Source organism: Nostoc sp. FACHB-152, assembly GCF_014697475.1.
GTDB lineage: Bacteria > Cyanobacteriota > Cyanobacteriia > Cyanobacteriales > Nostocaceae > Nostoc_B.
Map to the genome: position 1 here is coordinate 1 of NZ_JACJRV010000018.1, position 57,671 is coordinate 57,671.

The following is a 57,671-nucleotide window of genomic DNA, read 5'->3' on the forward strand; positions in this document are numbered from 1 at the left end:
TATTGACATTAAGTCCTAATAAGCGTCCTTTCTACCAACAAGGTCAAAGAGCTATGAGACTTATTCTGTCTGCATTCTAGCCCTTTTTGTAGCCCCTTAAGGAATGAAACAGCCCTACCTTTCTTGCTGAGGATGGAACGCGATCGCCTAGAAGGTGTTTCAATCAGAAAAATTGCAGATTTGGTGGCTGTGGCTCCCGATTGGGTGGAATGGATGGGGTAATAAGTTAAAAAATTTCTTTAGTTTTGCTTTGTAGCAGTTCTCTTGCGTCCTTTGAGTAAACGAACACTAAAGCTGACTTAACTATCCAACATCGGCTCGTAGAGTACGATTTCCTCCTGTTCGTTTGGATCGTTGCGAGCAGCTAGAACATAAACGGGTTCTATTGCACTCAGATTCCGGGGTTGATGCGGAACACCTGGGGGAGTAAAAACGAAATCCCCTGTTTCACACACTTGGCATTGCTTGAGTCCTTGCCCATAATAGACTTCAACCCGACCCTTGAGAATATAAATTGCCGTTTCATGATCTGGGTGAAAATGTGGCTCGGCAATTCCTCCAGGAGGAATAATCACCAGATTCAGGGAAATTCCCTTCGCACCCGTTGTATTTCCACTGATCCCAACAAAATGCGATAACCGTTCGCCAGCCAGTATTGCGGCATCTGGGCGCACAATAACTACCTCGTCGGTTGGCTTTTGCTCGAAGGATTCATGGGGAGCAGGAGAATTGATAGATATATTTTCAATCATAAAGTCCTTTCTGAGATGATTTGGTACAAGTGGGCTTCTCAATTGCATGAAAATCAATTGAATCAACAGCGACATAACATACTACCCATTCAAATAAGACCATTTCCGAATGTCCAGTAGATATGTTTTTAATTTTGCATTAGTGAAATGACCAAGCCCCGTTGGGGTGAGGTGTAGGGGAAGAGATAGCCCCAACGCATACTGGGACATAAGCCCCGTATGAGTAAGACGATGGCACCATCTGGGGCTTCCTCGCCCCGCATGGTGCCGTCTTCACTACACCCACAACAGCCACCCCCTGCACCCTGTTCTTGACGCATTGATCTCTACAAAATGCTTGCAGTTCAAGGGCATTCTCCACCTGACTATTCTACAGACCCAGCCGCAGATATTTCGTCAATTGGTGGCGATGGCTCTCGATTTGGGGAAGTGATTGGGGTGAGTTGCACCCGTTGAGGAGCGATCGCACTCAGGAAAGAACTTTAGACTCATTTCCCTGAGGCAGATTTTGTCAACATTTTTTAAGAACTTAATCAATTTCAGAAATACAAAAGAATCAGCCTGAAGTAATTTTCCAAATTTCTCAATTAATAGATTTTGTATTTAGCTCTTTAGTAGGGCTAGGAAGGAATTATGCCATCAGGAATGATGATTCAAGGGCAATGGACAACTGATCACACTGATAACACGGAATTAGATTCTAGTGGTAAGCCGAAACCGACAACATTTCGCAAACGCGTAACTGCCGATGGTAAAAGTGGGTTTAAGGCGGAAGCAGGACGCTATCACCTCTACGTTTCTTTGGCTTGTCCGTGGGCGCATCGCACCTTAATTATGCGAGAACTTAAAGGTTTGAATGATGCGATCTCCATCTCTATCGTCGATCCAATTATGAGTGACAAGGGATGGATGTTTACTGAAGCACCCGGAGCCATCCCTGACTGGGTAAATCACGCTCAATATTTACAAGAAATTTATAAAAAAGCCGATCCTCAATATACGGGACGAGTTTCGGTTCCGGTGTTGTGGGATAAGCAAACTCAAACCATCGTCAACAATGAATCTCTGGAGATTATTCGGATGTTGGACGTGGAGTTTGCTTCTTTAGCAACAAGCAAGATAGACTTATACCCGCGCGATCTACAACTTAAGATTGATGAAACAATCAATGCAATTTATCTACCAATTAATGCCGGTGTATATCGCTGTGGTTTTGCAAGGGAGCAAGCCGCCTACGAAGATGCAGTCACTGAACTGTTCGAGAATTTAGATTATTGGGAAACCGTTCTGAGCAAACAGCGATATTTATGCGGCAATCAACTGACCCAAGCAGATATTTGTTTGTTTACAACGCTATATCGCTTTGATTCTGTTTACTACGTTCACTTTAAGTGTAATTTGCGCCGGATTCTCGACTATCCCAACCTCTGGAATTATCTCAAGGATTTATACCAGCATCCTGGGTTCAAAGTAACCTGCAATCTAGACTATACCAAACGTGCTTATTACATGAGTATGACCGAGATCAATCCAAATCGAATTGTGCCGAAGGGGCCAATCATTAATTTTGATGAAATACACGATCGCGCTCGCTTCGGCAATACTTAGTAACGCTCGGATACTCATATTCAACACTTGCAATTAACGTTCAAGTAATCACAGCAGTAAGTTTTTGTGCAAGCGCAAAGTCATTTCGTTTTAGCTAACGGCTAAAAACGCTAAAGTAATCAGGATTAGAGTGGATATGCTGGTGTTGTTTGCCGCCAACCTGCTAAATAAGCTTCTTGTGGTAAAGAGGCATACACAGGTTTTTTTGTCATTGCTAGCTTTTCTAACAGTTGTGCTGCTGTCTCAGCGGCATGATAATTAGCAAACACAGCTTTCATCTCTTGTGCTTTCAACCTATAGCGATGATCGGATAAAACTTTTTTGACAGCGTTACGAATTTGTCTTGGTTTGGGAGTCGCCGTTTTTAAATTAATTCCTACGCCAGAATAAGCAATACGGTTGCTAACTTCTGGTTTATCTTCTGTCTGACCACCAGAAATTATCGGCACACCATGCGACAGAGCAATTGTTACGCCTCCATATCCACCATTGGTTACGTAAACACAAACATGAGGCATCAATTGAGAAAAAGGAATAAATGAGGCAATACGCACATTAGCAGGCAGGTTTATCTTTAACTGCTCCTGAGTTTTGCCACCTGTAGTTGTGACCACAAGTACATCTTCGTTAGCCAAAGCTTGCAGGGTTGGTTCAATTAATTGCTGGGTTTGAGTAGCAACAGTACCTTGTGTGACTAGTACAATAGGTTTGCTAGTATTTATTACTTCATTCCACCATTGAGGCATTTGTGTATCGGGTGGAGAATTAGGTTCTAAAGGGCCGATGAAATGTACTGTGGGGGGCAAGTCTGTACGCATATATTCAAATGATGGTACAGATGGTTGCAAATACAGCCAAGGAGAAACGGTAGGGCCAAAACGGAACGGTTCAAAACCATTACTTTTAGCCAACTTATTGAAATGCTTTTGAACATCAGCAAATAAAAATTGATCGCTTAACCAGTACAAAGCAGCATTGCGCGCTCGTCCTAGTGGAGAATAAGAAGGCATCATCCCTAAACCGAAGAGTGGCACATCATGGCTGGCTAGACCCAAAACACTGATATTGAGATATGCCCAAGGTATACCCAGTTTGTCACCTAAAATTTTTACAGCTACAACTGCTGGATCTCCTAGCAGTACATCTGCGGGAAAATTTGACAAAATTGACTCTAAATCTAGTAAATATCCTGATATTGACTCAATGAACAAGTATTTGAAGTCAAATTTCAACTGTGCTATACCTTTTAGAGCCGCACGTTCCGGGAAATATTTATCATAATCACCATCACCGTAGTCCAGACAACTGGTTATCGGTACAAAACGCGCTCCTGTATTTTCTACTTGCGACTGAAAAAATTTGCTGGTATACCAAACAACTTCATGTCCACGTGCAATTAATTGTTGTGCTACAGGTTGCATCGGCGCAACATGACCAACAAAAGGTAAGGTAGATAAAAGAAACTTTGCCATTGATCTGTTGCTTTTTAAAAAGATAGTTTCGCTTGGTATCCAAAAAAATATCGCCGTCTGGTTGTGCGATGGGAGCGAATTTCGGACTGCTTCAACGCTTTTCTTTCTCTAGCCACAATTCATATTTGGATTAACCGGATTTTGTAAGTGGGATAGATTCATTAATGACAAATGAGGGTTATCTTTTTAACTAAAAGTCCCTAACTGGAGAGTCGTGATAATACATTTTCTATCCCCCTGCGCGCTTGGATCAGATGAATCGGGTCATCCCTCATTACAAAGAGGAAATTCGCAGCCAAAAGCATGGCTTCGATTTCAAAGACTATCTGAGCAACGTCCGCGTTGGGATCTATTTCGCTGAGAACTTGTGCGTCAAGGATGCACTGCTTCAATAATGAAATCCACTTGTCTAGCATTTCGACAACGCGATCGCGGGCTGGCCCTGGACGCGTGTCGAGTTCTGCGGCAACTGCGGCGAAAAAACACCCACCCGGAAAAACTTTGCGTTCCAGATGAGAAAGAAATGAATTAACTACTACCTTCAGCCGCTCAGTTCCCGCCTGTGCTTGCATCGCCGGCTGAAGCACTTCACTCTCAAAAATCACAGCTGCCGTTTCAATCGTTGCCAACTCTAGTTCTTCTTTGTCTTTAAAGTGCGCGTAGAGTCCACTCTTGCTCATCCCCACTTCAGCGGCTAGAGTCCCAAGTGATAACCCATTCAGTCCCTTGATTGTTGCCAACTTCGCCGCAGTTAGCAGAATAGTGGCGCGGCTAGTCTGACCTTTCGAGCGGCGAGACTCACCGCCTTTTGAATCGGTTTTTAATGACGAAATATTACTCATGGCTTGACAATAGTACGAACGGTCGTAATAATCAATTTTGACATATAAAACACGACTGTTCGTGCTTTTATGTACTACTCTTGATGTCATCCAAGATAAGGCAAAATCAGGACAAGCTAATTGTCTTCGCAGACAAATCAGATTGCCGCAGATATCTGACACTATTGGAAAAACCGCAGAAAACCTTGGGCGACAACAAATTTGACGATGCATAAAAGGTCAGAGATTTTATTGATCGCTTTGAAAGTAGTAGGAATAAATATTATGACAACATTGTTGAATGAGACGTTTGGGAGCCTGAAGACCAATGTGAAGGGTAATGTGGTACTTCCTGAAGATCCGCGTTATGACGAAGTTCGGGAAATCTGGAATGCAATGATTGATCGGCGACCTGCTGTGATCGTCCAGTGTGCAACAGCCGATGATGTTGCCCATGCAATCTTGTTTGCGCGTGAAAACGGATTGGAAATATCAATCAGGGGTGCTGGACATAATATTGCGGGGAATGCTTTGTGCGATCGCGGCGTGATGATCGACCTTTCCAGTATGAAGATTGTCCGTGTCGATTCTCAGAAGCGACGTGCCTATGTCGAACCAGGTGCGACCCTGGCTGATTTTGATCAAGTGGCACAGATACATGGGTTAGCGACTCCAGTGGGAATTAATTCAACGACGGGTATCGCCGGTCTTACCTTAGGTGGTGGTTTTGGTTGGTTGACTCGCAAATACGGTCTGACCATCGACAATCTGATCTCTGCGGAAGTGATCACAGCAGACGGGAATCACATCCGAGCCAGCGCAACCGAAAACCCTGACCTTTTCTGGGCGATTCGCGGTGGCGGTGGTAACTTTGGTGTAGTTACAGAGTTTGAATTCGCTCTCCATCCCGTCGGGCCGGAAATATTGGCTGGGTTAATCGTTTTTCCGTTTAGCCAGGCTAAACAGGTGCTAACACAATATCGGAAATTTGCAGAATCGGCTCCTGAAGAACTGAATGTATGGGTAGTACTCCGCAAGGCTCCGCCACTGCCTTTTCTGCCCGAACACGTGCATGGTCAAGAGGTAATCATACTAGCTGTCTTTTATACAGGTGACATTGCAGAGGGTGAGAAGCTGATTGAGCCTCTACGCAGTTTTGGCGATGCCTATGGCGAACATATCGGCGCTCAACCCTATGTAGCATGGCAACAAGCATTTGACCCTTTACTGACGCGCGGTGCTAGGAACTACTGGAAATCTCATAATTTCACAGAGTTACGTGATGAAGTGCTGGATGCGATCGCCCAATTCGCAGGCAAATTACCCTCCCCAGCTTGTGAAATATTCATCGGATTGATTGCCGGGAAACCCAACCGAATTTCAGCAGATGCTACAGCATATTATCATCGAGATGCAAAGTTTGTGCTTAACGTGCATGGACGATGGGATGATGCCGCGCAAGATGGGATATGTATTGCTTGGGCGCGGGAGTTTTTCCAAGTTTCTGCACCTTATGCGTCTGCTGGTGCCTATGTAAACTTTATGACTGAAGAAGAGGGCGATCGCGTCGCTGCCGCTTACGGAGCTAACTACGAGCGCTTGGTACAGATTAAGAGGCAATACGATCCTGAGAACATTTTTCATCTCAATCAGAATATTAAACCCTGAGTTGGCTTACCGCCGTGCCGACAGGGAGTGCAACCGAAAGCTAGGGCTAAAACTATCAAGAATCTATCACAAAATTATCCATTGCTACCACAACTCCTAAAACCACTGCAATGGCGACATCTAGCCAAACAAGGTAGACCACCCTCATCAGCCGCTTAACTAAATCGAGCTAGGCAAGAAAGTACCTCTGCACATTGCAAGAGGACATCTTGAATATTTAGTTATTCACGATTGCCACCCAAATTCTGCACTTTTCCAAGAACTAAAACAATCATCCAGATACATGATTGCTACTGTTTCAAACTCTTTCAGATTCAGGAGAGTGATATGCCCAGCTTTAGGCAAGTAAATAGCACTACTCAAAAAGTAAAAAACGATCTCACTTGATCACTCAGATGAGATCGCCGTTTGGTTGTAATTGTGCCAAATCTAATTTTTAGCTATCAGTTTTTGTTTCTTATACCAAACCATCCCCAATATGCAACAACTCAGTTTTAAAATGAAAATCTTTTCGTTTATCGGCAACTTTTTGATGTTGTTTGCTCAGGTGCTTAACAGCCTTCGCTCTGCGATTACTACCCTTCTTGCGTCGTGAAACACGCTTCTGGATAACCCTGTTTCCCTGCCTCGCCTGTCGGTATTGGTGAGGCAGTGCATTGCGGGGATTCCCCCCGTTGTAGCAACTGCCGTCGGAAAACTGTCGTCAACTCACCCGCAATTCATCTCATCGCGGTAAGTGATGAGATGAATTGCGGTTTTTAGCTAAACCCCTAAAGACGCTCCTTGTCTCAATTATCGGTCTTTCCCGCCCATGAGTGAATAGCGATCGCCTGTTTGGCATTGCATAAGTTCTACAAGATTACAAACAAGTAAAATTTTCTCACCTCCTAGCTCCTGCCTTGTTTGTTGAAAAGTTACTGATTATTGTGTAACGCCGTTCTAAGCGATAGGGCAAGAAGTGCATAAGCTGAGTTTACTTATAGCTATTAAGAATCAGCAAGTTTGTCAACAAGCACTCATCTTATGTTCACTAAAAATCAATGCTTTTAAGGAGAAAAATATGGCTGCTAATCTAAAAACTTATAAACATAACAAAAAAACAAAAAATTGATTCTACTCTAAAGCAGACTATCACTGGTTTTTCAAAAGAAGTAAGTTTTTATGTAATTAAGTTAGATTCATAAAAAAATTACAAGTAGAATGCTATTTACTCAGTTGTCATTGAAGGTATGAATCTTAATGATTTAGGCTCTTCATTACTTATTATGCTAAAAACGTCTGTAAATAAGCATGAAATTCTTTCTGGACAAAGATAACAGCCGTTAGCCCTAGCATTTGAGGCGTGATTATCAAATTGAAGCCATAACTTCTTGTAAGGCTTGATTTTCAAGGTAAGTGAAAGACTTTAATTAAAATTCAAGCATAATACCTACTGAAGAACCATTTATTTTAAAATACTTAATATTGATGAGCGCGATCGCTCTCCCGGTAGGGTCATCCCACAAAATCGCATTGCTCCCGAAGCTTGGGGGTCGATGTCTATCACCAGTACCCTGTGGCGGCGGAGTGAAAGGTGATAGCCAAGATTTTGGGTTGTCGTTGTTTTAGCGACACCACCAGCTTGATTGAAGAGTGAGATAACCTTGGTCAATTTCACGCCCATACATAACACTGGTCAAAATATACCCCATTGTGTCAGATTATGAGCAGAGTAATCTTTCAAGCTTTCAATCATGACACTCCCATCACCAAATAAAGTCGATGAATTATTTTCTGAATGGGATAAACCAGGCTCTCCTGGTTTTGCTTTAGCCATCATCAAAGATGGTGAGACTGTCTATAAGCGCGGCTATGGTATCGCTGACTTAGAACACAACGTAACGATTTCTCCAAATTCGGTCTTTGATATTGCCTCAACGTCCAAGCAGTTTACAGCGATGTGCATTGCTTTACTTGCAAGAAAGGGGGAACTTTCTTTAGATGACGAGATCCAAATCTACATTTCAGAGATACCCAGATATGAGTATCCCATTACTGTGCGGCATCTGATTCACCACACAAGCGGCATTCGTGATTACCTAACCCTCATGGGGTTGGCAGGAATGCGATGTGAGAATGAGTATCCTGAGAACGAAATCATTGGTTTAATAGCTCGTCAAAAAGAATTGAACTTCAAGCCAGGAGAGGAGCATTTGTACAGCAACTCAGGATATTTTCTTTTGGCAGAAATTGTAAAACGTGTCTCCGGAGAATCTCTGGCGGTTTTTGCTGATCAGCATATTTTCAGTCCGCTGGGGATGAAGACAACTCACTTTCACGATGATTTCACAAGGATTGTCAGGAATAGAGCGATTGGCTACTCTGTGAGGGACGAAGGTAGCTTTCGGATTGATATGTCTATTTTTGATGTCGTGGGTGACGGTGGTATCTATACCACAGTTGAGGATCTATGTATCTGGGATGAGAATTTTTACCAAAACAAATTAGGAGGATATGGGCAAGACCTGATCGAAGAAATCATTACACCTGGAAGATTGAATAGCGGCGAAGGGATAGATTATGCCTTTGGTTTAGTTATAGGGCATTACCGAGGATTAGAAACCATCAGCCACAGTGGTGGATGGATGGGTTACAGCTCACAGATGCTTCGATTCCCCAAACAGAGATTCTCTGTAATTTGCTTGTCAAATTTGGGCAGTGCTGAACCGCCAGAACTTGCCAGAAAAGTCGCAGATATCTACTTAGTTGATGACTTTACTGAGCAAAGCAGAGAATCTGTACGCCGCCAAACCCAAATAAGAGAAATTCCATCGATTGATTTAGAGAGCAAGACTGGCTTTTATCAAAACCCAAAAACAGGAATTGTTTGGGAGTTATTGGTAAAGAACGGGAAATTAATCGTGGAATTTGCTGGAATGAGCTTTACACTTGCTCCTGTGAGTTCAAATCATTTTGTAATAATGGATATTCCTTCTAATGCCGATGTTGAATTTGAAGAGGCAAGTTTAGATGAACCCTCCCATCTTTACGTTTGTTGGGAGGGCAAAACACGGGACGTTTTCCAACGGCTAGACTTTGCTCCTCCTGATTCTGAACAGTGGATGGATTTTACAGGAGAGTATTATTGCAAAGAGTTAGATGTCACCTACAGAATCAGTATAGAAGACGGAGAGTTGCTGCTAAATCGAAGAAATTCTCTTCGAGAAACCCTCAAGCCAATTAACAAAGATTTATTGGAAGGTACGGACATCACTTTGCAGTTTGTCCGTGATGATTTTCATCAAGTTGCTGGATTCAATATGAGCGCAGGATATGGAAGTGTCAGAAACATTCAATTTGTGAAATAAAAAGACGCGCCCAACAATCTCGTTGCGGTTAAAACAGTGTGGGATTGAAACAGTAGCAATGGAATTAACTGGTCTGTTGGTATTTCCTTGAATTAAGCCTGACTGAATAATTCCAAAAGGCATTGTTGCGTGAATAGGCAAAATGGTAAATTTTACCTATCGCCTATGTTCGCTCACCACTTAGCTCAAAGATGAAGACGAAAGCCCAGTACAAAGTGAAAAATTGGAACGCTTATGATGCGGCGGCACTCAAGCAACGAGGCAGTATAACCTTCTGGGTGAACGAAAAAGTAATCGAAACAGTGGCACAACCAACAAAAAACGGGGAAAAAAGGAGCATCGAATTATTACTCAGATACGGCGATGCCTGACGGCAACCCGAAGCGGGAACGCTACGATGGGTAAAATTCAAGCAGTGTTTCATCTACCAGGGCGGCAAGCAGAGGGGTTTTTAGAATCGTTGTTCACGCTGATGGGGATTGAGCTAGCAGTCCCGGATCACACTACCCTATGCCGACGATTAAGCAAGTTGTCGGTGAAATTGCCTGTTGTGCCAAAAGATCAGGCTGTTCATGTAGTGGTGGATTCGACCGGATTGAAAGTGTATGGTGAAGGTGAATGGAAAGTCCGCACACATGGGGTAGGTAAACGACGTACATGGTGTAAGTTGCATTTAGGCGTTGACTCAGAAAGTGGAGAAATTCTGGGTGCGGTGGTGACTACTAATGATATGGCTGATTGCGAGGTATTGCCTGACATATTGGAGCAGATTGATCAGCCGATAGAGCAAGTGTCTGGAGATGGTGTCTATGACACAAAAGGTTGTTACGACACCATTTCGCAACGTGGGGCAAAAGCGATAATTCCACCATGTAGTAACGCTAAAATTCAACAACGCGCAAATAGTGAAACACAGCCTCATCCTAGAGATGAAAACCTACGTCGAAGAAATTCAGCCCAATCCCGAACAACCTAGACAAACATTTTTACGAGAAAGTATCGAATCAATGTCTCGCTCTCTCAAAAGCGATGGACAGTTACAACCAATTATTTTAATTCAAAGAGCTAATCATTTATTGATATTTGATGGAGAGTGCCGCTGGCGCAGTGCTAAAGCTTTAGGTTGGAAAACAATACAAGCAGTTATAATTTCCGAGCCTTCAAGCCTACATCGCAAAGCTCTGCTAACTTCTCTTCATCGAGAGGATCTTAATCCTCTTGATAAAGCTGAGGCAATAGTATACGAATTATCTACCGTTACTGGATTAAATGTACAAGATGTTCCACGTATTCTCTCAACTGTTATACGTCGTTTAAATGCACAAAAGCAAATACAGTCGATTGTAGACACAATCACGGCTAGTGCAGCAGAACAAGAACAAGCATTAGAAATTTTAGATTTAAGTGAATCAGAAAAGGCAGTGTTAAGGATATTACTAGACTTACAGTTAAATCCAGCTTCAATTGATGCCAATGTTTTTCCTATGCTAACCTTACCAGAAGATTTAAAAGTTGCGATAAGAAATGGGCTTAAAGGTGTTCATGCACTGGCATTACATAAACTTTCTGCTAAAAATTTAGGGCTATCTGAAGACAAAGCAAAATCAGTTAGAGAACGAACTACGCACAAAGTAATTTAAGAAAAACTATCTGTTATTGCTACAAGAAAATTAGTAGCTGAAGTGGTGGCATCTCCAGTACAACCTTCTAAATCAAATAAAACCGTTAATAAATTATTAGTACAAACATCTCATCGTCTACAAAAAGTCTCTGTAGAGTCATTAAAGAACACAGAAACAGCACAATTAACAGAGTTTCAACAAGTATTACGCCAAAAATTAGCAGAAGTTGAAGAAATACTTAAACAAAAGGTAAGGATTCAGGTAACAGAGTATTGACAAAGGGAACACTTGAGGGGAAGTATCAAAAATATGAACCAAAACCTGCCTCAAGATCTAGACCGAGAAAGTTTGAGCCAGTTATCCAAAGAAGAACTGGTGGACATCATCATTGAGCAGAGCAAGGTAATACGTGAGCTACAAAAAATAATATTAGAATTACAGCAAGAAATAGAGCGTTTAAAAGTCAGCAGAGATTTAGATAGTACTAATTCATCGAAACCTCCATCAGGAGACATCCTCAAAAAGAGCGAAAACAAAACAGTACCGCCTCAAGACCAATCAAATCAGCCAAAAAAGAAACCAGGTGGGCAACCAGGACATCAAGGCAAAACCCGTAAGGGCTATGTCCGAGTAGATCGCTATGAAATCTTACGACCGACTGATTGTGCCTATTGTGGTCAAAAAGCATTTACGGCAGAGGCAGTAAAAGTAGAAAAGCACTCAGTAGCGCAATTAGTGGAACGTCCAATCGAAGTAGTGGAGTATCAACGCCATACCTGCGTGTGTGAGAGTTGTGGCAATGTACAAACAGCCGCCTGGCCACAAGACATGATTCCAGGACAAGATTTAGGAACGTCGTTACAGGCATTTTTAGGGTGGGCAAATAATTATGCACATATGCCTTATGAAAAACAGCAGGAAATGTTGTGGGAACTGGGGCAAATTGAGATTGGGCTGGGGACGTTAGTTGCAACCAATGAGCGAATACAACAAGCGATAGAACCGAGCGTAACTGAGTTGAGTAGTTGGGTAAAACAGACACAACCTAATATCCATGTGGATGAAACGCCTTGGTCAGTTAAAGGAGTTAAAGAATGGTTATGGGTAGTGGCTAATTCTGAATTCTGCCTGTTTACTGCGGCTGATACTCGCTCTAGAGCAGAATTATCAGCAATTTTAGGCACTGAATATCAAGGTGTAATTATCAGCGACGATTTTAGTGTTTACAATGGCTATCAAGCTGTTTCTCAGCAAAAATGTTTGGCTCATCTACGCCGTCACTTCAAAAAATTGATTCAACTTCCCGGTCTTCACAACAAAACTATTGGCGAAACGTTTGTCGATTTAATTGATGAAGCTTTCAGAAGTTATGCTCAATGGTTTGAAACTCTTGACTCTACCAGTTATAACGATTGGGTTAAGCAATTCAAGTCCAAGGTGCAATCCTCTGTTAAACAATGGATTAACTTGGCAGGAGCTATGGCTGGAAACCTTTTACGTTCTTTGCGCGATAAAGCAAGCCAATGGTGGTATTTCCTTGACCATCCTGAAGTTCCTCCTGATAATAATCAGGCCGAACGCTCGCTGCGTTTGGCTGTGACAAAACGTAAGGTGAGTGGTGGTTCCCGTTCGATGGAGCGGTTTCAACATACTGCCAATTTGTTGACGGTGGTTCAAAGCTGAGGCAGCGCGTTGGGCGGCTTTGCCGACTTGAAGCGACTGCCGTGTCGTCGTCAAGGTAGGTCTGTTATTGATTTTTTTGCACAGGCTCTAATTGCTGATTCTGATAATTCTCTGTCTCGCCCTTCTTTACTTCCTCAATATTAGACCTGAATCCTTACGTTTTTTCGTTCAAAACTAGGAAGATTTATGCCCCTCTCCGCGTCGGAGCGAAAAGTTTGCGCGTCCGGGTTTCCCGGCGCAAAACTTTTCAAGACAGAGGGGTTGGGGAGAGGTTCATCGAACTCACGTTGGTTTAGTTAGATTGAGAATAGGTAGCTTGGTTCTCCCAGGTTAGCTAGTAGCAATAATCATAAATCTTTATAAATTAGGAGTTGATTTTTATGCCTCTAAACTATCACTAACTATCTCAAAACCTTGTAACTGCGTTTTTACGCAAATATCAAAGTTTTGGCCCAAAGCTTTGAACAGTATGGCTTTGGAGTTTTCGGACAAGTCTAATGCTTTCTACTACTTGGTTATCAGATATCTAAGCCTTTAATTCGGTTACATTCTGATGATCTAACCATTCGGTAAATTGTTCAAGTTATTTTTACATAACTCCTAACATTTCAAAAATTTTGCTTTGTCAAACCTAAATCAAGATTACAATCAGGCTAAATCACTCAAAACTGAAACATTGCTAGAATTCCTAACTCCTAGATTAGGGTGGAGTCAAAGACATAGACACACCTGCGATGTATTTGGTCGAAATAGGGATGTTTCGATAAAGTTTTTCGGCTATGTACTCTCCAACAATGGCTTCTGAACATTGATTTTTCCACCAATTTAAAGATTGTTGGTGCATTTCTCGCATGAGTTGCTGATTTTCCAGCAGGTTTTTTAATATATTGTCCAAATCTTGCCAATTCTCTATTTGAATCACAGGTGCGCCATCTAAATACCAACGTGAAGGCAAAACTTCAGTCACCACAATACATCCATATTTCATCGCCTCAAACAAACGAGTTGTTTCAAAAGACGTGCCTCTAGGAACTAGGCAGATTTTTGTATCCATCATAATTTCGCAATAACTGCGCTCATCTTCAACAGTTCTATTGCGGAAACCACCAGTAATTGATAATTCAACTTTAAAATGTGGATTTTTTTTCTTGAATTTATTGACACTCGATATCATGAGTTGTCGCGCCAGGGCTTTTGGCGTTCCTAACCAACGCTTCAAAGACCATAAAGGATATGGTACGTGTACTACGCTACCAGAGAAATAAGCATCATAGAGACGTTCTTCAATATCTTTAATTGGCATATCCTTTGAGTTGTTGTACCCCAAAGGAATATCATAGATGGGAGTGATTTTGCCTTGACCTGATAGTAAGCTTTTGAATTTGTGCCAGTGATAATTCACGAAGCCAGGTAAGCCGACAACTAAGATTCTGAGAAATTGAATCAGTGTCAGCAAATTGAGTAAAGAAGGCTTGAAAAGAGGATTACATCCCAGAATGGTGCGTGTACCTATACATTTAAATACGGCCCTAACCTTGTGAGTATATTTTGGTATACGATACCACTCATCTCCTAATACAAAAACAACAACGTTTGGCCCGTATGATGGGAGTTCATCAATTTCATCCCAAGTTATATAAAATATTAAACCACTTAGCTGAAAACTCTTCTCTATAGCCTGAAATACCTTACCAAAGTAAGTAGTTAAACCAAACTCAATCGGTGGATGAGTGTCATATATATTCCAAGGAATTGGTTTTTGTCCTCGTTTGATATATAGATAATATTGATTAGCAAGTGCATTAATTACGGTCATATCAGTAGTTGTCTGGTAAGAAAGTCAATGAGTATAGAAGCTAACCGAGACTGCTAGAGCCTTCCTATAGAAATATGAACAAGTTAAGAGTCACAAACTCTATCCGCAGATAAGTCTTGTTCACAATCTAAATAAGATTGCTGTAAAACCTGTTATTTTTTGTTGAAATTTCCGGGATGAGGAGGATGCACATAAATAGAGAAAAATTGAGTTTTAACTTATTTTTCTCCGTAAATTATTTAAGGATAGTTTATAGCCAATTTCATCAAGAGAAAGTAAATAAAAATATTTGCTGTATGAATATTTTATGAACGTATATATATATTATTCAACTAATAATCTGTAATCTTTACTTATTATACATACTTAATTTGCGCCTATCAGACTGCCAATTATCGTTAATTTGAATACTTTTAGAAAATATCTAGTGAGATTTTGTTACAGGAATAACAATCCATATGTAAAATAGTTAACTAAATATTGAGTATTTTAAAATACAATACTTAATAAGATTAAAAAATCTTGTTTATCTGTGGCAATTTTATTTGAGTTGTGCCATATTCATGTTGATTGAAACAAGGGAAAAGTGGAAATATTTATCAAAATTTCCTTGTTCAGAAAACATTTAGAATTACTATAAGTAGTTAATGTTAATAGACGCACGCACACTACCTACAGATGAGACTATTGAAACAGAAGTTTGTATCGTTGGTGCTGGGCCAGCTGGTATAACTTTGGCACGTGAATTAGCCTTTGCAGATTTCCGGGTTTGTCTTTTAGAAAGTGGTGGTATTGATTTTGATGAAAATACTCAATCGCTTTCTCAAGGTGAAAGTGTAGGGAATCTTTTTGGCACACTAGACGAACAACGTCGTTTTCAATTTGGTGGTACAGCCAACTCCTGGAAAATTAGATTAGGTGACAATCAAATTGGTGTTAGGTACGTACCTTTAGACAAGATAGATTTTGAGAAACGGGACTGGCTACCATACAGTGGCTGGCCTTTTGATAAATCACACCTCGATCCTTTCTACAAACGCGCCCAAGCAGTTTGTAAACTAGGAACTTTTGCTTATGATGCTGAGACTTGGGAAGATATTCAAACTCCTCAGCTACCTTTGGGCAGTAATATAACCACTAGTATGTTTCAGTTTGGCCCACGTGCTGTCTTTACCCATGAGTACCGTGAAGAAATTAATCAAGCTAGAAATATTACTACTTATCTCAACGCTAACTTAATGGAGATAGAAACAGATGAAACAGCTAAAACTGTAACTCGCTTACGAGTAGCTTGTTTATCAGGTAACGAATTTTGGGTTCGTGCAAAAGTTGTAATTCTAGCTGCTGGTGGTATTGAAACTGCACGTTTATTATTACTATCAAATAAGGTGCAAAAAGCTGGTCTAGGCAATCAAAACGATCTAGTAGGTAGGTTCTTTATGGATCATCCTCTAGTAAGCTGTGGTAAATTGATTCCTACTAATCCAGAGCTTTTTCAGCGTACTGCTTTATACGATTTGCGGCGGGTAAATAACATACCAGTGATGGGCAAACTCACCCTCAGCGAAGAAGTTATGCGCCGCGAACAAATACTAAATAATAGTACATTGCTATTTCCCATCCCAAAACCATATCAGTTACAAGCTGTTAATTCGTTAAAAACACTGCTTTCGTTCTTGCATAATTCAAAAGCACGTAAAGATGTTGCCAAACACGTAAGACATTTGATTACTGGTTTAGACTATATTTTGCCTGCTGGTTATGGAGCAGTAACTAAGCAACAACCTTTTATTCCCAGTCTTGCTTGGGGTGGTTGGTCGTATATTCGCGGTCATGAAAGTCGATTTGCTGAGTTTGAAGCCCTGCATCAAACGGAACAAGTACCCGACCCAGATAACCGGATAACGCTGAGTGCTAATCGCGATCGCCTCGGTCGTCAGCAAGTTAAGTTACACTGGCGTTGGAACGATATTGATATCCAAAACATTAAGCGAACCCAGGATATCCTGCAAAAGGAAATGAAGAGTGCGGGAATAGGTCAGTTACAAGTTGAACGAGATGGAAATCTACCAAAATTAATCCATCCTGGCACACATCATCACATGGGAACAACACGTATGCATGACGACCCTAAGCAGGGTGTTGTAGACCGCAATTGCCAAGTCCACGGCGTTTCTAATTTGTTCATAGCCAGTAGCTCTGTTTTTCCTACAGGAGGCTATGCTAATCCCACTCTTACTATTGTCGCTTTGGCAATTAGACTGGCAGACCACGTGAAAACAGTCATGGCATCGAAATCGATTAGCTAATAATCACAAAAGCTTGCTGGTTGAGACTGCAAGGGTGTAGGGGTGCAAGGTTCCGAAAGGGAATGAAGGTACTCTCTCCCCCAATACGGTTCGGTTAAGGGGGAAAGGCGAAGGGGAAAAGGGGAAGAAAAAACCTTTAACCCTTACCCTTTAACCTTTTCCCCAAACCAATTTTTAGTTCAAAATGCTTATCCGAACCGTATTGCTCTCTCCCCTGCCCCTCCGCTCCCCTACTCCCCATATGGTAGGCATTTAGCCATCTATGCAGTCTGTTCGGGTTCTGTTGTTAACTTCTGCCCAATTTTTGGTTCTGTACCTGCCAAAATTCGTTCAATATTACTCCGGTGACGCACAATCACATACAATCCACCTAGAATACCAAACAAAATATATGGCAATGGTTGCTGGAAAACTACCATCAAAATTGTTACAGCGATCGCTCCAGCAATCGAACTTAACGATACAATTCTAGAAATAGCTACCACCACTGCAAATACTCCCAAGGTGGCTAAACCAACTTGCCAATTCATCGCCAATAATATTCCTAAGCTGGTAGCAACAGATTTACCACCAGTAAAGCCGAGAAAAATTGATTTACTATGTCCTAATATGGCGGCTAAACCCACTAAAGTTACCATCCAGGGTTGCCATAATTTTACATCTACAGTTTGAGGGATGAAATTTTGGCTAGCAGCAAAGTTAAATAAGGCATAAACTAGAGCGATCGCTAATACTCCTTTTAAGCAATCAAGTCCTAAAACGAAAGCTCCTGCCCCTTTACCCAAAGCCCTCAGTACATTGGTAGCCCCGGTTGAACCAGAACCGACTTCCCGAATATCAATACCTTTTAACTGCTTGACAGCAATGTAGCCAGTGGGAAAGGAACCCAACAAATAAGCTACTATCAAAACTGCCCCACACAAGCCTAACCAGATAGCCATAAACAACTCAAGAAAATCAAGTGTCCATAGTCAATAGTCTATAGTCAATAGTCCAAGATATAGCAGGTGACCGAAGAGGGGGAAAGGGGAAAGGTTGCAAGAAATGAGTTTTTAAACCTGGAGAAGGAACAAAGATATATTTCGAGATAGGTAGTACGAGGAATACAGCATCCTCGTATCAAGCCCCTAACTTTAGTTATGGGGTTCCCTTTCCCTTTCCCCTTTAACCTTTTCCCTGCCCGAAGGGCGTTGACCAATGACTATTGACTAGAAATCATCATCATAATTTCTCATGGCTTTGGGGTCAGGAGCAAACGCCAACCACAAAGGAAATTGCAGCAGTCCTAAACTAATTTGCTCCTCAGAATCGTCAATGATAATTAAGGGTAGTTGATTAGCTTTTACCAAACGGTCAGCTTTTTGTGCTAAAGCGTCTGCTGCTTCAAATAATACTACACCTCGGTCAGGGCCAAAGTCTGGACGACCTATGCCCAAGCAGTCTTGCAGACCTCGCCGCCATTCACCCAGACGTTCTGGTGTATTGGCTAAAACTAAAGTACGGACGCGATCGCCATACAATTTGTGTAGGATCGAAATCACCGCCGAAGCAATCAAAGTATTTTGCAAGCGGCTACCCATTGTCCGCAAAGCACCCCGTCCCCCTTGACCAAAAAACCAATTTGAGACTCGTTCTGCATGAACTGGTTCAAAGGTGCGCCGTAGTTGCCAAGCTGGGCCGTAATAATCTGGTTTGTTACGATATTGGTCAATTAAGCGGCGAATTTGCTTGGTTGTGTCTTGAAACTGCTGTTGGGCAAATTGTGGGGTATTTGGTTCGGGTTCGGCGGGTTTAGCTTCTTTGACAGTTGGTTTTTCTCGTTCTCTGACCTCTGGGACTAATTGCAACTGCTCGGCGGCGACGGCTAAATCTTGTAAGCTACCAGTGAGATAGTCTTTAAAACCTTGAACACGAATTGCTAAGTCTTGCGATGCACCCGCAAAGGTAGTTCGCATTTCATTACGGATGCGTTCTTGACGGCGTTCTAGCTGTTCTATGGAAATTTGCAGTGCTTGTTTGCGTTGTTCAAGCTGTCCTAGTGTTTCTTGAACAATGCGCCCCAGTGCTGTTTGAGTATCACTCAATTGTGTTTGCAGACTGTTGTAAGTCTCCCGTAACTTGTTAATTTCTGCTGTGAGTTCTGCTTCAGTCTGTTGCAGTTGAGCTAATCTTTGCTCTGCTTGTGCGAGTGAATTATTTTGTGATTGTATGTCTGATCCTATCCCATCTGTGTCAGTTGCTAGAACTACAACCTCAGATATTGGCTCTGTCGTTGGTTCATGCACAGTATCAGCCAGTTCTGTATCAACTGATGAAGTTGACGCTTCTGTTTCCAGAACTGGCTCTAAAGATGAGTTTTCTGGGTTTTCGATGTTAGGTTTCTCTGGTTGTAATTGCTCCAACCACTCATCTATGGGTTCTGGAGTTTGAGATGCGTCAGGGTTCATAAACTATAAATTTAATTCCTATGATGCAAATAAATATAGGTCATTTGTCCTTTATCAACCATTGACTATTGACTCTTGACTCAGACTTAAATACGTGGACAGCGTTCTTCCAAACAAGCTTTTAGGGTGTTGGGGTCAAACAAAATTGGCAAAAAGTGAATACTGTTGATTTCTTTAAAATAAAACAGTACAGGAAAACCATTCCAGAATATCCGCCAGTTTTGCCATTCTCGGTAGGGAAAACGCCGAAGTAACTTTTCACCTCTGTAAATGTCTAAGTCAGTGGCAGTAAATTGTAAACGCAACGTTACAGTTTGAAACAAAAGAAACAAACCAAAAAATGCGATCGCTGCACCTAATAAAGGTTGCACAATCAGGATGGGAATAGCCGCAATTACCAAAACTAAAGGGATATTGTAACTAGGTTTGAGTTCCACAGTTGCTGCGGAGTTAGGCGCAAATGAACTGGTCACTGTTTCAAATCCTGTTTCTTTAGTAGACATCTTTCCTATTTTAGGATTAGGAGGTGAAGGTTAGGTAATAGGCAATAGGTAATAGGATAAGGTTTTAAATTCAAATTTTAACCTCTCGCCTCTTTAAAACCCTTGTAACAATGCACTGCCTGCGCCTTGAAACATTAACCAAGACAGAAAGAAGTTGCTAATAAATATCAGCAGTAACGCAGTAACGACAGCAGTTGTAGTTGATTGTCCCACACCTTTGGCTCCGCCTGTGGTTGTCAAGCCCCAACTGCAACCAATGACAGCAATTAACATTCCAAAACAAACTGCTTTAATCAAGGCACTACAAATATCCCAAGTATCAACCAGGCTACGGGCAGATTCTAAAAATACGTTATCTGCGATTCCATATAGATTAGAGGCAATAAACAATCCGCCAGTCATGCCTGTTATTAAAGACAGGAGAGTTAAAATTGGCAGCATTAAGCAACAAGCAATCATGCGTGGAATAACTAAGTAATCGATGGGGTCGGTTCTTAACATCAACATGGCATCGATTTGTTCTGTCACCCGCATAGTACCGATTTCTGCGGCAAAGGCAGACCCAACTCGCCCGGCTAAAATGACTGCTGTGAGTACTGGTGATAGTTCTCGTGTTAATGCTACCGCCAGTACGCCACCGACTAGATTTCCCGCGCCAAAGTTAATAAATTCTCGCGCTACCTGAATGGTAAACACAGCACCAACAAAAATAGCTGTTAATAGGGCAATAAACAGAGAGTCTGGCCCCACTGCTACCATTTGTTCTAAGGTATTACGCCAATGGATTTTGCCCCGCACCAGGTGAACGATTAGCTGTCCTCCCAGAAAAATCGCGGCGACCAATCGCTGACCCCATGCTGCTAAACTTGATTTAGATGTTGTACTCTGACTCAATTTTCTGTCGCTAACTCGGTAATAGCCTTAAGAATAGCGAAAGTCATTGGTTAATAGTCAAGAGTCATTTGTCAAAAGGCAGGAGGCAGAAGGCAGGAGGCAGGAGTAAATACTATGGCTTCAACCTCAGAACTCAAAATTTTCACCTTTGAACCCGAAACTTTCACCTCAGAACTCGGTACTTCATACTTTACACTTCATACTTCACACTTCATACTTTTCTCCCGCGCTCCCTATCGTTAAGACGGATGTAAATCAGGTTTAGGTTAACTTACTTTAAACTTGCTCTCATAAAATAAAGCTTTGCCAATAGTTATTTTGAGCTATGCTATTGATTGGATATATTCTCAAAGCTCCTTCTAGTGCGGGTTTTATCAATTTACGAGCTGGCATATCCATAATGCAGATTATGTAGTTCATGTCTGTTTTTTTAATGAAAACTTAAGATTTTTGACATATTCACTTTTAGGGAGCGATCGCTCGTATTGTAGAAGATGGTAGCTAGCGGTTTAGCTATTCTGCGGTTCCTTTCTGGAGGTTGTCTTTCATGAGTTTTCTGACTAACTTTCTCCGCTCTCTATTGCTGACGATTATTTTTAGCTTTGTCGCTCCCATGTTTTTGATTGGCGGAATTCTGGTGATTGTAACTGGTCTAGGTTACTTTCCTGGTTTGCAAGCACTCACTGAAGCTGGTGCCAGGGGTATATTACATTTTCTTGCTATTTTTGGTAGTGGAAATTCTTTACACGGACTTTTGATTATTAGTTTGACTTGGAGCTTTGTAGGTGGATTGTTTGATACTTATGCTTATTACAGATGTCAAATTCTACGCATAGATTCTTAAGTAATTAAAGTGCGATCGCTAAGTTTGCTAGACTAATAACAAGTTAAAAGTATTGTTAAATATTAGTTTTAAGAGCAAAACACTACAGAACTTAAGATGAGTTTTGCTTAAAAACTATAGTAATATTTGTTACATTAATAATTAAAACAATAAATAATTAGTTGCTCAAGATTGGCAACTGGAATGAAAAAATTTATAACAACGAGATGATAAATTTTTAGTTATCTTAGATTGAGCGAGAGCTAACATCAAGCAGTCTTGAGGTTGTCTACTATAAAATGCTGAATAGCAGAATGTCCATTTATTAGACAAGGATCTTTAACTGAAAAAAAATGAATGATGAAGTGAGAATGGAAACTGCGTCCCCAGGGACTGTTTTCAAACTCTGCGATTTACTCTCCTGAAAAAGGGAAGCTAAGATTCGGTGACTTTCATACTTCATACTTCATACTTCAGTTGACCTCTGGGCATTTTATAGTGAGATTATATAAGAGGTTTGTTGACTGCTCATGGTTTGGCCGTTTAAGTCTAAGTTTCGTAAACAAATTGCTCGGATTGAAATTACTGGTGCGATCGCTAGTGGTACACGTAAACGCGTTTTAGAAGCGTTAAAGACCGTAGAAGAGAAGAAATTTCCCGCTTTACTTTTACGCATTGATAGCCCTGGGGGTACAGTCGGAGACTCCCAAGAAATTTATAGCGCCCTGAAGCGGTTACGCGAAAAAATCAAAATTGTAGCGAGTTTTGGTAATATTTCCGCCTCAGGTGGTGTATACATCGGTATGGGAGCCGAACACATCATGGCTAACCCCGGAACCATTACGGGAAGCATTGGTGTGATTTTGCGGGGGAATAACTTGGAACGCTTGCTCGAAAAAATTGGTGTTTCCTTCAAAGTGATCAAGTCTGGCCCGTACAAAGACATTTTGGCATTTGATCGGGAACTAACAGAACCAGAACAACATATCTTGCAAGAGTTGATTGACACAAGTTATCAGCAGTTTGTGCAAACAGTAGCCGATGCTCGTTCTTTAGCAGTAGAAACTGTAAAAAGCTTCGCTGACGGACGGATATTTACTGGGCAACAAGCTCTAGAATTGGGAGTAGTAGACCGCCTGGGAACCGAAGAAGATGCTCGTCGCTGGACAGCAGAACTGGTTGGTCTTGACCCCGAAAAAACACAATGCTTTAACCTCGAAGAACCAAAACCTTTGTTGAGCCGTTTTCTACCAGGGAGTCGTCAAGTTTCATCACGATTAGGAGCAGGTGCTGACTGGCTAGAATTTGAAATGTCTACCAGTGGTCTGCCACTGTGGTTATATCGACCATAAATGCATTGGTCATCAGTTATTAGTCATTGGCTAATGACTGTTGACTGTTAACTGTTGACTAATATTTAAGGAGGATTTTTGGCGTGGAGTGGCAAATGCGAGCAATTCGCGGAGCAACAACGGTTGCAGAAAACACAATTGAAGCAATGCGAGAAGCAGTTACAGAACTGCTAGAAGAACTAGAACACCGAAATCAAATCCAACCAGAAGATATGATCAGCGTGACTTTTTCAGTCACACGCGATTTAGATGCGATTTTTCCGGCGGCGATCGCCAGAACACGTCCTGGTTGGGATAATGTAGCTATGTTAGATGTGCAACAAATGCACGTCGAAGGCAGTTTACAACGTTGCATCCGCTTTTTAATTCACGCTTATCTGCCAACCTCTGCGCCCATACACCATATATATTTGCGCCATGCTTCTAGTTTGCGTCCAGATTGGAGTTTACCCCAGTCTTTACACAAATCACAGGCAGCAATTGAGTCAAAAGTATAAATTAATAACTTAGACATCTGGGAGTTTCATCAATGCCATCCCCCTTTCCTGGCATGAACCCCTATCTAGAATTGCCTTCACTTTGGCACGAGTTTCACAGCCGATTGATTGTGGCAATTTCTGATGCGCTCACACCCTATCTGCAACCCAAATATTATGTAGCAGTGGAAACCCGCACCTATCTGGATGACGAAGACACCCAATTATTGGTGGGAATTCCCGATGCGGTCGTGCTGAGTGCTTCAAATTCGCCTGTAGCACAACCTACAACAACTGCCACACAAACTCGTCCAAAGCAAATTCGACTCCCTATGCAAGTTGAGGTCAAAGAGCGTTATTTAGAAGTGCGGGAGGTAGGTACTCATCAGGTAATTACGGTTATTGAAGTACTATCACCCAAGAATAAGCGCAAGGGCGAAGGGCGAACTGCTTATGAGAAAAAGCGGCAGCGAGTGCTGGGCAGTTTATCTCACCTAGTTGAAATTGACTTACTTCGAGAAAATACACCAATGCCTATGATTGGGGTAGAGGAGACAAGCGATTATCGCATCATAGTCAGTCGAGCCACTACCCGGCCAATGGCAGATCTGTATGAATTCCAATTGAGAGAGCCAATTCCTAACTTCTCATTACCTCTCAAATCTGATGATCCGGAATTAGCAGTTGATTTACAGACCATTTTGCTGGGTGTTTACGATCGCGGTTCTTACCAATTTCGTATTGATTATCACCAACCTGTCCCCCCGCCAAAACTATCGGCAGCTGACCAACAGTGGATTGATGAATTACTTGCTGCCATTCGAGGTGGGTGATGAGTGCTGACAGGGACAAAACCAGCTTGAGCGATCGCATTTTGTCCTTAAAATAGCCAATATAGTTAATTTAACGCTTCTTCAGCAACGGTTGCGTTGATTGAAAATTCACTCTCGAATTGTTGAGTAAATTCATCAAATAATTTAAAAAACTGTTCTAAAGCAGTAGGCTCATCTTGAGAAAAAAATAAAATTATTTGATCCCAGGTTTGATGAGAATTCAAATTGAATTTCTGCTGAATCCAGGTTTGAAATTCTGAAAATTGCTGTTCCTGTTGTGTTTGAGGAATTTCCATCTGGCGACGTGCAAAACAGTAACCAGCCAGAAAAGTACGGAGATTAGAAATAGAAACTCGTCCTAAATACATAGCAGGACGTTTTTGGATATTGCGAATTAAATCATATAAGTCAACCATCTGTCCCTCTGATTTAAAATTCAGTTTCAGTAATTTGGAAATTGCCGCCTAAATCTTGTGCAGGGCAGTAAAGGTTATTTATCCATTTTACTCTGGCAATTCCTTCGGGATGGATGTTGTCAAAAATGAGTTCTTGTCCGTCAATTTCAACTGCGATCGCTTCGTGTCGTCCATTTATCGAGATGTTTTGTTGAAGGCGTTCATGGTATAAATGTTACAGAAAGGGTCTTCTGTACTACCAGTAAATAGGCTAATCTGTGTGCCAGAAATATTTTGCTCAATCAGAAATTGACGCAAGGCTATAGCACAGGGAACACATTCAAAAATTTTGAACGCAGAAGCGATCGCACTCAGTTCATCTCTCAATTAGAAGCTGTTTCCTGACTTTTAATCGGGACATAACCAGCTTGGGCGAGCGCCTGTTGTCCTTGATCAGTCAGCAACAGTTTGGCATAAGCTTCCCCTGCTTGCTGTTCTCGTCCTTGATTTTGTTTAATAATTACAAATAACTTAGAAGTCAATGGATATCTGCCGTTTTGGATAACTGCGGTATTCAGCTGATTGCGTTTTTCCGGACACTGATTTGGCTGGATGACAGGTTCACGGTAGAGAGAAACCAGCGGTTGAGAATTCAATCCTAAAGGCAGTAGCTTGGCATTACATTGATTTACAACCCCTCTAGCAGAGGCGTAATATAAACTGCCAGGAGTTGTTTTAATGCGGCGTAGTGCTTCGGTAGAAGAATAAACATACTGGACGCGCGAACTCAGCCCTTGCTTATCTGCCGGTTTATCAGCAAACAACAGCGTATCTGCGTTTTCCGGAGATTGCGACAAGGGAACAATGGGCAGATTTGGCCCGCCTACTTGCTGCCAATTAGTAATTTTGCCAAGATAAATTTGCTGTAGCTGGTCAACGGTTAAGCCTGGTACTTGAAGTTCTGGGTTAACGACTACTGCGATCGCATCAACAGCAATCTCACGCTGCTCAAATTTAAACCCTTGCTGTTCAGCATGGGCTTGTTCTGTAGCTGTTAAAGGACGGGAAGATTCGGTAAAGTCCAATTCTCCTTCCAGCAACATTCTAATCCCTGCGCCAGAACCAGGGCTACCAACTGTAGGATTTACATAAACTAATTGAAATTCTGGGCGAGTATGTTGGATTTGAGAATTTACGAGTTGCCTAATCGTTGCCCAAGCTGTACTACCGCCATATTTGAAAGCATCCATAGGTACATCAGGAACACTTTCAAAGGTTGAACCCGTAGAAGTACGGTTAGATTCTCTAAGCTCTCTAGAACTAGAAAGCGCATAACTAGGCTCGTATGTACGTGGTCTTAACCATAACCATAGCCCGCCAATGACTACCAGCGTCATCACTTTCCCGATGATTAAACCTCTAATCATCTGAATTGCGTCAGGGCTGAGTGAAGCAGATCTTCGGCCTGTTTTGCTCATTTAAATTTAAATTTATATAAAGTATTTCTCTATAAAAACTATATATTAAATCTATATGTAATTGCACTTAAGTAATATTACTGAAACCTACTGTCAGGTTCATCATTATATGTTAACTAAGCTACTAGGAGAACGTTACCAAGTTGTCCAGATTTTGAGCCAAGGAATGTTTTGTAAAACTTACATGGCTGAAGATACCTATCTCCCCCATCGCCCGACCTGCGTTGTCAAGCATTTTCTACCTAGTAGCGATTTTTCTATCCCTGAAGAAGTTCGCAGACGGCTATTTAATAGAGAAACAGCCGCACTGCAAAAATTAGGCGATTATGATTTAGTTCCCCATCTGTTAGCGCATTTTGAAGATGAACGGGAATTTTACTTAGTACAGAAATTTATTGCAGGACACACACTCAGTGCAGAACTTCAGGCTGGTTATCGCTGGTCTGAGGCTAAAGTTGTGCAACTACTGCAAGAAGTTTTAGAAATCCTGAATTTTGTACATAACCACGGGCTGATACATCGAGATGTCAAGCCCAGCAATATTATGCGGCGACAGCATGATCATCGTTTAGTTTTGATTGATTTTGGTGCAGTTAAGCCGATTTTGACTCAATTAGTGAAAGACCAAAAAAATTCTTTGTCTATTGATCAGTCTACAATTGCGATCGGTACACCAGGCTATATGCCTAGTGAACAACATCGGGGTAGACCACGACCGAATAGTGATATCTACGCGCTAGGTATGATTGCCATTCAAGCACTCACCGGAGTACACCCTACACAATTATCAGAAGACCGCAAAACAGGTGAAGTTGTTTGGGAACATTTAGCTGATGTTAATGTTAATTTAGCTGTAGTGATTAATAAAATGGTTCGCTACCACTTTCAAGACCGATATAAATCAGCAGCCGAAGCACTAGAGGCACTGCAACCATTTATAAATCTCTACACTCCAATCGAAGATTCAGAGTCTACACTCATATCACCATTTCACGCCCAAAATACTTTATTTTCAGATAATTCTTATCCAGTGTTTGATACAACAACATCTGTACCTGTCAACACTTCAACAGATAAGCTTGAGATTTCTGAAGACACTAAAAAATCTCCTATGCTCATAGGTCTAGTAATTGGTGTAGTTTCAGGTTTCATTCTTATGCTTGTGAGCTACTGGTCTGTGCAGTTGATAATTTTCCCAGAACCAAAAATTCAAAATTCACTACCTGAAAATTCTGGAATCTCTTATTAATTTTTATTTAACATAGTAACAACCAAATTGGTTAAGTATCAACAGATATTCCAACTTAAACACGAAAAGGTTTTTACCCTTCCTGCTATTTAGATGCTTTAAGGATGTCTTGTTTCGCCATCTTTCACAAGTTACTAAATTGCTATGAATATGGTAAATTTAGCTATGCAAACATGAGCAATATATTTAAGGATAAAAACTAGTAAACTCATTGACAATTGTCAATGAGTTTTAATTAATTTTGTTGAAGGAAAGTAGTGGTAGAAATAATAAAGTATGTTAGGATGAAACCACTGCAAAAACGAGCTAATCGCTCATTAAGATTATTTAGATTAGCTATTGAGCCTTGTGTAAAATTGATTTCACCTGCGTCAACAGGAGAAAGGATTTAACGCACGGCATTTCATTCCTAATAAAGGCACGGTTAACTGTGTCTTTATTACTATTTCTCTTCTACTGAACCTTACAAAACTAACAAATGCTGCTTAACATTGATGTAGACATTACTTCTGGGTTACTTGTGGACTATTAATTTTATGTCAAGTGATGCTAACAATTTCAGAAGTTTGGCTAGATCAATTTTGTATTTGTCCTCTTCTTTTTTATCTTCGTGTTCCTTTTTAGGTTTGTATTTGTCCTCTTTTTCTTTATCTTCGTGTTCTTTTTTAGGTTTGTGATAATATTTCACTACTTTTGTACCACCAGAAATATTAGCTTCATCGCTGGGGTTGAGTGTTGTCAACAATGTGCTTTCCATAATCTTAGTATTCACTCAGTAAGGACATTAAAACTGCACTGCATAAAATAAATGAATAATCAGGATATCCACTGCTTTTTGCACTGCTGCGTTGATTATAGAATTTTTATTAATTAATGCATAGCCGATGTCCAATTTTTTAAAAAAGATACTTTATAAATTTCTTTTAAAAAATAATGATTAATTATGTATAAATTTTTGTTATTTTTCAATATCTAAGACCTGGCGTATGTCTCTAAGATCAAATCATTTAAATAGTTTTGTAGTTTATATTGGCATAAGTATTATGTAGTAGATAGCCTTTAGTGATGCTTTAATTTATACAATTCTTTTCTTAACCTATATAAGCTAAATCTATAAGCATAAAAGGCTTTTAACGAAAAATTAATCTGCATCCTAATACTTTCTATTATTACTTTATTTCTCAGGCACAGATTCTAATTAATGAAAAGTGCTTGGTTTTTATATATAAAATCTTTAAATCTTATTTTAAAAGTAAAGCCTTTTAAGCATATAAAAAATCTATACCAATGGATAGTTGCAATTATTTTTGTTATGCGTTAGAAACGGGAACCCCATAAATTACTCTTTCCTACTCCCAGCCTATACAGATAATTTCAAAAATCAAACCGGATTCCTATATCTGTGGTGGTTGAAGCATACATTTTAAATTTTGGTGAACTGGAATTTCTATAAAAAATTGAGTGCCTTCTCCGGGCTGAGAATCACACCAAAGCTTTCCTTGATGTTTTTTGTTAATAATTTGATAGCTAATTGACAATCCTAAACCTGTACCTTTACCCACAGGTTTAGTTGTAAAGAAAGGGTCAAATAATTTTAGTTTAAATCCTTTTGGAATACCTATACCATTATCGGTAATGGTAATTAAGACATAATCTTCAGACTGCAACTGAGTTTTAATCCATATCTGCTGAGGTTGCTTTGTCATGCCTTGATTTGAATGTTGGTGGTGAGTTTCTTCTAAGGCATCGATCGCATTTGTTAGTAAATTCATAAATACTTGGTTAAGTAGCCCTGCATAGCATTCAACTAAGGGCAACTGGCCATAGTCTTTAATTACTTGAATTGGCGTATTTTCTGCTTTTGCTTTGAGTCGATGTTGTAAAATCATTAAGGTGCTGTCGATACCTTCATGAATATCCACTGCTTTAAATTCTGCTTCATCTAAGCGGGAGAAATTGCGGAGAGACTTGACAATTTCGCTGATCCGGCTAGCACCAACCTCCATTGACTGGATGATTTTTTTCAAATCTTCATTCAAGAATTCCAATTCAATTTCATCTGCTGCTGTTTGTAAAGCCTGAGGTGGATTTGGGTAATACTCTTGATAGGCTTGAAGTAATCTAACTAAGTCTTGTGTGTATTCTTTGATATGGCTGAGATTGCCATAAATAAAGTTTACTGGATTGTTGATTTCATGGGCTATACCTGCCACCATTTGTCCCAAAGCAGACATTTTTTCAGTTTGCACCATTTGAGTTTGGGTAAGATGCAATTCTTCTAAGGTTTGGTGCAAACGCTGATTATTTTCCTTTAATTCTTGAGTACGTTGGGCTACTTGGTTTTCTAGGGTTTGACTGTATGCTTCTAGCTGTTGATTTGCTTGCTGCTGTTCTGCTAAAAGGTCTTTGATGGAGTGAATAAGCTGATTAAACGAGGTAGCCAAGACAGCAACTTCATCCTCAGCCGTGACTGATACTTGCACATCAAAATCAGACTTCTGGATTGACTGTTGTACTACATGGGTAAGGTTTTGAATGGGTCGCGCGATCGCCCGACTAGTATAAAATGCCAAAAACGCTGCAATCATTATAGATAATGCTAGGCTGGTAATAATAATTTGCGATCGCAGTTTTTGGGCAGATTTCAAAACTTCTGCGGCTTCGTCATATTCGCCAGCAGCGCGGTCAACCAGCTGAGTCAGGTCATGAGAAAAATTGTTTAATTGCTCTACCTCTCGACTGCTACTGAAGTTGATAAGTTTGTATCGTATAGTCTCAATGTATTCTGGCTGCACATTCTCTAAATCAAAGGAATTTAGCAGTTCTTCTACTTGTTTTAAATAAGCTTCTGGAATTCCCTTATAAGTCTGCATAAAATTTTGCACTTTGGCGATTTCTTCCTCTGAATCATGTTCATAGTCTGGATTTCCTTCCAAAGTTTGCAATTCTGACCATGCTTCTCTAAATTCAGAGATAGATTTTTTAAGTTCAGAATATTCTTGCTGTACAAGTTTGGAATTACCCAGTAAAAAAGTTAGCCGTTGTCTCTTGTTTCGTGTTGTTAATTCAGTAATTTTGAGGTGATTGACTAGCTGAATTTCCTGAAGCGCATCTTCTTGAGTTTCAACTGCTAAATTGTTGTAATAATCTCCAAGCACCATCCCCGCAAGGGTTCCCAAAACAGCCACACTTAAAGTAATTCCATAACCGCAAGCAATTTTTTGCCCTACTTTCAAGCGGCGTGGCCATTGGCTCAATTTTGCGTAAAGCAGTGTTATATGATGCGTCTTTTGGTTTGATGAGATTGAGTTAAGGTCAGCCATATCTTGAGTTAAAGGATAAAAGTTACTTTACGCTTTAAGCTCATGTAATTAAAAGTTTTACCTTAAAGCGATTAACTCTAGTATTCCCAGGAACTACATCTAAATAAACAAAGTTTTTATCAGGAAATTATGTTTTATCAATTACTAATTTTTGGTTTTGATGAAGCTGAAACTTGAAGTAATAGCGTATTTTGTAAAGGTTTTATCAAAAATCATAAATTTAAAAATAATTAGTTGTTTATGAACTTTTATTTAAATTGAAAAAGGCAGTTTTGCTGTATATAATCTGCCACAAAACTGCCTTTTTATTATGAATGTGTAAAGATTCCTAGCCTTAACGCAACTTAAAATTTAAGTCTACTTTATAAATTTTCTCAAGTTATTAGATTTTAGGCTCAATCAAATACTCTATTCTTTGAGGTGATGAAAGCGAATTCCTAAAAAAATGTCGTAAACAAATTCAAAGAAATCTTTTTTTTGTAATAATCCTGATGTTTGATAACAGCCTTTCTCGTCTAAAAGTGGCTTCATTGTATAGTATGCAGGTTGATAGTTATACCAGGGAATAGAAGGCCATAAATGATGCACTAAATGATAATTCTGCCCCATAATTAGAATATTCAAAAATGGGTTAGGGTAAACACGGGCATTTTTCCAGCGATCGCGTTCTACAAAAGGTCGATGTGGCAGATAATCAAAAAATAATCCTAATGCTATGCCAACTATGAATGCTGGTATAAACCAAAAATTGAGGATGTAGCCTAAAAAGTCATACTGAATTGAGATATAAAAAATACTTACAACAATTAAACGGCTGATAAACCACTCTAATAGCTCATACTTGCGCCAAAGTTGCCGCTTAAAGAAAAATACTTCATGGTATAAAAACCGCACCGCAATCAACCATAAAGGCCCACCTGTCGAAACATAATGGTCTGGGTCATCTTGAGGATGATTGACATGAGCATGATGCTGTAAATGTACGCGTGTAAATACAGGGAAGGCAAATGCTAACATTAAAGCACTACCATGACCTAGTATGGCGTTAATGATGCGATTGCGATGCGCCGACTGGTGACAAGCATCGTGAATCACTGTTCCCGAACAATGCAAGGCTAAAGTATTAGTACAAAAGCACAACCAGTGCGGCCATTCCCACAACCAATAGCCAAAATTTGATAACACTAGCATTGTCACTGCTGCCAAAAACAGCCGCATTGTGGGGCTAAAGTTACCGGCTGGCTCTAAAAACTCCTTGGGCGGGACTTTTAATATTTTTTGTTCTGCCTCCAATGCCAGCATTCATAACTCCTTGTTTACCAATCATTACGAATATACGATAAATATTAGTAAACAATAAAGTTTTGCGAAGTTTTATATAGCAATATTTATCTACATACTTTGATAAATGACGCTATCATTCCAGACGAAACCCAAGTATTTGCTGATCAGTAGGGTGTGTCACTCAGTTAGCAAAGAGTAGAGGTGAAATAAATCATCCCTAAGGGGGAGGAGACCAAGATTAGTGTACGATAGCTATTCTGTCCTCTAGTTTCTAAGAAAAATCAGAGGGAAAAATAAGTAATCATTTGTCTAATTCCACTCTTTATCTGCCCCTCGCTAACTGCTTAAATTTATTGATGTGGCAGTAACGGAATACAGCATCTCCCTTAACTTACTATGACTGCTTAACAAACTCCCTAAACTCAGCCCTTATGCAATTAAGAGATTCATTACGTCGGACAAAAATTGTCGCTACAATTGGCCCCGCTACCAGCAGCCCAGAAATGCTCAAGGCGATTATTGAAGCAGGCGCAACGACCCTGCGCCTTAACTTTTCTCATGGTACTCATGCCGACCATCAGCGTAATATTCGCCTAATTCGGCAAACTGCCTTTGAACTCAATCAGCCAGTGGCAATTTTGCAAGACTTGCAAGGGCCAAAAATTCGCTTGGGGCGGTTTGAAAATGGGTCTATAGTGTTAGCAAAAGGCGATCGCTTCATCCTCACCAATCGTCAAGTAGTAGGTACGCAAGAAATTAGCTGCATCACCTACGAATATTTGGCAGAAGAAGTCCCAACCGGAGCCAAAATTCTCCTTGATGATGGGCGAGTAGAAATGGTGGTGGAAGAAACCCACCGCGAAAAAGGTGATTTACATTGCCGTGTCACCGTCGGCGGCAAACTATCTAATAATAAAGGTGTAAACTTTCCAGGGGTTTACCTGTCAATTAAAGCCATGACCGACAAAGACCGCGAGGACTTAATGTTTGGTCTAGATCAGGGTGTAGACTGGGTAGCACTTTCCTTTGTCCGCAACCCCCAAGATTTAATCGAAATCAAAGAACTAATTTCTAGTACAGGTAAGCAAGTCCCAGTCATTGCCAAAATCGAAAAACACGAAGCCATTGAACAAATGGAAGCAGTTTTAGCTTTGTGTGATGGCGTAATGGTGGCTAGAGGTGACTTAGGGGTAGAACTACCAGCCGAAGATGTCCCTGTACTGCAAAAGCGGTTAATTGCTACAGCCAACCGCTTAGGGATTCCCATCATCACCGCTACCCAGATGCTAGATAGCATGGTGAGCAATCCTCGTCCTACGCGTGCCGAAGTATCAGACGTAGCCAACGCAATTTTAGATGGTACGGATGCAGTCATGCTGTCTAACGAAACTGCTGTGGGTAGCTACCCAGTAGAAGCAGTAGCAACAATGGCTAGAATTGCGGAACGTATTGAACAAGAAGAACGCAACTCACCAACACGCCAGCTGAGAGACAGCAGACGTTCTATTCCCAACGCCATCAGCCAAGCCGTAGGTCAAATTGCCGAAAACTTGGGTGCAGCTGCAATTATGACCTTAACCCAAACCGGAGCAACAGCACGCAACGTTTCTAAATTCCGTCCCAACACACCGATTTTGGCGGTGACACCCCATGTCAACGTCGCAAGACAGTTACAACTTGTCTGGGGAGTGAAACCGCTACTAGTCTTGGGTTTACCCTCTACTGGTCAGACATTCCAAGCCGCAATTAACGTTGCTGAAGAGCATAAATACCTGTTTGAAGGCGATTTAGTAGTAATGACTGCTGGTACTCTGCAAGGCGTTTCTGGTTCTACCGACTTAATTAAAGTTGAGGTAGTGACAGCTGTCCTCGGTCATGGAATTGGACTAGGACAAGGTTCTGTGAGTGGTCGCGCTAGAGTTGCTCACACAGGTATGGATGTCAGTAACTTTAACCCTGGGGATATCTTAGTTGCACCCCGCACTGGTGCCGATTTTGTCGATGCAATTCGCAAAGCCTCCGGTATCATCACCGAAGAAGAAAGCCTCACCAGCCACGCAGCCGTGATTGGCTTGCGTTTGGGTGTACCTGTGATTGTTGGCGTGAAGAAAGCAACACAAGTAATTCGTGATGGCGCAATTCTCACACTCGATGTGCAACGGGGTTTAATTTACTCTGGTGCAGTAGGAACAGCTTAAAAGAGAGATTAGAGGCTAGAGGCTAGTATTTTACTCAGCACTTTCAAGTCAGAGCGCAGAAGAAAGAAGTAAGGGCAAAATCATACTTAATTGGTAAAAATCTCTTACAACTCTCTGCGCCTCTGCGCCTCTGCGTGAAACTGAAAATTATATTGACGATAACGGCGGAACCTCAAAATCATTAAACGAGCCAATATTATTAAATGAATTATTTAACGCTCTCACTAGTTTTGCATCGAGAGTCAGTAAGATAAGTTCTATATGCTTCGTCTTTCTTCTATTAATTGCGTTTTTTCCTGCAAAGCCTTCTGCAAGATTTTAATAATTTGAGCTTCAACTGAGCTATTTTCTGCTTTAGCTAACTCTTGCAGTTGTGCGTATAACTCATCGGGTATATTCAGCGCATGAAGGGTAGCCATTACTTGACCTCCCACAATAATTTATTGGTAATAGTACCACGATGGGAGTTGGGGAGGGGTGAGGGAGCGATTTCTTACAAATCAATGAGCAATCAAAAATTTTATAAACAGTCTCGATTAAGAGATTGCCCGATTAAACTATAGAGTTCTTCTAATTGTTCTGAGTCCAAAGCTTTAATTAGTTGTTCTGCTGCTTTTTTAGGGTTATGTCGAGGTATATTAAGCCACAAACCTCCTTTAATAATAGGAGATGGTACTTTTTCTAACCATTCTTTAACTACTTTCCGTCCCTCCTCAGTGATTTGATAATATCCACGTTTTTTACCTGATATTAGTTCAATCCATCCGAGTTCATGCCAACGTTTTCGCCAAATGTGTGCTTTACTGGATGCCAGGTGCAATACTTCCCTAATTTTTTCTACATTGATTGGTTGATTATCTGGATATGCCTGAACTACTTGAGAAAATCTTTGTAAATACCCTTTTGGATTTCCGCCATACTGAAGTGGTAACGTTTTTATATCAAAAGTCTTTTCATTAGCTAATTCTAGTTCCCTAATAATTTTGTCAATATCTGATGGTTCACAACCAAATCCAAAAGGTGGCTGTGCTTTGCATAACTCTTCATAGGAATTGAAAGGCTTTCCATGCTCATCAACCAACTGCTGATAACCATCATATTGCTTTATTAAATCCCGCCATGCTTTTAACTGTTGAGCATTAAACGCCGCATCATGTAAGACTGCCTGCATCTCTAAACGGACAGCAATTGCCCAAGGCCGTGAACCAGCTGGTGCTGTTAGATCACCAGCATTTCCTAAAGTTTCTATGTGAGCTTTCAATCTGTTACTGGATAGTTCTTTTGTAGCCATGCCCACACTTTCCCTAATTCTTCGATTTCCATTTTTTTACGAGACTTGCCAAAATAACTGACAATTTCTCCATTTATAGATTTAAATTCTTTTCCATTTTTAATTGCATATTTACGAACATGGGTCTCAATTTTGTCTCGAATAATCTCTAATTCTTCACTTGGAGTTAACACTTCCATTGAGGGTTTTTCTAAAGGGTCAAGCTCTGTGTTAACTAATTTTGAGTTATATATTTCTATAAAACGTTTCAAATTAATGGTGCTACTGCTAATTCCTAATATCTGTGCAGTTGATTGAATTATTTCTGTTTCTAGATAGTCAACAGATTCCCCAGTACTTAAGTCGGATGCTCTTGAGCGTGTCAAACTGGAAGTTAGAGGAATAATAGAATTATTTCTTTGTATATTGTGATTTTCTTCATTGCTGCTATTACCAACATCAGATATTTTTCTTTTATTATGCTCTTTTTCTTGGACAACAACCTCTTGCTCTGTAATAATTTTTTCCACACACTGACGAGCTAACTGATCATCAGGAATAAAAATTAATCCTAAATTTTTTAAATGTCCTGCTTTCCTATCGACTCTTGCCGCTCTTGCCCATGATTGCTCTAGCCAAGGTACGCTTCTTATATGAGTTAAGCAAGCAATATGTGTAATTGCTGGAACATCAAGACCTTCGTAAGCCATTGCCACTGTTACTAAAACATCAACTGCTTTTACATCTCTTGGTTGGTAGTCTTTCTTAAATTTTTTAATTGCAGATTGTGCTTCTTTGGATTCATCACTTGTTGCTTTAACAGCCGTGTTAATCCCTAGCTCTTTTAACCAATCTAGATACTGATTAGCTGTTGAAATTGATGGTGCAAGTACAAGTAATTTGGAGCGAGTATTGTTTGTTTTATATTGTTGCCAATTATCAACACAGTTTTTTAATAACTGACGAGCGTATCCTGTTTTCAGTGCTGTTTGAAGTGCTATACCTGTATAATCTCCAGCTTCTGTAAAACTCGGTACTGAACATCTCTGTCCAGCTTGATCAATCCATTCAGCCTCTCCATCTCCCCACTCAAAATGAAGAGGGACAATAGCACGTTCTCTGAGAGCTTGACTTCGTGTATATTCAAGAACTACTGTATCCTCTGTGTTTGACAGATTAGGAGTAAGACCACTAGAAGTTTGTTTGTAAGGCATAAATGCAATTTGCTGGCTATCTCCACGCACATGAGTTCCTGTTACGAGTATTAGCAAAACCGCTTCATCTACTAATGGTTGTAAATGTCTATGCCAAATTCCCCCTTCTTCAACATGATGAAACTCATCTAAAACGAGAATGTAGCGTTTGCGTCGAAATTCGTGAGCATGAAGGTCAGGGTTAGCTGCTATTGCTTGGTATGTAGCTACATAGCCTGACATTCCCTTACATGGGTTAGGTTCGTTATTATTAGCCATCACTCTGTGTTGATGAGCTAAGTGTTCTTTAAAAAAAGGATCATCAAAATTTTCTTCTCCCTGCCTTTGTAAATTTCGTCTTGGCACTATCCAACATATTGCATCAGCAATACTTCCATGAAAGCCTCCCTGCAAAGGTTGATTCGGAATTAGTTGCACGGCAGCAATTACTGGAATTAAGCTTTTACCACCTCCTGGTGTAACCAACATGAGAATTTTTTTAATAGGTCGCCCTGCCTTAATAAGTTTACAAATCTCTAAAAACTCGGCTTGGTGCTTTCTTAGAGTTAGCGGCTGATGGGAAGGTTGTGAAAATAAGTCGAGTTGCTTGGCAGTTGTCATTTTTCTATTCTCTTGTGCGGTTTTTGTGTAATGGCACTGAGGGCATAATGCCTGCATTTCATGAACATTAGTTCGGTGAGTTTCTATCCACCGAACAATATGATCTGCATGCCAATCAGAAGGCATATCGCACCCGCACAGTTGACACTTTCCATCAGCCGCATACCAGAGGCTGGCGCGTAGTCGTTTCGACCGGAGGAAACGACTCTCTTTTACCATCTAAAAAATTCCTCCAGTATTTAACTCACATACACTATAATAGTACAAGCGTTCTGTTAACGATTCTATTTTGGGACAGTTAGTTCTGGAAAGACCAATTAGGGGACGATTGCCAACTAGCTGTTAATTTAGCAGAAATTGCTCAGTATGATTACTGTGCAATAAACATTTCATGTTTTACGCAACAATAGATAAGCTAGCTTTAATTCTTCAACGGAGAGGGGGAGATTCGAACTCCCGGAGGTTTTAGCCTCATCCGATTTCAAGTCGGACGCAATCGACCACTCTGCCACCTCTCCAAATTAACTGTCGAGCTATTGTTACCCTACTTTTTTGGGTGAGCAATAAAGCTGACAGATAATACTATATCTTACATCTACGCTGGTTGCACTACTGAAGTCGATCGCTTGTAGAAAATTTCTTCAGAAGCAACCCGAAAATCATTCCCTACCCAAATTAAGGAAGCTTGTGTGACCTCACCCGCCTCTAGGCAAACAATTGAGAAATTACGCAGCTTTTCGCCTTCGTTCTCTACAATTCTTGGTACGCTGGCGGCATTTAAGTAAATTGTCCCCTCTGGGCTTCTAAAGATGGGTTTTCGGGTTTCTTTCTTGGTGTGCCGCAGTGTGTGGTGCATATGCCCAAATGTCACCAAAGCAATATTTTTACCAGTCGTAATCGCTTGCGAAATCGCTTCGGCAAAATCTGGGTCGCCAAAGTCGCCGCCGATGGGATGCCAGTCTTTACCGCAGGGGTCTTCGGGGCGATCGCCTAATCCACTCGGCCCGTTATGACCGAGAAAGATTATTGTCTCACAGGCTGCCCTTTTCACTGATGCAAATATTCTCTGGGCTGATTCTTCCAGATTTGTCACGCCATAACGGTCTTTGCAGATGTCAGCAAATCTCCATTCATGACCACCCCAACTAAAAGGACGACCACCAACTACAGTTAAATTCCACTCTGGAAAATCGAGTTTACTGTAACCGACATGGGCTGTACCCAATAAATCAAGTTGTTCTTGCACCCAGTCTTCTTTATTGCGATCGTAGGGACACTTTTTCCGCCCCCATTCTGTTGCTGTGTACCAAGCATCGTGGTTGCCCATGACTGCTGCTTTGGGAATTTCCACCGAAGCGATCGCTCTCACCACTTCCACGGATTCATTGCCGAAATCTCCTACAAACAGCACTAAGTCAACGCCTAAATGCTTGAGTGCGATGCCATCTTCCGCTTCCCATTGGTCGTGAACATCGCCCACTACAGCAATTTTGAGATTTTTTGATTGATTTTTCTGACTGGTCATGCCGCTTTCCTTGCCGTATATCTCCAGCATAGAAGAGGGAGTGGGGAATGGGGAGTAGGGAATAGGGGAGTAGAGGAAAATAACTTTTGACTATGGAATATTGACTCATGACAAATGACCACTTCTATTTTTGGTAAAAACTACTATAATTGATGCACTGGACAAAACATTTGCAACCCAAAGCAACCTCTAACTGTGTTTACAACTGCATTTGCACAAACAAACAAAACCCAACCGGGTGGGCTACCACTAGATTTATTTGCTGCTATTGAGAATCTCAAAAAAGAACTCAACGCGGTCGTCTTAGCGCATTATTATCAAGAGCCAGATATTCAAGATATTGCAGACTTTATTGGTGATTCATTACAACTAGCTAGAGCAGCAGCGCAGACTAATGCAGATGTAATTGTCTTTGCTGGTGTTCATTTTATGGCAGAGACAGCCAAGATACTCAACCCTGATAAGTTGGTGCTTTTACCGGATTTAGATGCTGGTTGTTCTTTAGCAGATAGCTGTCCACCAAAAGAATTTGCCGCTTTTAAGGCTGCCCATCCTAATCATTTGGTGGTGTCATATATTAATTGCTCTGCCGAAATTAAGGCGATGAGTGATATTATCTGCACCAGTTCCAATGCGGTGAAGATTGTACAGCAAATACCAAAAGACCAGCCGATTATTTTTGCTCCAGACCGTAACTTAGGGCGTTATGTGATGGAACAAACTGGGCGAGATATGGTGCTATGGCAAGGTAGTTGCGTTGTGCATGAAACTTTTTCGGAAAAGAAAATTGTACAGTTAAAAGTAGCACATCCAAAAGCGGAAGCGATCGCTCATCCAGAATGTGAAAGCAGCGTATTACGCCACGCCAGTTATATTGGTTCGACAGCAGCTTTGCTCAAATATTGCCAAACCAGTCCTAGCCAGGAATTTATTGTCGCCACGGAGCCAGGTATTATTCACCAAATGCAAAAACTCGCTCCTGAAAAACACTTTATACCTGCGCCACCGACAAATAATTGTAATTGTAATGAGTGTCCGTTTATGCGGTTAAATACACTAGAAAAACTATATTTGGCGATGAAAAACCGCGCGCCTGAAATTACGATGTCTGAAGATACTCGCGTCGCCGCTTTGCGACCAATGCAACGGATGTTAGAGATGAGTGCTTAGTTTCATAATACTGAAGAGAGGCGATCGCCTCTCTTCAGATTAATAATAAATTCATTATTTTAAACTTCTGTGTGCTTAAACCAAACTAAAAATTGTGCTTGCTTCTGTCCTTTGCCGTTGTCAATGAAACGCAGATAATTAAGATTTAGGTTTACTTTTTTCTGCCTCTTTCTGCGCGGTTTCACTATACTCTCTGTATAACTTAGTCCGTATTTGCGCTTCTTTATATCGGACATGAGTAGTTGGCACTACACCCATTAAATCAGATGCTCGCTGCCACTTAGCTGCCAAATCTAACCACTGAATTGAGGTTGTAGCTGTTTTACCATCTATAGTTGCTTGGTTGGCAATTCTCACAGCAGACCCAAAAGGATCATCTTGTTCAGCAGTGCTAACAAAATTATTTTTAGTGGTACTACCTGCTGACTTAGTTGCTTTAGCATTTGCCGTAGTAACAGGCTTTGAATTGTCTACTTGGATGAAAATTTTCAGTTTATCTCCTAACTGAGAATATACAACCCAACCTAACAACAACAATAAGCCCAAACTTATGGCTGCTGGCATTTTAGATTTAGGTACATATTTACGCTTATTCTGGTTAGCTAAAACTGAAGTACGAGAAGATTTACCTTTGCGTACACTAGATTGTGCCAGTTCATGTTTAGCTTCTGCCAAGTCCTCAATTATTTGCTTGAAAGTATGTGGTTTTGTTAAGGTAATTTCCTGTGACCACAGTACTTGATTTTCGCCGTTATAAATATCCTTTAACCAAAGTAACTGTGCTTCTCGAACGATTCGACTATTAATATTAACTCGGCGAATGTTGCGGGGTGCGATAGATTCCAGAATTTGCTGGATTTGTTCTACTAGGCTTGATTGCTCAAGTTGCTCTATTTTAGATGCCTCACAGAGCAGTTGTAACACTCCATCAGCAAAAATAGCTCTGGTTCTCACACCAGACTCGGCTAGCTTTTCATTTAATAATTGAATAATCGCTGCAACGCTACCTTGGTGAGCTTGCCAAGCAATATCGTTTATCCGATCTACCATTTCTAGCATTTGAGTTTTCGTGATAGCTTTTTAACCCTGATTTATTACCGGACTTATATACTTAGGCTTCTGTTCGGTGGAACTTTAGCTTGTATTTGATTTTATGAGTAAATATATGAGTTGCCAAACAAAATCTTTAAAATTCAGCTTCTCTCTGCTTTGAGCAGAAATAAACCACTATTACCAGTTAGCGTTACTCATCAAGGTAACTGATTGATCAAGCACCATAAACATTACTTTCGTAGTATAAAGTTCTGCACGTCTAAATAGTATCAGGATTAATACCGAGCATTTTCAACTTCTTTTTGAATTTTTCTATGTGATACCGTTTTAATCTTGCTTTCTCCTCAGTTTTCTGCTTTGCTAGTCTTTCTTGTTGTCGATTCTCTGCGAATTCTTCAAGAGGCTTAAATTCCAACCAACTACTGTATAGGTGCATTTCTAACTCAAGATAGTTAGAGGGTTCTGCCTGCGGGTGGGCGTATATCAATATAAGCCCAAATATGCTGGGAAATTAGGGATATGCCAATCAGATGGACATTAATATGCAGACCGAAACAGAAGTGAGAACTGTAGCACCATCGCTTCAAGGAATTGGTAACACTATTCGCTTGACGGGCTGGGTTACTTTCTGGATACAACTAGGACTAGCTGTAGTTTCTGGTATAACAGTTTTATTTGCCTATACTGGGCGGAACTTTACCGACCAACCGAATGCAGGTTTGGGAATTGGTGTATTCTGGGCGATCGCTGGCATCATTGCTTTATTATTTAGCGTTTACTGGGATTTTCGTTATACTCGTCTCGGTAAACGTTTAGGTAATCCCAATCACGCTTTGCACCCTAGTAAGGCAGATACGATCGCAGCCCTGAGGTTAGGGTTAATTGTCAGTTTAGTCGGGATACTGTTAACTCTGTTGGGTACTGGCTCAACTTTAGGCGTTTTGGTAGCAAAATCGATTTCTCAACCACCTGGCGTAGCAATAACTGACCCCAACAAAATTATCCGCGCGTTAGATGTGTTTGTCGCGGTAGCAAATATCAATGGAATTACGGCTCACTTTATAGGTACAGTTGCTTCTTTGTGGCTAATAGAAAGGGTGAATAAACACTAACAGGACTTATACCGTTTCACTTGAAGTTTGATACAGGGCGTAAGAGTGCAGGGAAAAGGGTTGTCAAGGAAATTAGAGTGGGCTGAATTTTTGTTTAAGTCCCGTTAATTAAGTTTTGCGAGGATATAGAAAGTTTTGCATAAAACTTGTGTTTTTTAAGCCGAGTGATCAGTAGAAGTGAAATTTCTTATTTACATAATAATGGGTAATAAAAAGATTCCCTATTCCTTGAAGAAGAAATAGGGAATCTTTTACTGCCAATTTTAAAATTGAAAAATCAACAGTTGTTTCTATATACGAGAGAAATTCGTATCAATAAGGAAAAAAATCGCAACAATCAAAAAATTAATGTTTAGGATATTGGTAGCACAATAAGGAACAATTCTTGAATAGGCTTTGATAGCCAGAAAGCCATATCAAACAAATGTGCCACCAAAAAATTCTAAGAATCGTTTTAACGAGATTCTGTTCCTTGATTGGGCAGACCTGGTGTAGTTACTGTACCGCCAGCTGCTTCTGGTTCTGCACCTTGACGAACATCAGTACCAGATTCTTGACCAGTCATGCGATATCTTTCGTCGATAGGTGTATCGCCTTCTTCTGTGGTTGGTACATTGGTTCTGGTTCCAGGGTTATCCTGAGCATCGTATTTAGTATCTTCTTGACGATTATCTTTAGGATCTGTTGACATGAATTTGTACCTTCTTTAAGTTGTTTATACTTTTAGAATAGGTTTCAATGCCACGAAAGTTTTCTATCCTGAGATAGGAATTGTTTTTCTGATATAGTAATTGTTTTTCAACTGACAGATTCAAATTGTCATCCTAAAGATAGAGCCAAATAAGTTTGGATTTGAGAATTTGGATTACTTCTATAGAAAATATTGTAACTACACTAAACCTGATCGCAATGCAACTACGGCGGCTTGAACGCGATCGTCTACTGCTAGTTTGTTCATAATTCCCCGAACATGAGTTTTCACAGTGTTGGGGCTGAGATAAAGCCTTTCGGCGATTTCTGGGTTACTCAAACCTTCTACCATCAGTTTTAAAACTTCTAATTCTCTTGCTGATAAGTTAGCGGCGTTTCCCTGATTTGCGGGAGGTTTGAGATTGTCAATTACACGCCGTGCTATTTGCGGATCTAAATAAGTTGCACCATCAACGGCAGCTGAGATCGCTTTTAATAGTCTTTCTACACTCGCACCTTTTATACAATAGGCATCTGCACCGCTTGATAGTGCAGCAATTACTTCTGTCTCGGTAGTGTGAGATGTCAACATGACTACGTGAGTTTCTGGTAATGCGGCTTTGATTTGCTGGGTTGCAGCAATTCCATCTAGGCGGGGTAAGCCGATATCCATAACTACCAAATTTGGTTTTAATTTTAAGGCTGCTTGTACGCCTAAATAACCATCTTCTGCTTGTCCGACAATCTCTAACTGAGGATAAGCCATTAACGACTGTTCTAATCCCAGTTGCATCATCGGATCATCTTCGACAATTAAGACGCGTAATGGGACAGTATCAGTCGGCAGATTTAAGAAATGGCTAGGATTGGTAGACATTTTTTTATGGTCAAGGGTCAAGGGTCAAGTGTCAATAGTTCAACAGCTTTTGACTCTTGACTAATGACTATTGACTAACTTCTCTATTTTTCCACGCGATAGCCAAATTCTGCCAAATTTAACCGAGATTGCCGCCATTTTGGTTGGACTCTGACGAAAAGTTCTAGATATACTTTGCCAGATATGAGTTTTTGAATTTGTTCGCGGGCTGCGCTACCAATGTTTTTTAACATTAAGCCGCCTTTACCGATTAATATTCCTTTTTGGGAATCTCTTTCGACGTTGATGGTGGCGAGTACGCGGGTAATAGCTGGTGTTTCTTCTACTTTATCAATGGCGATCGCTACTGAGTGAGGTACTTCTTCACGGGTTAACAGCAGAATTTGTTCCCGAATCAATTCGCCCATAATAAACCGTTCTGGCTGGTCAGTTACTAAGTCGGGAGGATAATATAAGGGGCCAGTTTCTAAATGTTCAATTAACAATTGTTGGAGTTCTAGCAATCCGGCTCCACTCTTGGCAGAAAATTTAACTGTCGGCCACCCATTAGCATCAGCTAGCTGCTGGTAACTTTCATCAAGAGGCTGAGAATTCGCTGGTTGCTGGTCGGCTTTATTGAGTCCTAAAATTACTGGTGTATCGCTACGAGTCAGTAATTCCGCAATATAGCGATCGCCTGCGCCACAAGCTGCTGTACCCTCTACTACAAACAACACTACATCTACTGATTCGATGGCGATTTTGGCATTTTGTACTAAAACTTCCCCCAATTGATGATGGGGTTTATGAATTCCTGGTGTATCTACGAAAATTAGCTGTGCTTCTGGTGTCGTTAAAATTCCACGCAAACGATTGCGTGTAGTTTGGGCTACTGGTGATGTAATGGCAATTTTTTGTCCTACCAATTGATTCATTAAGGTAGATTTACCGACATTTGGGCGACCAATAATGCCAATAAAGCCCGATTTATACTCAGGCGGAGCTTGAGGAATCAATAGTTCTTCTGAAAAAGAGGAGGTGTGATTATCAATACTAGTCACTTTTTACTCCACTTCGCATTTTGATAGATGGGACAATTTGGTTTGGGGTTCAGATACACACTAAACATTTATGCACCTGGCTTGTTGGTGGCTTGTTATTTTTTTAGTTTAATCTACTACTAAAAATATTTAGCTTTAAATATCTAAAATATAATGTCAAATAGTAAAAAATTGAAATCAGAACTCAATAAACATTTAATAAATAATTCCTAGCACAAACTCGCCTTGATTGACAGCCTGATTAGTAGAAATATCAAAAATTAATCCACTGTGTTCTGCATATATATCTATTAGCAGAGGCAATTGACTCTCTTTATTAAAACTCAGAATTTGATATAATCTGTCTCCAACTTTAACTATAGTACCTAATTCGACTCTAGCTTGAATCATGCCGCCAGCGATCGCATAATATTTAGTCCTGTTGCTGCTGGTGAAATAAGCTGTTACATGATTTTCTGGTTGCTGCTGGAGAAAGTTAGCAATTTTTAATATACCTTTATAAGCTAAATAGTTTTTTATCCCTTGAACACCTTTAGCGACAGAATCGGGATTTATCTGCATTCCCGTACCTAGTTCTAATGTCCAAGCTTCGACATCAAATCTAATTTTTCTGCCTAAACTTTCAAAGCACGCTTCTAATGCTAACCACGGTTTGATAAACGCTTCATCAAAAGCATCGCCATCATATTTGTCAAGTAATATTCCATAATCGAGCAAAAAGTATTCTGCACTATCTTGGCGATCGCGGAAGTAATATAAATAATCTAAACCTTGATTTGTCGAGGTATGTAAGTCAATTAAATAATCTGCATCTAAACTGAGACTTTGCAGTTGGTAACGAAATCTCTCAGTATAAGGCACACTGCTGGCAGAATTAATTTTTTCTGAATTTTTTGCAAATTGTTTTTTAATTATAGTTAGATAATTTTGTCGGACGACCTCTTGATGAAGCTGAAGTTGGGATTTAGTAAATTCTACTAAATCATCAGCTTCTTTCTCATAATCCCAAAAAATCCGGTTCCAATCTTTGGCTTCGTAAGCACAGTATCTTCCTGGAGAAAAATGTTGAGCGCGTTCATTTGTTCCCATCGGATTACAAACAGGAACAAACCAAATTTCACCAACTAAATCTGTATCATTTATAGTAAGTAAAAATTGAATTAGTTGGTGAATTACGGCATTACCAGCAATTTCTGCACCGTGTAAATTAGATTGAATGTAAACCTTTTTACCTGGATGAGAGCCAATAAATTTGTAAACTTGCAAATACAGGCGCTCGCCAGAGGCCATTTGACGTAAAAATATGGTTTCAATCTGAGGAATCATGTAGGTTATAGGTGACAGGTGACAGAGTTAAAAGTATTTTAGACTCTAACTTTGTTCATTTATCGGTATCCTATTTACCTCCGCTATTACTATAACTGAGCCTCTAACCTCTAGTCCCTCTTTCATTCGCTGTTTTGACTAAATCGACATCAGCCAGCCAGATGATTCCACTTTGATCGGAGGGTGTTTCTTCTAGAATAGGCGATCGCCATTCGACCGCATAAAGCCAATTGTTCTTCAGATGAAAAAGGCCTTGAATAATTCTATGTGTCGGCTGTTCGCTAAAATCTACTTCAACCACATCTCCTAATTCAAAAGCAGGAGTAGAAACATCAGTTTTATTAAATATTTTTGTCGGATAAAACTCTTGCTGGGGTAAATAGAGTGTTTCACCCAGGCAAACAATTGCATAAATCCATTCATGCTTTTCCCAATGAACCCCGTAGCAATATCCTGACAAATCAGAGTTTGATAAAAAGACTTTCTCTTGTATTTGGGCTGCTAGCGGCGGCATAACTTTGCCCCAGGGAGGAGAAATATGCCAGCAGGATTCTAAAAGGGTAATAGGATTAATCATAATACTTAAGTGTTCTCTTTTTATACATAAACTCACTTGTGCCATTGTTTTCCGGAATTAATTTTATTTTTAACTTGATCATAGTTAGCAGTGAGCCATTTCAAAATGAGAAATTGTACCAATTCCCTAAAATGAGGCAACAGATGGAAATCAGAAAAGTCTTACTGGAGCTAGATTTCTTAATTGCGGTAACGAGCCAGCGAGCGTCCGCCGCAAATTGCGAATTGGTATTACAGGTTGATTTAGAGTTGTCATAGAAAATGCACACTCAAAAACTTTAACCAAAGTATATTTTGACTATGCATCAGCAAAGCTTATAATTGAAATGCAGTGCTTTTATTTGCTATGAAACCTAGGGATAATACAATAAAATTAGGTCAATTTTTAAAGTTAATGGGTATAGCACCAACAGGAGGACAAGCCAAATTGATGATTCAAGGTGGCGATGTCCAAGTAAATAATCTGGTTGAAACACGGCGAGGACGAAAACTAGTACGTGGTGATTTAGTAACTGTAGAAGGAAAGACTATTGAAGTCAATTTAGAGAATAGAGAAGAAGAATACCCAATAATTTTGGATGAAGAAGTTGAGTAAAAAACTAAATTTTTAAGCTAAAAATTCTGCTTTTGTGGTAGTAAGAATAGGCTGATAGTAAAAGCTGTTAAATGTCAATTATTCTCCCAAATAAATACCCAAACCACGGGCAGTTTTGACTAAAGTATCTTCTGGGTTAACTGCTCTATATTGAGCGATCGCTTCGGCAATTGGTACAGCAAAAACTTGGCGATTTTGCCATGTCACCATGTAGTCATATTTACCTGCGGCAATCAGATTTACTGCGGCTACACCAAAGGCAGATGCGACTAATCTATCTAGTGGTGAAGCTGTACCACCGCGCTGGATGTGTCCTAAAACGGTAACGCGTGTTTCTGCACCAATGCGATCGCTAATTTGGTCTGCTAAGTATTCGCCAATACCACCATATCGACATTGACCCAACCGATTTGTCATGGTGAGAGTGTCACCATCTTGAGTCCGAACTGCCTCAGAAACAATAATTAAACAATAGTTTTTGCCTTCTTCTTGGCGTTGTTTAATTTTGTAGCAAATGTGGTCAAGATTGTAGAGAATTTCGGGAATCAAAATCACATCTGCGCCTCCAGCAATTCCCGCAGCAAGGGCAATGTGTCCAGCATCTCGACCCATAACTTCTAAAATCATCACCCGACTGTGAGAAGCGGCTGTAAAGTGTAATCTGTCAAGTGCTTCTGTGGCAATATTAACGGCTGTATCAAATCCAATCGCGTGTTCAGTAATCCCAATATCGTTATCAATTGTTTTGGGAATACCTACTAAATTAATTCCGCCTTGTTGTGCTAGGCGACGCAAAATCGCCAAACTACCATCGCCACCAATGCCAATCAAAGCATCTAACCCTAGTTGATGATAGCCGGCAATGATTTCTTCGGAGCGATCGCATATACTGCCATCAGGCATAGGAAAAGCAAAAGGATCGCCTTTGTTGGTGGTTCCTAACATTGTGCCACCAGAAGTTAACAGTGGGTCAACTTGCTCAATTTCTAGTTTCGTGCATTGCGGTGGACGCGCCATTAATCCGAGAGTTGCTTGACGAATTCCAAATACTTCCCAGCCTTTTCCGCAAGCACAATGAACTACAGCCCTGATAACGGCATTCAAACCAGAACAATCTCCTCCACTAGTTAGAATGCCAATCCGCTTACCTTTACCCATATATTTATTAACATTTCAAATGTAAATTACTCTTACCATATTTAGATTGCTCATTTCCAATTTAAAAGCGATATTTTATTTGAATAATTTGGAGTTTATTAACCTATAAATTGCTTAATATTTATATTCAATAATCTCAAAAAAAGTTCAAAATTATGTAGAGACGTTGCAATGCAACGTCTCTACTGAAATGTATTGGTTGATGGCACATATAGCATAAAATGTAATTATGGAGGGTTAAGAATTATGGGGTTTTATTCACAAGTTATTTTTCCGCGTCTTCTAGACTGGAGTTTATCTGATCCAGATCTAGCTAAATATCGCCAAGAATTACTCGCAGATGTTACAGGCGAAGTTCTAGAAATCGGTTTCGGCACAGGATTAAATTTAGCTTATTATCCTGCACATATTCACAAAATTACCACTATTGATGTGAATCTAGGGATGAATGCTTTGGCAAAAAAGCGTATTGATGACTCTGGGATAAAAGTTGAACAACTTCTATTATCAAGTGAAAATTTGCCTATGGCAGATAATACATTTGATAGCGTAGTCAGCACTTGGACTTTATGCAGTATTGCAAATGTGGAGCAAGCATTAAAAGAAGTTTATCGAGTACTAAAACCGGGTGGTAAATTCTTTTTTGTGGAACATGGGCTGAGTGACAAACCTAATGTACAAGTATGGCAGCATCGGCTGACACCTATTCAGAAAGTCATAGCCGATGGATGTCACCTCAATCGAAATATTCAACAATTAGTAGAAAAACAGTTTGACTATGTAGAAATAAAACGCTTCACACCAGAGAATTTCCCAGATTTAATGGCTCATCTCTACAAAGGATTTGCGGTAAAAAAAGCAGCTGAGATTATGTAGCGACTATTAACCATTTTTACAATTAATTGACATTTAGTTATAATACCAATTAGTTATCAAACGATTGTCAATGCTGGTGATTAAATTTTACTATGGCAAACACGAAGCCATCTAGCGCAGATCCGGCAATTCTTGCGGCTGTTGCTGACTATTTCAAGGTGCTATCAGAAATTAGCCGATTGCAAATTGTGGCTTGTCTAAAGTTAGGCCCGATGAATGTGATGGAGATTGCAGAGGTGACTGGCTTAGGTCAGGCGAATCTCTCTAAGCACCTGAAAGTATTGACTCAAGCGGGGATTTTAACTCGTCAGCCTAAAGGTACTAGTGCCTTTTACGAGATTGCTGACCCGATGATATTTGAACTTTGTGAATTAGTGTGCGATCGCATCAGTGAACGCATCTTACAGCAGGCTGAAAGCTTGAAGTCTCTACGCAACAAAAAAGCTGTCTTTTGAGCCAAATTATGGTGATTTTAACTGAATCTAGCGAGCAGTTCAACTTCAACCACTAGAGGCAAGTTACAAACTTATATCTGTCTAATAAGTCACACCGTGATGCTAAAATTACTCCACAGTTATTTAGTTAATTAATGAGTAATTCTGTGATCACTTCCATCCTCCATCCCTTGCGGATTGGTAAACACATTGCTCAGTATCCCATTGTTCAAGGTGCAATGGCTGTGCGCGTATCGGGAGCAAATTTAGCCGGGGCTGTTGCTAATGCTGGGGGAGTGGGGGTAATTGCTACTTTGGGAATAGGGTTAGATTCTCCTTATTTTGACAAACGCAAACGTAAGAGCTTTTTTACAGCCAATAAACTCGCTTTAATCGATGAGTTAAAAAAAGCCCGCAATATCAGTCCCGATGGTGTCATTGGGGTAAATATTTTAGTAGCTACCAAAGATTATGCCGCGTTAGCTCAGACCGCAGCGGCCCAAGGTGCAAATATAATCATCACTGGAGCCGGATTACCACTCAGTTTACCAGAGTACACCGTTGACTATCCTGATGTAGCACTAGTACCAACTGTAGCTAACGTGGACTCTGCACAGTTTCTCTGTCAAACATGGCAAAGTCGATATAACCGTTTACCCGATGCTTTGATTGTCGAAAATTGCCAGATGATTGGCGGACATTTTACCCAGTGCGAACAGGCTGACACACCTGGATTTTCAGTTGCAACTGTGATTTCGCAACTGCGCGATTATTTAGAAAAGCACATTGGTGTGATGATACCGTTGATTGTTTCAGGGGGAATTTGCGATCGCAGCGATATTGACTGCATGATGCAGATAGGTGCAAATGGTGTGCAAATGGGAACTCGCTTCATTACCACCTTAGAATGTGACGCTGATCCTCGTTATAAAGAGCGTCATCTCCAAGCCCATGCAACCGATGTTGTCACTGTACCCAGCCCTGTAGGCAAACCCAGTCGTGCTTTAGGTAATTTATTTACAGAACAAGTCATGACTGATTCATCAACATTAGAGGGGCGTTGTATTGCCAACTGTTTAGAAGTGTGCTTGTTTCGAGACAAAAGAAAAACTTATTGCCTATTGCAAGCACTGTCTCAAGCGGCGCGTGGTGACGTAGAAAATGGTCTAATTTTTTCTGGGACGAATGTTAGCAACAGTAAGCGGATGATGTCTGTCGCTGAACTGATGGCAGAACTTACGCGATCGCCTAACATTTCACATGAAGGTGATTACAAGTACTCAGAAGTAAATTAGCTGTCAACAACTTCTGAGGAAAATTCATAATTTAGTTATTAATTAAAAGTTGAGTAATTTATGAATGTAGATGAAATTCTTAAACATTACGCTGCTGGGAAACGCAACTTTCAGCGAGTAAATCTGCAAGAAGCAGAATTCACAAATGCCAACCTGACAGGTGCAGATTTAAGCCATGCAGATTTACGCCAAACAAGGTTGGGTAAAAGCAACTTTAGCCAAACCGTCTTACGAGAAGCAGACTTAAGTGAAGCCATCCTTTGGGGAACAGACTTGAGTGAAGCAAATTTATATGCTGCTATTCTTCGAGAAGCTGATTTAACAGGCGCAAAATTAGTTCAAACCAGCTTAGAACGAGCAAACTTAATTAAAGCAAGTTTATGCGGGGCTAACTTGAATGCGGCAAATCTTTCTCTATGTCTGTTATTTCAGGCAGATTTGCGTCCTAGTTCCAACCAGCGCACAGACTTAGGATATGCAATCTTAACTGGAGCCGATTTAAGCTACGCTGACCTCAGAGCAGCTGCGATGCATCACGCTAACTTAGATGGTGCAAGATTGTGTCGAGCTAATTTAAGTCGGACAATACAGTGGGGCAATTTAGCAACAGATCTCACTGAGGCTAGTTTGAAAAATGCAGATTTGAGTTATACAAATCTTAGCGGCACGATTTTGCGAAAAGCGAATTTGCAAGGCGCAGACTTAACTGGTGCTATTCTCACCGATGCAGATTTACAAGGAGCAATTATGCCAGATGGTACAGTTCACGATTGACAATACTTACGCAACGAGGTTTTCCTTTGAGGCTGGATGTAAGGGTATAAAGAAAAATTGACGTTGCTGAATCAGGGAATGAAATTTCATATACTTACATCAGAAACTCCTTACCCTCTCTGCGACTCTGCGCCTCTGCGTGAGATAATTCATCCCGCATTTATGCAACGCCAAAAAAACTTACCCCTACACCCTTTTTACCTAAACTTGCCTGTACCAAACAAGTTAAGCAACTGTAATCACTACACCCAAACTCTCATTCGCAAACTTATCAACTGCACACACGGCATAGGTTCCTGGTTGGACAGTCGCAAAGGTTGTACCTGCCGACAAAATGCGCCCAAGTGTCCAAAAATCGCCAGTCTGCCGATAAAGTGTCCAAGAACGCACAGGTTGATTATCGCCTGGTTGCCAGTTGAGTTTACCATCTTTAAATTGCAAAGCTTTGGGTGGGGATGGTGGAGTTGTATTCCGCCACGACATGGTAGGTACTAGGGCAGGTTTAGAATAAATCACATTTTTAAATTGGTCAGCAATACCTTGACGATTTTCCTTGATGGCACTCATACTGAAGAACATATTCCCCAATGATAAGTTTGGTGCTAGACCACGAGAAATTTTAATTTGCTTATCAATTTCATCGTCTTTCCAAGCTTTACCGTCTAGTTGTCCAATATTATTACCAGCGTAAATATGCCGTTGTTTAGGATTAACTTCTGTCCACCACCTCAGCAAGACAGGATAACTTTGTTTGGTTTGGTCGATGCGCCAATACAGTTGCGGGGCTATATAATCAATCCAGCCTTGCTCTAACCATTTCTTAGAATCTGCATACAGCACACTGTAAGCATCTAAACCTGTAATTCCTGCTGGTTGTCCGGGGCGGTAAATGCCAAAGGGACTAATACCGAAATTGACATAAGGCTTTGCTGCCTTAATTCCTTCAGAGAGGCGTAGTACCATTTGATTGACATTTTCTCGCCGCCAATCATCTAAACTTAGTTGACCATCAGCTGCTTTGTAAGCTGCGTAGGTTTTATTATCAGGGAAAGCTTGACCTTGAATAGGGTAGGGATAAAAATAATCATCTAAGTGAATGCCATCTATGTCATAGCGTTGCACTACATCGAGGATGACATTGTATGCTCTATCTTGAACAATTTTTGAGCCTGGATCCATCCATAGTTGATTGCCCCATTGATAAACTACTTCTGGATGAGTAACTGCTATATGCGGACGGACATTCGGTGAACCTTTGGTGCTGGTTTTGGCGCGGTAGGGGTTGAACCAAGCATGAACTTCGATATTGCGCTTGTGACATTCCGCGATCGCAAACTCCAAAGGATCATACAATGGTTCTGGCGCTCTCCCTTGAGTCCCAGTAATCCAAGCACTCCAAGGTTCTAACTCGGAAGCATATAAAGCATCCCCTTCTGGCCGTACCTGCAAAATCAGGGCGTTAAAATTGAGTGCTTGCAACTGAGTGACAATTTCCACCAGTTCCGCTTTTTGTTGGGCAACCGGTAGTCCTGCTTTAGAAGGCCAATCACTATTCCACACAGAAGCTACCCAAGCCCCGCGAAACTCGCGTGTATGGCTAACTTTGACTGTATTGGGTGGGGTGCTGGGTATAGGTATGGGTGTTGGTATTGGTGTAGGTTTTGGTATTGGCGTAGGTGTGGGCGTGGGTGTGGATGTAGGTGTTTTTGTTGGTGGTACGATCAGGTAAACAGAGTTAATCTTTGGAACATTACCCAGATAAACCAAAGCTTGATAAACCATGACAGCGACATCTGCGCGAGTCGCTGCTGAAGCGTAGTTAAGTAACTTAATATTAGGGAAGCTAGTAACTAAGCCTGCACTAGTCGCCACCGCCACTTGATTTCTAGCATAACCAGGGATGTTAGCTGCGTCTTGATAAATTTGTGGTAATTGATTTAATAACTCAGGCTGGATTTTAGTGGCAATATCTAAACCATTTACTAGTGAAACTAAAACATCGCCCCTAGCGATGCGATTACTGGGGCGAAAATATTGATCAGGGTAGCCAGTTAAAAATCCTGTTTCATAAACCTTTTGGATAGCACTTGCAGCCCAAAGATTTGCCGGGACATCAACAAAGGGAGTATATTGGCGTTTCGCAGATACATTAAAAACCGCCGCAATTATTGCCGCAAACTCAGCACGTGTCACTGAGTTATCCGGGCGAAAAGTTCCGTTAGGATAGCCATTCAAAATGCGCCGCCCTGCTAAGGCTTCAATAAATGGGCGCGCCCAATGATTTTGAATATCCGAGAAACGTGCAGTAGTAGAGACCATTGTTGATTGCCACTAGTTTGCTTGGCTGGATTCTAGCAACACAATCGCGATCGCTACCGGACTTTCGTATAAATTTTCATATTTGGCAATCTTCTCTAGCCAATTGAGTTAAAAAACTTACGTATAAATAATTTACTTCAGGTGGGAACACTAGATTGAGACATTGCTAAAAGTTGCCACCAAATTATGAGCATGACAATTGTTAGTCTTCGAGAGGCACTGCAAAGGCTTCCCGAAAATGCAGCAGAAGCTATTGTAAGCGACCTTTTTGCTCCTCACTTGTTGAGAGCTTTAGGGTTTCATTCTGAAGAAATTTATCCAGAATATAACACTGGTCACGGAAACGTTGATAAAGCAGCCAGAAAAACTATTGGAGATAATGTCTTTTTACACACCAAATCAAATCCATACGTTCTGCTGGAATTAAAGGGTAGAGACATTAACCTATCGGAAGATGCTGCACAGTATCAAAAAACAGTTAATCAACTGAAGCATTATCTACTTGCTCCTAATTGTAAAACTGTACAGTGGGGTATAATTACTAATTCTTGCCATATTCAACTGTTTCGCAAGCATGAAAAAGTAATTTACCCGGCAACAAAATGTCTTTCAATAGATGCAGATAATATTGATAAGGTGATTGCTTCTATTCGACAAAAAATTGAAAATCCTACAAAAGCCTTAACAATTGCAGTATATAACAACAAAGGTGGAGTTGGTAAAACGACTACTACTGTCAATTTAGCAGCCATATTAACTGTTTTAGGAAAAAAGGTTTTAGCAATTGATTTTGACCCTAACCAACAAGATTTAACAAACTCTTTAGGTCTTCCGTTAAATCATGGGAGTGTCTTTGATGCTTTAAAAGAAAGGGATGTAGAACTTCAAAGTACTATACATACTTATAAGTTTCCTCTTAAAAGGCATAATATCGAACTGAGGTTTGATGTTATCCCTGCTGATCCAGCACTGACTAATGAATCTGAACCTATCTTGCGTAATTACCTCAAAATTAACACTCTTTATCGCAAGCTAGAATTGTCAAGACAAGAATATGACTATATTTTGATAGATTCGCCACCCAACTGGCGAGTATTTAGCCAATCGGCTGTTTATGCGGCTGATGTTGTTCTCATTCCCACAAAGCATAACAATCGTTTTTCGTTAGAAAATGCAGCGATGGCAATGAAGAAATTTATTCCAGAAGTACAAAATAAAAAATCTGATGGTAGCCCTATTCCATTACCAATTTTCTTTAATGGAGAGAAGATTACCCTACCTCAAATGTCAGTTGCTCAACAAGAAATTAATAACATTCTTAAAACTGCTAAAAAAGAGGGGTTTGATTTACTATCCTACTTTTATCCCAGATATACTAATGCCAAAAAAGACCTATATATTCATGAGGTTCCAAGCTACGCTCACATAGCTGGTGCCGCTTTCTCGCGTATTCCTGCGGTTTATCGAGATAGACCTGCTCATGAATATTACAAAAATCTAGCAAAGGAGTATTTTTTACAATGAGTAGCCTCAGCGATGTTGGAAATTTAATGCACTTGTATTTAGATGAAATTGACCCCGGCGAAGGAACTGATGCGCCTGAGTTTTTAATCAAAGCTTCAGCCCATTTGCTTAACCAAAAAGGTGGACGTAATTGGATTCCAGTGATTGTGAAAGAAACTGGCGAAGATAAATATCAAGTAATTGGTAATTCTTTCATTTATGCAGTTGTAGAAGCTGCTGGTTTAGAACGCGTTTGGTGCATTATTACTGATGGTAGTGATGAGACAGTTGAAGTAACAAAAATACTTGCTGGGGAAGAAATTCCAAAAATTAATCTCTCTAAAGCATCTAGGGATGAAATTAAGTCAGCATTAGAGTATTTAGTCAAACAACCAGATAGCGTTCTCAAAACAGTGAAAACTGCGATCGCAACAAACAGAATTGATGAAGCTCCTCGTCAATATTGGAAAACATTAGATCCAATTGTGGATCTAAAATGTGGCATTACTAAAGGTACAAAACTTAATGCTTTAAAACAAGTTTTTTATCTAACTCCTCAACCAACACCAGATATTACCACCGACACCGGCACTGATACTCTCAAAACAATGTCAATGGCTGATTTAAAAGTGATGGCTAAGAAACAAGGTATTACTGGCATCAGTAAGATGAAAAAGGATGAACTTGTGAAAGCATTAACTAAGCTTTCAAAGTAGCGCCAAGCACCAAACACCATAAAACTGATGTGTTCAGCCTTTGAATGGTGTACTTGATGGTTAAATTACTATTACTAATTCTGAGTTAGTGCGATCGCATTTATTGTACAGGTTATGTATGCGATCGCAACCTTGGCAACCCTTTTTATGAGAATGAGAAGTTCAAGTTTCAAAAATTTTGCTAGGAACAGGCGATCGCACTTAACCAATGATTACGACAGATGGATGGCTCAAACGGTTATACAACAAGTGTTTTACAATTTTATTCTCTAAAATCTAAAATGGTATAAGTCGTCAGGAGAACATCAACTTGCAGGGAACTGTGCTAAGAGGTCTTTGCCGTCAATAATGGTACTAGTGAAGACAAACTTGCGGTTAGCTTGATAGCGTGGGTCTGACTTAGCAATAATCATGAAGTCTCGATGTCCCTGTTTTGTCCTACCTACTTGACAGCCAGCACTCCATCTTCCTACGTCGGATTTAGGATTATCACCTCCCCAATGTTGGTTAATGCCAAAATAGCCTGAGTCCATAGAGTCGCCTTTATCACGCGTGCCTGAACGATTGGCATCGCGGTAGACGGTGACTGAACCACCAGTTTGCACAAGAGCTTCATGGGGGCAAGCCTGTCCGTGAGTTCCTACTTGCCATGCGGTATATTGGCCGAAGGCGATAATTGCCGCACCTTTGGAGTTCAAGGGATTGTACGTATAGAACTTGCCTGGGTTGGTTGTGGCTTCCCAACAGCCAATCATTTTCGGCTTGCCGTCTTTAAACTCAATCACAATGCGGAGGTCGTTCCAGACATTGAGGGCATTGTTATTGAGCGTTCCGTCCGGATTCATGCCTTCGATGTAGATAATATTTTTGTATCCAGGCTCTTTGTCAATTTTGTAGCCCTTCCTCTGGCAATAGGCCACGATTTTCTCTTCTAGAGTTTTAGGCTTAGTCTGGACTGTGGCGATTTTGCAGCCGTCAATCTGGACGTGTCCACCATAGATAAACCAAATGCGCCGCTCCTGAACTGGAACCTTGAGCATAACTCGGAGATGTTGAGCGTCGGCGATCGCCACTTCGGTAATTTCCAACTGTCTCCCCGCTTTGACACTGGTTTTTTCCGATGCCTCAAGCTTGTTGGAGGGCAATGAGCAGCTTTTAAACACCGAGTCAGAAGTCACTTTAAGATTAAACTGTC

55 protein-coding genes, 1 tRNA gene and 3 pseudogenes (1 of these 59 running past the window's edge) are annotated in these 57,671 nt (G+C 40.5%); 27 read left to right on the top strand and 32 right to left on the bottom strand.

Annotated elements, in window-relative coordinates; translation table 11 throughout:
* Positions 1-299: 299 nt before the first annotated feature.
* Positions 300-752, bottom strand: a complete 453-nt coding sequence (locus H6G76_RS15590; protein WP_190702089.1) for a cupin domain-containing protein — start codon at positions 750-752, stop codon at positions 300-302.
* Between the two features lie 128 nt (positions 753-880).
* Positions 881-1,072, bottom strand: a complete 192-nt coding sequence (locus H6G76_RS15595; RefSeq protein ID WP_190702092.1) for a hypothetical protein — start codon at positions 1,070-1,072, stop codon at positions 881-883.
* Positions 1,073-1,085: 13 nt separating this feature from the next.
* On the opposite strand from H6G76_RS15595, the gene H6G76_RS37690 reads away from it, so the two are divergent.
* On the top strand, positions 1,086-1,208 hold the full coding sequence (locus H6G76_RS37690) for a hypothetical protein (protein ID WP_277883096.1): 123 nt from the start codon (positions 1,086-1,088) through the stop codon (positions 1,206-1,208).
* 177 nt (positions 1,209-1,385) lie between these two features.
* A complete protein-coding gene (locus H6G76_RS15600) occupies positions 1,386-2,360 on the top strand; it encodes a glutathione S-transferase family protein (protein ID WP_190702095.1) in 975 nt (324 codons plus the stop codon).
* Positions 2,361-2,485: 125 nt separating this feature from the next.
* Here H6G76_RS15600 and H6G76_RS15605 read toward each other — a convergent pair whose 3' ends face one another.
* Both H6G76_RS15605 and H6G76_RS15610 read right to left on the bottom strand, forming a co-directional pair.
* Positions 2,486-3,832, bottom strand: a complete 1,347-nt coding sequence (locus H6G76_RS15605; protein ID WP_190702097.1) for a glycosyltransferase — start codon at positions 3,830-3,832, stop codon at positions 2,486-2,488.
* Positions 3,833-4,032: 200 nt separating this feature from the next.
* Positions 4,033-4,887, bottom strand: coding sequence for a TetR/AcrR family transcriptional regulator (locus H6G76_RS15610; protein WP_199337396.1), 855 nt, complete (start codon positions 4,885-4,887; stop codon positions 4,033-4,035).
* 51 nt (positions 4,888-4,938) lie between these two features.
* On the opposite strand from H6G76_RS15610, the gene H6G76_RS15615 reads away from it, so the two are divergent.
* Positions 4,939-6,321, top strand: coding sequence for an FAD-binding oxidoreductase (locus H6G76_RS15615; protein ID WP_190702100.1), 1,383 nt, complete (start codon positions 4,939-4,941; stop codon positions 6,319-6,321).
* A 27-nt stretch (positions 6,322-6,348) separates the two neighbouring features.
* On the top strand, positions 6,349-6,480 hold the full coding sequence (locus H6G76_RS37695) for a hypothetical protein (protein WP_277883097.1): 132 nt from the start codon (positions 6,349-6,351) through the stop codon (positions 6,478-6,480).
* A gap of 331 nt (positions 6,481-6,811) precedes the next feature.
* On the opposite strand, the pseudogene H6G76_RS37060 reads toward H6G76_RS37695, so the two are convergent.
* Positions 6,812-6,976: pseudogene (locus H6G76_RS37060) on the bottom strand (RNA-guided endonuclease TnpB family protein); the annotation flags it as partial.
* 864 nt (positions 6,977-7,840) lie between these two features.
* Positions 7,841-7,984, bottom strand: a pseudogene (locus tag H6G76_RS15620) (ParA family protein); the annotation flags it as partial.
* A 70-nt stretch (positions 7,985-8,054) separates the two neighbouring features.
* Here H6G76_RS15620 and H6G76_RS15625 point away from each other — a divergent pair.
* From H6G76_RS15625 to tnpC, 6 genes and pseudogenes are all read left to right on the top strand, one after another.
* Entirely contained in the window at positions 8,055-9,668 is a 1,614-nt protein-coding gene (locus tag H6G76_RS15625) for a serine hydrolase (RefSeq protein ID WP_190702103.1), read from the top strand.
* Positions 9,669-9,859: 191 nt separating this feature from the next.
* Positions 9,860-10,039 carry a hypothetical protein gene (locus H6G76_RS15630; protein ID WP_190702106.1) on the top strand — a complete coding sequence of 60 codons (180 nt, stop codon included), beginning with the start codon at positions 9,860-9,862 and terminating at the stop codon, positions 10,037-10,039.
* Positions 10,040-10,065: 26 nt separating this feature from the next.
* The gene (locus tag H6G76_RS15635; RefSeq protein ID WP_190702107.1) at positions 10,066-10,644 is read left to right on the top strand and encodes an IS5 family transposase; all 579 of its coding nucleotides are present in this window, start codon (positions 10,066-10,068) and stop codon (positions 10,642-10,644) included.
* Positions 10,598-11,308: a ParB/RepB/Spo0J family partition protein gene (locus H6G76_RS15640; protein WP_242056415.1), complete on the top strand. Its 711-nt coding sequence runs from the start codon at positions 10,598-10,600 to the stop codon at positions 11,306-11,308. Before H6G76_RS15635 ends, H6G76_RS15640 begins: the two co-directional genes overlap by 47 nt.
* A gap of 45 nt (positions 11,309-11,353) precedes the next feature.
* Entirely contained in the window at positions 11,354-11,566 is a 213-nt protein-coding gene (locus H6G76_RS37065; RefSeq protein ID WP_242056416.1) for a hypothetical protein, read from the top strand.
* Positions 11,567-11,599: 33 nt separating this feature from the next.
* Positions 11,600-13,117 (top strand): annotated as a pseudogene (gene tnpC, locus H6G76_RS15645) (IS66 family transposase).
* A 556-nt stretch (positions 13,118-13,673) separates the two neighbouring features.
* On the opposite strand, the gene H6G76_RS15650 reads toward tnpC, so the two are convergent.
* Positions 13,674-14,789, bottom strand: a complete 1,116-nt coding sequence (locus tag H6G76_RS15650) for a glycosyltransferase family 1 protein (RefSeq protein WP_190702110.1) — start codon at positions 14,787-14,789, stop codon at positions 13,674-13,676.
* Between the two features lie 647 nt (positions 14,790-15,436).
* On the opposite strand from H6G76_RS15650, the gene H6G76_RS15655 reads away from it, so the two are divergent.
* Complete coding sequence (locus H6G76_RS15655) at positions 15,437-17,098, top strand: GMC oxidoreductase (protein WP_190702113.1); 1,662 nt, start codon at positions 15,437-15,439, stop codon at positions 17,096-17,098.
* A gap of 260 nt (positions 17,099-17,358) precedes the next feature.
* On the opposite strand, the gene plsY is transcribed toward H6G76_RS15655, so the two are convergent.
* From plsY to H6G76_RS15675, 4 genes are all read right to left on the bottom strand, one after another.
* Positions 17,359-18,039, bottom strand: a complete 681-nt coding sequence (gene plsY / locus H6G76_RS15660; protein ID WP_190702115.1) for a glycerol-3-phosphate 1-O-acyltransferase PlsY — start codon at positions 18,037-18,039, stop codon at positions 17,359-17,361.
* Between the two features lie 267 nt (positions 18,040-18,306).
* Complete coding sequence (locus tag H6G76_RS15665; RefSeq protein ID WP_190702117.1) at positions 18,307-19,545, bottom strand: DUF3086 domain-containing protein; 1,239 nt, start codon at positions 19,543-19,545, stop codon at positions 18,307-18,309.
* Positions 19,546-19,631: 86 nt separating this feature from the next.
* Positions 19,632-20,048 (bottom strand): DUF3119 family protein, encoded by a 417-nt coding sequence (locus tag H6G76_RS15670; RefSeq protein ID WP_190702120.1) that lies wholly within the window; start codon positions 20,046-20,048, stop codon positions 19,632-19,634.
* A gap of 93 nt (positions 20,049-20,141) precedes the next feature.
* On the bottom strand, positions 20,142-20,942 hold the full coding sequence (locus H6G76_RS15675; RefSeq protein ID WP_190702123.1) for an MlaE family lipid ABC transporter permease subunit: 801 nt from the start codon (positions 20,940-20,942) through the stop codon (positions 20,142-20,144).
* Between the two features lie 114 nt (positions 20,943-21,056).
* Here H6G76_RS15675 and H6G76_RS37700 point away from each other — a divergent pair, with 114 nt between their 5' ends.
* From H6G76_RS37700 to H6G76_RS15695, 5 genes are all read left to right on the top strand, one after another.
* Positions 21,057-21,185: a hypothetical protein gene (locus tag H6G76_RS37700; RefSeq protein WP_277883098.1), complete on the top strand. Its 129-nt coding sequence runs from the start codon at positions 21,057-21,059 to the stop codon at positions 21,183-21,185.
* A 304-nt stretch (positions 21,186-21,489) separates the two neighbouring features.
* On the top strand, positions 21,490-21,786 hold the full coding sequence (locus H6G76_RS15680; RefSeq protein ID WP_190702126.1) for a hypothetical protein: 297 nt from the start codon (positions 21,490-21,492) through the stop codon (positions 21,784-21,786).
* A gap of 509 nt (positions 21,787-22,295) precedes the next feature.
* The gene (sppA, locus tag H6G76_RS15685; protein ID WP_190702130.1) at positions 22,296-23,117 is read left to right on the top strand and encodes a signal peptide peptidase SppA; all 822 of its coding nucleotides are present in this window, start codon (positions 22,296-22,298) and stop codon (positions 23,115-23,117) included.
* A 95-nt stretch (positions 23,118-23,212) separates the two neighbouring features.
* Positions 23,213-23,614, top strand: a complete 402-nt coding sequence (gene aroH / locus H6G76_RS15690; RefSeq protein ID WP_199337397.1) for a chorismate mutase — start codon at positions 23,213-23,215, stop codon at positions 23,612-23,614.
* A 32-nt stretch (positions 23,615-23,646) separates the two neighbouring features.
* Positions 23,647-24,426, top strand: a complete 780-nt coding sequence (locus H6G76_RS15695) for a DUF4058 family protein (RefSeq protein WP_190702135.1) — start codon at positions 23,647-23,649, stop codon at positions 24,424-24,426.
* A 65-nt stretch (positions 24,427-24,491) separates the two neighbouring features.
* Here H6G76_RS15695 and H6G76_RS15700 read toward each other — a convergent pair whose 3' ends face one another.
* From H6G76_RS15700 to H6G76_RS15710, 4 genes are read right to left on the bottom strand one after another with little or no spacing between them, the layout of a single operon-like run.
* Complete coding sequence (locus H6G76_RS15700) at positions 24,492-24,842, bottom strand: hypothetical protein (protein ID WP_190702138.1); 351 nt, start codon at positions 24,840-24,842, stop codon at positions 24,492-24,494.
* A 13-nt stretch (positions 24,843-24,855) separates the two neighbouring features.
* Positions 24,856-25,026, bottom strand: a complete 171-nt coding sequence (locus tag H6G76_RS37070; RefSeq protein WP_313934784.1) for a papain fold toxin domain-containing protein — start codon at positions 25,024-25,026, stop codon at positions 24,856-24,858.
* On the bottom strand, positions 25,017-25,208 hold the full coding sequence (locus H6G76_RS37075; RefSeq protein ID WP_242056417.1) for a papain fold toxin domain-containing protein: 192 nt from the start codon (positions 25,206-25,208) through the stop codon (positions 25,017-25,019). The genes H6G76_RS37070 and H6G76_RS37075 overlap by 10 nt, the downstream gene beginning before the upstream one ends.
* Positions 25,205-26,299, bottom strand: coding sequence for a PstS family phosphate ABC transporter substrate-binding protein (locus H6G76_RS15710; RefSeq protein ID WP_190702141.1), 1,095 nt, complete (start codon positions 26,297-26,299; stop codon positions 25,205-25,207). The genes H6G76_RS37075 and H6G76_RS15710 overlap by 4 nt, the downstream gene beginning before the upstream one ends.
* 109 nt (positions 26,300-26,408) lie before the next feature.
* On the opposite strand from H6G76_RS15710, the gene H6G76_RS15715 reads away from it, so the two are divergent.
* Entirely contained in the window at positions 26,409-27,548 is a 1,140-nt protein-coding gene (locus H6G76_RS15715) for a serine/threonine-protein kinase (RefSeq protein WP_190702143.1), read from the top strand.
* A gap of 514 nt (positions 27,549-28,062) precedes the next feature.
* Here H6G76_RS15715 and H6G76_RS15720 read toward each other — a convergent pair.
* The 3 genes from H6G76_RS15720 to crtR all read right to left on the bottom strand — a co-directional run bounded on the left by H6G76_RS15720 (position 28,063) and on the right by crtR (position 32,173).
* Positions 28,063-28,305 carry a hypothetical protein gene (locus H6G76_RS15720; protein WP_190702146.1) on the bottom strand — a complete coding sequence of 81 codons (243 nt, stop codon included), beginning with the start codon at positions 28,303-28,305 and terminating at the stop codon, positions 28,063-28,065.
* Between the two features lie 637 nt (positions 28,306-28,942).
* Complete coding sequence (locus tag H6G76_RS15725) at positions 28,943-30,871, bottom strand: sensor histidine kinase (protein ID WP_190702149.1); 1,929 nt, start codon at positions 30,869-30,871, stop codon at positions 28,943-28,945.
* A 408-nt stretch (positions 30,872-31,279) separates the two neighbouring features.
* On the bottom strand, positions 31,280-32,173 hold the full coding sequence (gene crtR / locus H6G76_RS15730) for a beta-carotene hydroxylase (protein ID WP_190702152.1): 894 nt from the start codon (positions 32,171-32,173) through the stop codon (positions 31,280-31,282).
* Positions 32,174-32,586: 413 nt separating this feature from the next.
* Between crtR and pyk the strand changes: the two genes are divergently transcribed.
* A complete protein-coding gene (pyk, locus tag H6G76_RS15735) occupies positions 32,587-34,353 on the top strand; it encodes a pyruvate kinase (RefSeq protein ID WP_190702155.1) in 1,767 nt (588 codons plus the stop codon).
* Between the two features lie 257 nt (positions 34,354-34,610).
* Here the strand turns inward: pyk and H6G76_RS15740 are convergent, their stop codons facing one another.
* The 5 genes from H6G76_RS15740 to H6G76_RS15760 all read right to left on the bottom strand — a co-directional run bounded on the left by H6G76_RS15740 (position 34,611) and on the right by H6G76_RS15760 (position 38,962).
* Positions 34,611-34,772: a FitA-like ribbon-helix-helix domain-containing protein gene (locus H6G76_RS15740; RefSeq protein ID WP_190702158.1), complete on the bottom strand. Its 162-nt coding sequence runs from the start codon at positions 34,770-34,772 to the stop codon at positions 34,611-34,613.
* Between the two features lie 101 nt (positions 34,773-34,873).
* The gene (locus tag H6G76_RS15745; protein ID WP_190702160.1) at positions 34,874-35,644 is read right to left on the bottom strand and encodes a hypothetical protein; all 771 of its coding nucleotides are present in this window, start codon (positions 35,642-35,644) and stop codon (positions 34,874-34,876) included.
* Positions 35,611-37,656 carry a DEAD/DEAH box helicase family protein gene (locus H6G76_RS15750; RefSeq protein WP_190702163.1) on the bottom strand — a complete coding sequence of 682 codons (2,046 nt, stop codon included), beginning with the start codon at positions 37,654-37,656 and terminating at the stop codon, positions 35,611-35,613. Before H6G76_RS15750 ends, H6G76_RS15745 begins: the two co-directional genes overlap by 34 nt.
* 214 nt (positions 37,657-37,870) lie before the next feature.
* Positions 37,871-37,955, bottom strand: a tRNA-Ser gene (locus H6G76_RS15755).
* Between the two features lie 77 nt (positions 37,956-38,032).
* A complete protein-coding gene (locus tag H6G76_RS15760; protein ID WP_190702166.1) occupies positions 38,033-38,962 on the bottom strand; it encodes a TIGR04168 family protein in 930 nt (309 codons plus the stop codon).
* 195 nt (positions 38,963-39,157) lie between these two features.
* Between H6G76_RS15760 and nadA the strand changes: the two genes are divergently transcribed.
* Entirely contained in the window at positions 39,158-40,132 is a 975-nt protein-coding gene (nadA, locus tag H6G76_RS15765) for a quinolinate synthase NadA (RefSeq protein WP_190702169.1), read from the top strand.
* Between the two features lie 138 nt (positions 40,133-40,270).
* On the opposite strand, the gene H6G76_RS15770 is transcribed toward nadA, so the two are convergent.
* Complete coding sequence (locus H6G76_RS15770; protein WP_190702297.1) at positions 40,271-41,182, bottom strand: hypothetical protein; 912 nt, start codon at positions 41,180-41,182, stop codon at positions 40,271-40,273.
* A 545-nt stretch (positions 41,183-41,727) separates the two neighbouring features.
* On the opposite strand from H6G76_RS15770, the gene H6G76_RS15775 reads away from it, so the two are divergent.
* Positions 41,728-42,297, top strand: coding sequence for a DUF3611 family protein (locus tag H6G76_RS15775; protein WP_190702171.1), 570 nt, complete (start codon positions 41,728-41,730; stop codon positions 42,295-42,297).
* Positions 42,298-42,751: 454 nt separating this feature from the next.
* Here H6G76_RS15775 and H6G76_RS15780 read toward each other — a convergent pair whose 3' ends face one another.
* The 5 genes from H6G76_RS15780 to H6G76_RS15800 form a co-directional block, all read right to left on the bottom strand.
* The gene (locus H6G76_RS15780; RefSeq protein ID WP_190702174.1) at positions 42,752-42,988 is read right to left on the bottom strand and encodes a hypothetical protein; all 237 of its coding nucleotides are present in this window, start codon (positions 42,986-42,988) and stop codon (positions 42,752-42,754) included.
* 198 nt (positions 42,989-43,186) lie between these two features.
* Entirely contained in the window at positions 43,187-43,864 is a 678-nt protein-coding gene (locus H6G76_RS15785) for a response regulator transcription factor (RefSeq protein WP_190702177.1), read from the bottom strand.
* Between the two features lie 83 nt (positions 43,865-43,947).
* The gene (gene era, locus H6G76_RS15790) at positions 43,948-44,904 is read right to left on the bottom strand and encodes a GTPase Era (protein ID WP_190702180.1); all 957 of its coding nucleotides are present in this window, start codon (positions 44,902-44,904) and stop codon (positions 43,948-43,950) included.
* A 195-nt stretch (positions 44,905-45,099) separates the two neighbouring features.
* Positions 45,100-46,230: a succinylglutamate desuccinylase/aspartoacylase family protein gene (locus H6G76_RS15795; protein WP_190702183.1), complete on the bottom strand. Its 1,131-nt coding sequence runs from the start codon at positions 46,228-46,230 to the stop codon at positions 45,100-45,102.
* Between the two features lie 103 nt (positions 46,231-46,333).
* Positions 46,334-46,807 (bottom strand): DUF1392 domain-containing protein, encoded by a 474-nt coding sequence (locus H6G76_RS15800; protein ID WP_190702186.1) that lies wholly within the window; start codon positions 46,805-46,807, stop codon positions 46,334-46,336.
* A 345-nt stretch (positions 46,808-47,152) separates the two neighbouring features.
* Between H6G76_RS15800 and H6G76_RS15805 the strand changes: the two genes are divergently transcribed.
* Positions 47,153-47,401 carry an RNA-binding S4 domain-containing protein gene (locus tag H6G76_RS15805; protein WP_190702189.1) on the top strand — a complete coding sequence of 83 codons (249 nt, stop codon included), beginning with the start codon at positions 47,153-47,155 and terminating at the stop codon, positions 47,399-47,401.
* 78 nt (positions 47,402-47,479) lie between these two features.
* On the opposite strand, the gene H6G76_RS15810 is transcribed toward H6G76_RS15805, so the two are convergent.
* The gene (locus tag H6G76_RS15810) at positions 47,480-48,559 is read right to left on the bottom strand and encodes an ATP-dependent 6-phosphofructokinase (RefSeq protein ID WP_190702192.1); all 1,080 of its coding nucleotides are present in this window, start codon (positions 48,557-48,559) and stop codon (positions 47,480-47,482) included.
* A 246-nt stretch (positions 48,560-48,805) separates the two neighbouring features.
* Here H6G76_RS15810 and H6G76_RS15815 point away from each other — a divergent pair, with 246 nt between their 5' ends.
* The 4 genes from H6G76_RS15815 (at position 48,806) to hetL (ending at position 51,938) form a co-directional block, all read left to right on the top strand.
* Positions 48,806-49,435 carry a class I SAM-dependent methyltransferase gene (locus H6G76_RS15815; protein WP_190702195.1) on the top strand — a complete coding sequence of 210 codons (630 nt, stop codon included), beginning with the start codon at positions 48,806-48,808 and terminating at the stop codon, positions 49,433-49,435.
* Positions 49,436-49,527: 92 nt separating this feature from the next.
* Complete coding sequence (locus tag H6G76_RS15820; protein WP_190702198.1) at positions 49,528-49,890, top strand: helix-turn-helix transcriptional regulator; 363 nt, start codon at positions 49,528-49,530, stop codon at positions 49,888-49,890.
* 134 nt (positions 49,891-50,024) lie between these two features.
* Entirely contained in the window at positions 50,025-51,164 is a 1,140-nt protein-coding gene (locus tag H6G76_RS15825) for a nitronate monooxygenase family protein (RefSeq protein WP_190702201.1), read from the top strand.
* A 60-nt stretch (positions 51,165-51,224) separates the two neighbouring features.
* On the top strand, positions 51,225-51,938 hold the full coding sequence (gene hetL / locus H6G76_RS15830) for a heterocyst differentiation pentapeptide repeat protein HetL (RefSeq protein ID WP_190702204.1): 714 nt from the start codon (positions 51,225-51,227) through the stop codon (positions 51,936-51,938).
* A gap of 225 nt (positions 51,939-52,163) precedes the next feature.
* On the opposite strand, the gene H6G76_RS15835 is transcribed toward hetL, so the two are convergent.
* Positions 52,164-54,257, bottom strand: a complete 2,094-nt coding sequence (locus H6G76_RS15835) for a family 10 glycosylhydrolase (protein ID WP_190702206.1) — start codon at positions 54,255-54,257, stop codon at positions 52,164-52,166.
* A gap of 192 nt (positions 54,258-54,449) precedes the next feature.
* On the opposite strand from H6G76_RS15835, the gene H6G76_RS15840 reads away from it, so the two are divergent.
* Together H6G76_RS15840 and H6G76_RS15845 are read left to right on the top strand one after the other, a co-directional pair.
* Positions 54,450-55,781, top strand: coding sequence for a ParA family protein (locus H6G76_RS15840; protein ID WP_242056418.1), 1,332 nt, complete (start codon positions 54,450-54,452; stop codon positions 55,779-55,781).
* Entirely contained in the window at positions 55,778-56,476 is a 699-nt protein-coding gene (locus H6G76_RS15845; protein ID WP_190702212.1) for a Rho termination factor N-terminal domain-containing protein, read from the top strand. Before H6G76_RS15840 ends, H6G76_RS15845 begins: the two co-directional genes overlap by 4 nt.
* Before the next feature lie 305 nt (positions 56,477-56,781).
* On the opposite strand, the gene H6G76_RS15850 is transcribed toward H6G76_RS15845, so the two are convergent.
* Positions 56,782-57,671 carry the 3' portion of a hypothetical protein gene (locus H6G76_RS15850; RefSeq protein WP_190702216.1) on the bottom strand. Its footprint extends 457 nt past the window's final position, so the window shows 890 of its 1,347 coding nt (coding positions 458-1,347); its start codon lies off the right edge, out of view — the gene reads right to left on this strand; it ends in the stop codon at positions 56,782-56,784.

What these genes read in the sequence shown, in the direction of transcription:
- H6G76_RS15590 (WP_190702089.1), bottom strand. Translation starts at nt 752, where the DNA reads ATGATTGAAAATATATCTATCAATTCTCCTGCTCCCCATGAATCCTTC.
- H6G76_RS15595 (WP_190702092.1), bottom strand. Translation starts at nt 1,072, where the DNA reads ATGCGTCAAGAACAGGGTGCAGGGGGTGGCTGTTGTGGGTGTAGTGAA.
- H6G76_RS37690 (WP_277883096.1), top strand. Translation starts at nt 1,086, where the DNA reads ATGCTTGCAGTTCAAGGGCATTCTCCACCTGACTATTCTACAGACCCA.
- H6G76_RS15600 (WP_190702095.1), top strand. Translation starts at nt 1,386, where the DNA reads ATGCCATCAGGAATGATGATTCAAGGGCAATGGACAACTGATCACACT.
- H6G76_RS15605 (WP_190702097.1), bottom strand. Translation starts at nt 3,832, where the DNA reads ATGGCAAAGTTTCTTTTATCTACCTTACCTTTTGTTGGTCATGTTGCG.
- H6G76_RS15610 (WP_199337396.1), bottom strand. Translation starts at nt 4,887, where the DNA reads ATGCATCGTCAAATTTGTTGTCGCCCAAGGTTTTCTGCGGTTTTTCCA.
- H6G76_RS15615 (WP_190702100.1), top strand. Translation starts at nt 4,939, where the DNA reads ATGACAACATTGTTGAATGAGACGTTTGGGAGCCTGAAGACCAATGTG.
- H6G76_RS15625 (WP_190702103.1), top strand. Translation starts at nt 8,055, where the DNA reads ATGACACTCCCATCACCAAATAAAGTCGATGAATTATTTTCTGAATGG.
- H6G76_RS15630 (WP_190702106.1), top strand. Translation starts at nt 9,860, where the DNA reads ATGAAGACGAAAGCCCAGTACAAAGTGAAAAATTGGAACGCTTATGAT.
- H6G76_RS15635 (WP_190702107.1), top strand. Translation starts at nt 10,066, where the DNA reads ATGGGTAAAATTCAAGCAGTGTTTCATCTACCAGGGCGGCAAGCAGAG.
- H6G76_RS15640 (WP_242056415.1), top strand. Translation starts at nt 10,598, where the DNA reads ATGAAAACCTACGTCGAAGAAATTCAGCCCAATCCCGAACAACCTAGA.
- H6G76_RS15650 (WP_190702110.1), bottom strand. Translation starts at nt 14,789, where the DNA reads ATGACCGTAATTAATGCACTTGCTAATCAATATTATCTATATATCAAA.
- H6G76_RS15655 (WP_190702113.1), top strand. Translation starts at nt 15,437, where the DNA reads ATGTTAATAGACGCACGCACACTACCTACAGATGAGACTATTGAAACA.
- plsY (WP_190702115.1), bottom strand. Translation starts at nt 18,039, where the DNA reads ATGGCTATCTGGTTAGGCTTGTGTGGGGCAGTTTTGATAGTAGCTTAT.
- H6G76_RS15665 (WP_190702117.1), bottom strand. Translation starts at nt 19,545, where the DNA reads ATGAACCCTGACGCATCTCAAACTCCAGAACCCATAGATGAGTGGTTG.
- H6G76_RS15670 (WP_190702120.1), bottom strand. Translation starts at nt 20,048, where the DNA reads ATGTCTACTAAAGAAACAGGATTTGAAACAGTGACCAGTTCATTTGCG.
- H6G76_RS37700 (WP_277883098.1), top strand. Translation starts at nt 21,057, where the DNA reads ATGGCTTCAACCTCAGAACTCAAAATTTTCACCTTTGAACCCGAAACT.
- H6G76_RS15680 (WP_190702126.1), top strand. Translation starts at nt 21,490, where the DNA reads ATGAGTTTTCTGACTAACTTTCTCCGCTCTCTATTGCTGACGATTATT.
- sppA (WP_190702130.1), top strand. Translation starts at nt 22,296, where the DNA reads ATGGTTTGGCCGTTTAAGTCTAAGTTTCGTAAACAAATTGCTCGGATT.
- aroH (WP_199337397.1), top strand. Translation starts at nt 23,213, where the DNA reads ATGCGAGCAATTCGCGGAGCAACAACGGTTGCAGAAAACACAATTGAA.
- H6G76_RS15695 (WP_190702135.1), top strand. Translation starts at nt 23,647, where the DNA reads ATGCCATCCCCCTTTCCTGGCATGAACCCCTATCTAGAATTGCCTTCA.
- H6G76_RS15700 (WP_190702138.1), bottom strand. Translation starts at nt 24,842, where the DNA reads ATGGTTGACTTATATGATTTAATTCGCAATATCCAAAAACGTCCTGCT.
- H6G76_RS15710 (WP_190702141.1), bottom strand. Translation starts at nt 26,299, where the DNA reads ATGAGCAAAACAGGCCGAAGATCTGCTTCACTCAGCCCTGACGCAATT.
- H6G76_RS15715 (WP_190702143.1), top strand. Translation starts at nt 26,409, where the DNA reads ATGTTAACTAAGCTACTAGGAGAACGTTACCAAGTTGTCCAGATTTTG.
- H6G76_RS15720 (WP_190702146.1), bottom strand. Translation starts at nt 28,305, where the DNA reads ATGGAAAGCACATTGTTGACAACACTCAACCCCAGCGATGAAGCTAAT.
- H6G76_RS15725 (WP_190702149.1), bottom strand. Translation starts at nt 30,871, where the DNA reads ATGGCTGACCTTAACTCAATCTCATCAAACCAAAAGACGCATCATATA.
- crtR (WP_190702152.1), bottom strand. Translation starts at nt 32,173, where the DNA reads ATGCTGGCATTGGAGGCAGAACAAAAAATATTAAAAGTCCCGCCCAAG.
- pyk (WP_190702155.1), top strand. Translation starts at nt 32,587, where the DNA reads ATGCAATTAAGAGATTCATTACGTCGGACAAAAATTGTCGCTACAATT.
- H6G76_RS15740 (WP_190702158.1), bottom strand. Translation starts at nt 34,772, where the DNA reads ATGGCTACCCTTCATGCGCTGAATATACCCGATGAGTTATACGCACAA.
- H6G76_RS15745 (WP_190702160.1), bottom strand. Translation starts at nt 35,644, where the DNA reads ATGGCTACAAAAGAACTATCCAGTAACAGATTGAAAGCTCACATAGAA.
- H6G76_RS15750 (WP_190702163.1), bottom strand. Translation starts at nt 37,656, where the DNA reads ATGGTAAAAGAGAGTCGTTTCCTCCGGTCGAAACGACTACGCGCCAGC.
- H6G76_RS15760 (WP_190702166.1), bottom strand. Translation starts at nt 38,962, where the DNA reads ATGACCAGTCAGAAAAATCAATCAAAAAATCTCAAAATTGCTGTAGTG.
- H6G76_RS15770 (WP_190702297.1), bottom strand. Translation starts at nt 41,182, where the DNA reads ATGGTAGATCGGATAAACGATATTGCTTGGCAAGCTCACCAAGGTAGC.
- H6G76_RS15775 (WP_190702171.1), top strand. Translation starts at nt 41,728, where the DNA reads ATGCAGACCGAAACAGAAGTGAGAACTGTAGCACCATCGCTTCAAGGA.
- H6G76_RS15780 (WP_190702174.1), bottom strand. Translation starts at nt 42,988, where the DNA reads ATGTCAACAGATCCTAAAGATAATCGTCAAGAAGATACTAAATACGAT.
- H6G76_RS15785 (WP_190702177.1), bottom strand. Translation starts at nt 43,864, where the DNA reads ATGTCTACCAATCCTAGCCATTTCTTAAATCTGCCGACTGATACTGTC.
- H6G76_RS15795 (WP_190702183.1), bottom strand. Translation starts at nt 46,230, where the DNA reads ATGATTCCTCAGATTGAAACCATATTTTTACGTCAAATGGCCTCTGGC.
- H6G76_RS15800 (WP_190702186.1), bottom strand. Translation starts at nt 46,807, where the DNA reads ATGATTAATCCTATTACCCTTTTAGAATCCTGCTGGCATATTTCTCCT.
- H6G76_RS15805 (WP_190702189.1), top strand. Translation starts at nt 47,153, where the DNA reads ATGAAACCTAGGGATAATACAATAAAATTAGGTCAATTTTTAAAGTTA.
- H6G76_RS15810 (WP_190702192.1), bottom strand. Translation starts at nt 48,559, where the DNA reads ATGGGTAAAGGTAAGCGGATTGGCATTCTAACTAGTGGAGGAGATTGT.
- H6G76_RS15815 (WP_190702195.1), top strand. Translation starts at nt 48,806, where the DNA reads ATGGGGTTTTATTCACAAGTTATTTTTCCGCGTCTTCTAGACTGGAGT.
- H6G76_RS15820 (WP_190702198.1), top strand. Translation starts at nt 49,528, where the DNA reads ATGGCAAACACGAAGCCATCTAGCGCAGATCCGGCAATTCTTGCGGCT.
- H6G76_RS15825 (WP_190702201.1), top strand. Translation starts at nt 50,025, where the DNA reads ATGAGTAATTCTGTGATCACTTCCATCCTCCATCCCTTGCGGATTGGT.
- hetL (WP_190702204.1), top strand. Translation starts at nt 51,225, where the DNA reads ATGAATGTAGATGAAATTCTTAAACATTACGCTGCTGGGAAACGCAAC.
- H6G76_RS15835 (WP_190702206.1), bottom strand. Translation starts at nt 54,257, where the DNA reads ATGGTCTCTACTACTGCACGTTTCTCGGATATTCAAAATCATTGGGCG.
- H6G76_RS15840 (WP_242056418.1), top strand. Translation starts at nt 54,450, where the DNA reads ATGACAATTGTTAGTCTTCGAGAGGCACTGCAAAGGCTTCCCGAAAAT.
- H6G76_RS15845 (WP_190702212.1), top strand. Translation starts at nt 55,778, where the DNA reads ATGAGTAGCCTCAGCGATGTTGGAAATTTAATGCACTTGTATTTAGAT.